The following is a 53,248-nucleotide window of genomic DNA, read 5'->3' as shown; positions in this document are numbered from 1 at the left end:
ATGCGCTCGGACGGATCGACCCGCTCGGCTGGTACTCGGCCCCCGCCCCCGCTCGGCCCTATCTCGACGAGATCCGCTCCGCCGGACCCCGGCTGCGGGTCGGCCTGCTGCTCGAGGCGCCCACGGGCGTCGAGGTGCACCCCGAGAACCGCGAGGCCGCTCTCGTCGCCGCGCGGGCGCTGGAAGCGCTCGGTCATCACGTCACCCCGGTCTCGCCGTTCCTCTTCTCGGAGCGCGCGACCCGCGGCTTCGCCGACCTCATCATCAGCGCGTCGACCTGGGCCTCGCCGATCGAGGATGCCGACAAGCTCGAGACCTATATCCGGTACCGCTACGACCGCGCCGCGTCCTTCCACGCCGGCGAGTACGCCGAGATCGCCACCCTTCTGCAGATCGAGACCCGTCAGGTCAACGCGCAGTGGGGCCGCGACTTCGACGTCCTCCTCACCCCGACCACCGCGGTGCCCACCCCGCTCGTCGGCTCGGTCTACGACGAGGCCAACAACGACCCCGCGGGTGAGCGGCTGACCGAGTTCTCGACCATCTCGTTCACGGCGTTCTGCAACATCTCGGGCCTTCCCGCCCTGTCGCTGCCCGTCCACACCGGAGCGAACGGGATGCCGCTGGGGGCGCAGCTGGTGGGGGCGCCCTACGACGAGGCCACCCTCTTACGCCTCGGTGCCGAGCTCGAGCCGGTCTTCGACTGGCAGCACCGTCAGGCTCCGCTCGCTCGCGGTGCCGTTCTCAGCGAGACCACGGCGGACTGATGTCCGGCGTCGATCTCTCGGTGATCGCCGAGGCTCCCGCTCCGCCGGTCCGCCGGCGGGGCGGGGGCAGCGGATGGGGAGCCTTCGCCGTGCGCCGCCTCGGCGGACTCGCCCTGTCGCTCGGACTGCTCGTGCTCCTGACCTTCCTGATCGTCCCCCTCATCCCCGGGGACCCCGCCGTCGCGATCCTCGGGCCCAACGCCTCGGCCGACGCCGTGGCGGCCCTTCGCGAACGCCTCCACCTGAACGACCCGCTCCCCGTGCAGTTCCTGGACTACCTGCACGGACTCGTCACTCTCGACCTGGGCCAGAGCTTCCGGTACGGCACCCCCGTGACCACGACCATCGCCACGAAGCTGCCGTACACGGCCACGACAGCGGTCGGCGCGATCACCGTCGTGATCCTCGTGGCGATCCCGGTCGGCATGACGATCGGCGTGCTGACCCGCGGCGGCCGTCGTCCGTGGCTGGCCGTCGGCTTCGGAACGGTGGCAGGGTTGTTCGCCTCCTTCCCCGCCTACGTCGCCGGCACGCTGCTCGTCGTCGTGTTCGCGATCTGGCTCAAGGTGCTCCCTGCCGGCGGAGCCGCGACCTCGGCCGCGTACATCCTGCCCATCGCCGCTCTCGCGCTCGGGCCGACCTTCGCCGTCGCGCGCGTCGTGGTGCAAGAGACCTACGCGGTCCTGCACCAGGACTACATGCGCACAGCCCGCGGGCGTCGCCTGAGCGCGGCGCGGCTCTACATCCGCCATGCCCTGCCGAACCTCATGGCGAGCACTCTGACCCTCACCGGGCTCATCCTCGCCAGCATGCTGGGCGGCGCGATCGTCATCGAGACGGTGTTCAGCCTCCCCGGCCTCGGCCTCGAAGTCGTGCAGGCGATCATCTTCCGCGACTTCCCCGTCATCCAGGGGATCGTCCTGACGGTCGGCACGCTCGCCATCGTCATCAACCTGCTGATCGACGTGATCCTCGGCCTCATCGATCCGCGCACCCTGGGAGGACCGACGCATGTCTGACCGCCGCCTTCTTCCGGCATCCCTCCTCGCCGGCGTGATCATGCTCGCCGTGCTCGTCGTCATCGCCGTCGTCGCCCCGATCGTCTGGGGCGCGAGCGCCACCACGGTCACCGCCGACACCCGGCTGGCACCCTCGACCGCGCACCTGCTGGGCACCGACGACCTCGGCCGCGACGTCCTCGCGCGCACCCTCGTCGCGACTCGGCTGACCCTGCTCATGGCCGCCGCCGCGACCGCCGGTTCCGTCATCCTCGGCGTGCTGCTCGGCGGACTCATCTGGGTCGGCAGCCGCCGAGTGCGCGACGTGGTGCTCCGCATCGTCGACTCGACGGTCGCGTTCCCTTCGCTGATCCTCGCCCTCGTGATCGCGGCGATCCTCGGCGCGGGTACCGTCCCGGCGATCGTCGCGATCGCGATCGCGGGCGTCCCGAGCTTCGCGCGCATCACCTCGAACATGACCGGCTCCGTCGCCACCCGCGACTTCGTCGGGACCGCGCGGCTCCTCGGCGTGCCGCGTCTGCGCCTGTTCAGCCGTCACCTGTTGCCGAACATCTCGGGGCCCCTCCTCGTCCTCATCGCCTCGAGCTTCGCGCTGACCCTGCTCGACATCTCGAGCCTGTCGTTCGTGGGTCTCGGCGTGCAGAGTCCCGAGTTCGACTGGGGGCGCCTTCTCAACGAGGGCCTCCCCGCCGTGTACTCCCAGCCGATGCAGGTCGTCGGTCCCTCCTTCATGCTCATCTTCACCGGTGTCGCCGCGATGCTCACCGGCGACGGGCTCGCCGTCTGGCTCGACCCGCGCAGCGCGCGGGGCTCGCGGGCCGTGTCCGCACGACGGACCGCCCGCGGGGCCTCGGTGCACACCGATGCCCTCGTCGAGGTGCGCGCCCTGACCGTGACGGCTCCCGGGGGCAAGACGCTCGTCGACGGCATCTCGTTCGAGATCGGCCGGGGCGAGATCCTGGGTCTGGTGGGCGAGTCCGGCTCGGGCAAGTCCATGACGGCGATGTCCCTCGCACGACTGCAGGCCGACGGAGTGCGGGTGGATGCCGAGCTCCTCCGCCTCGGCGACCTCGATCTCCTGTCCGGCGGGCACCGTTCGCGCCTCGCGCGCGAGATCGGTCTCGTGTACCAGGACCCCGGATCGACGTTCAACCCGGCACTACGGATGGGCGCACAGCTCACCGAGGTCGCACGCGTTCACCTCGGCCTCTCCCGGCGCGCCGCGCGCGACACACTGCGCGACCGTCTGGGCGAAATGCGCATCCGCGAGCCGCAGACCGTGATGGGACAACACCCGTTCCAACTCTCCGGCGGCATGCTGCAGCGCGCGACGATCGCCAGCTCCCTGGTGACCGACCCTGCCCTGTTGATCGCCGACGAGCCGACGACGGCGCTCGACGTCACCGTGCAGGCAGACGTCCTGCGTCAGCTGAAGCACCTGAACAGCGATCACGGCACGGCCGTGCTGTTCATCTCGCACGACATCGGCGTGGTCGAGGCCCTGTGCGACCGTGTGCTCGTCATGCGCGGCGGCGACATCGTCGAGCGTCTCACCGCCGAGCAGTTGCGCCGCCGCGAGGTCGAGCACCCGTACACCCGGGCCCTGCTCGCTGCGACCCCCACCCTTCGCACCGTCCCCCGCGCCGCCGAGGAGGCCCATCATGTCTGACACCCCCGTGCTGCGCATCAGCGACCTCGCGGTCGACCTGGGCCACGGCATCCGGAGCACCCGCGTGCTGCACGGCGTCGATCTGCGCGTGGACCGCGGGCGAACGATCGGCATCGTCGGCGAGTCGGGTTCGGGCAAGTCCACGCTCGCGAAGACGATCGTGGGACTCCACCGGGTCGCGGGCGGGTCGGTGATGTTCGAGGGGATCGAGCTCGCGTCCGCGTCCCGCGCGGTTCTCGGGAGCGTGCGTCGGCGGGTGCAGTACATCCCGCAGGATCCTTTCTCGTCCCTCGATCCGCGCCGCACGATCGGACAGACGCTCGCCGAGGCGATCGATCCGCGGGGCGCGAGCCTGCGGCGCCACCGGGCGCGGATCGTCGAGGCCCTGGCATCCGTCTCCCTGGGTCCGGATGCCGTCGACCGCTACCCGCACGAGTTCTCGGGCGGTCAACGCCAGCGCATCGCGATCGCGCGAGCGCTCGTCGTCGATCCCGACGTGATCGTCGCGGACGAGATCACCTCGGCTCTCGACGTGTCGACGCAGGCGGAGATCCTCCGCCTCCTGGGGCGCCTGCGCGACGAGCGCGGGCTGACGATGCTGTTCATCTCGCACAACCTCGCCGTCGTGGAGGAGCTCTGCGACGAGGTGGTCGTGCTGCTGCACGGCCGCATCGTCGAGCAGGGGCCGATCGAGGAGGTCTTCGCCGCCCCTCGTGACGACTACACGCGACGGCTCCTCGAGTCGGTGCCGGGAGGGGCCGCGTTCGACATCTCGGCACCCGTGGTGACGGCGGCGGTGCGGACGGTCGAGGCGGGGCGTCGGCGCTGACCCCTCGAAGTCGGGATTGAATGGAAGCTCCGAGCACGACGGGAGCGCGCACGACCATGATCTACAGAGACCTCCGCGACGATGCCCAGCCCATCTGCCCGTCGTGCGGGATCACGATGCACCCGCTGATCGACGAGGGCATCGAGGCCGACGAGTGCCGCGATTGCGGGTTCCGGATGGCGTGGGCGGACGGGCGGGACGCGGATGCCGAGGAGGACGGCAGCCACGACTGGTGGTGAACCGAACCGGTCACGTCTGCTCGGTGCGGGAACGATCGGTTTCGCACCGCTGAGTGCGGGCGGCGACTGACTACCAGGCGGCTGAAGCCGGCAGCGTCACCTGGTACTTGAAGCCCACATGGGAGTCCACGAACCCCAGCCGGCGGTAGAACCGGTGCGCATCCTCGCGGGCGGCATCGGAGGTCAGCTGTACCAGCGCCGCCTCGAGATCGATTGCGGCCCGTTCCACAACCCATCGCATCAGCGCGCTCCCGATACCCGAAGAGCGCGCCGCGCTCGCGACCCGCACAGCCTCGACGAGGAGCCTGGTGCTCCCCCGACGAGCCATCCCCGGAATGATCGTGAGTTGCAGGGTGCCCACGATGGCTTCGTCGCGGTTCACCACCAGAAGTTCGTTGCCGGGATCGTGGATGATGCGAGTGAGCGCTGCCGCGTACGCGGGTCGATCTTCGTCGTTCGCGACGTCCCCGCGGCCGGAACTGATCGGGTCATCGGAGAGCAGCTCGATGATCGCTTGCAGGTCGTCAAGCGTCGCCCGACGGACGAGCACGTCCGCGTCGCGGGTTTTGAGGGAAGAGGGAAGATTCAGACGGTCGATCACACCCCATTCTCTCGACCGGGGACCGGTTCTGTGACCGCGGCCCGGGGTGCACCTAGGACGACGTGTTTCGGCGGGGTGATCCTCGGCCGGTGCGAGGTGCGACTACTGTCTGCCGCTATTTGCAAGCGAACCTGGCTGCTCTCCGGGGCGCATCCCGCCGCGAGAAGTAGCCACCTCCGGCGCGAACTGCAAGGCACTTGTGACGAGATGGCAGCACAGCCGCGCGGGATAACCGCTGGCCAAGGGCCGATTCTCGGCTCCCTGAGAACTACCGCAAAATGCCGACGCTTCACATCCGGCCGAGCGTGTACGAACATGGCCGACGATTCGACAGAGGCTGAAGCGGGAGGGTGAGATGAACACGTGCAGAAGGTTGAGCCTTCTCGGAGCCCTCCCGCTCGCGACCGTACTGGGCGCGTGCGCACCGCAGGCCGCGAGCCCATCCCCGATGCCTGCGACCGCGACATCGACGGCCCCCGTCGGCACCACCCCTGACGCACAACGCTTCGCCAGCCAAGGCGAGAAGGTCATGGCGCAGTATCCCCATGCCGTCCCCGCTGGCGACTTCTCCGGGGACACGGATGAATCCATCACGCTGCCGGCCGCCGATCTCAGCGCCCCCGTCGAAGTGGTGCTTCTCCTGACCTGCACCGGCACCGACACCTACTCGATCACCGTCGAACAAGCGCACCCGAACACCATCGGCGCCACGTGCGGCACCGCGGGCACGTCCATCGCTGCCGTGCCACTCGACGACCCGTCAGAGCCGACGACACTGCAAATCGACGTCCCGGACGGAAGCGACTACTGGCTCACCACCTACTACACACGAAAGGACGGGTGAGAGATGAACAAGACAGGTCAACGATGGACGAAGGTGGCCGCGACCACGGTCGCTGCGGTGGCGATGACGGGGCTGGGTGTCAGCTCGGCCAACGCTTCTGAGTGCTCAGGAGGCGGGCCCGACATCGCCGTGTCCGACGTGGCAACGACATATGTGCCCGGAACCTTTCGCGCCTACGGGGACGGAGGAGCGACGCTGACCATCTCGGCTGGGCAAACCAGCGAAGTGCACTCCGATGTCTCCACCTCCGGCAGTGTGAGCGTCGGCTCCGTCATCGCGCAGGCATCGGTAACCGCCGGCGTGACCCTCGGCGAGTCCTACTCCGTGACCCAGTCGGCATCGGGCAGCTACACCGTGCCGGACGGCCTCACGGGACAGTACATCGAGCTGGGTGCCGCCGGCCGTTCCTTCAGTTGGTCCGCAACGACCTACAACTCCGGCTGCGTGGTCACCGACCAACAATCCGGGTCCAGCGTCGCGCCGACGGACAGCCCGTACTTCTTCAAGAGTTGGTAGTCGCCAGGCGTCAGGATCACTTCAGGGTTGCCGGGGAGCGCCGACTCCCCGGCAACCGCCGGGTCGAAGCTGCGCTGACCCGACGCCATCGATCATCCACGCGCGTGAGATGACGACACGGATCCAATGACCGGGAGCGCTTCGAGTCCCGCGATGCCCGGAGAGTCACGGGGACAGATGCGGCGATGGGGTCTGCCCCGATTTTGGTTGGCACCTGAACTGTGAGGATTGTCCTCGCTGGAAGGATGTTCCTGTCGCAAGCCCTATCCCCGAGAGTACGAGGTGCTGCGGCGGGCGGCGACGTATCTGTCGCAGGCGAACCTGCCGGGAAACTCGTCTCCCGCTCGTCCAAGAGATGGCTGCGGCCGGCGCTCCCGTCAGGGCTCCGGTCGCGGTGGCGTTGCGGGTCCTCGGCCTGTCCGGGCAGGCGTACTACCCGTGGCTCAAAGACCCGGTCTCCCCGCGGGACGGGGACGATGCGGACGTGACCGACGTGCTCTACGACCTTCATGCGGATGACGGGACTCTCGGGTACATCTGGGCGGTCAAGGACGTCTGGTCGAACAAGATCGTCGGCTACTCCATCGACATCCGCATGAAGTCATCTCTTGCGCGGGCGGCGATGCGGAACGCGATCGCGTTGCGTTCACCTCACGGCACGATCTGCCACTCGGACAGAGACGGTCAGCTCCGCGCGGAGCGCACCCAGAACCTGCTCCGCAACAACGGCCTCATCGGGTCCACGGGTAGGTCTTAGGGCCGGGGACAACGCGAGCATGGACAGCTTTTTCAGCCTGCTCCACAAGAACGTGCTGAACACCCGACGTTGGGATAGTCGCGAGGCACTCCGCCTCGCGATGGTCATCTGGATCGAGACGACGTACAACCGTCGACGCCGTCAGCGCGGCCCCGGCAGACTCACCCCCATCGAGTTTGAGATGACCTACACGGACGCGAAGCAGCCTGATCAACCCAAACCCCGACTGTCAACAAGACTAGGCCGTGTTGCCAAAGTGCGTGGCGCGATCGAGATGGCAGGTTGACCCAGCCGCAAGATATGCGCATACTTATGCACATGGCTACTCGGAACGTGTATGTGTCCGCTGACGATACGGCGCTATTCGACCGGGCGGCGGAACTTGCCGGGGGGCTCTCTGCTGCCGTGGCCTCAGGTCTGCGGTTGTTTGTCGCAGCACGAGAGAAGGAGGGAGGAGCGGAGAAGATGGGCGAAGTCGAAGTCGAAGTCAGCGATGGCCCGGTGATCACAGTGAAGCGGTTTACGGGGCGTCAGCTCTTGCGGTTCGAGAGCCAAGACGGTTCGCGCTCCATCACATATCGCGTGTATGCGACCTCCGGCGGACAGATCGCGGTCTACCAGCGCGAAGATCCGAACTGGCGACTCTTCGTCTCACCACACGAAGACGCCCCCGCATGGAACAACCCAAGGACGTGGTCGGAAGACTGGTGGCGGTCAGGCCAACGATCTCTGTCGGTCTTCCCCGATGCGGCGGCGATGGCGAACGAGTTTCCGCCGGAGCTGGTCCAGGCCACGATGACAGCGCTTACGGGCCCCGACATCGAGGACCTCGACATCTGACGGTCCGACCTCGCGCTCGTCAGGTCGTGAGCGTCCCCACCCAGTGGAGGGGTGCGGCGAGGCAGAGGCCGGCGTGGTAGTTGCGGGCGGTCTTGTCTGAGCGCATCGCGCGTTCACTTCCATTACCTCAAAGGCACGATCTACTGCACCCGCGGTCACGAACAGGGTCGAGAGCCGACTGGTCTACAGCCAGAGCACCGGCAACGGCGGAACCTACGAGTACTTCAGTTGCTCCGCCAAGCTCAAAGGTCAGTGCGACATGCATGGCATCCGTGCCGAAGAACTCGAAGACGCTGTCGCCACGCAGGTCGCCGTCGAAGGAGTGCCTCCCACGGCGCTCGACTGGATCAACGCGGGCATCAGCGCCGCGATGGACGACCTCCAAGCCATCGACCGGCAAGCGAAGGACGCACTCGCGCGGCAACTGGCCAAGCTCACCCAACAGGAAGCGCGCCTCGTCGACGCCCTCGCGGACGGCGACCTCCCCGTCCTCCAGCTTCGCGAGAAGCTGCAACAGCTCATGCTTCAAAAAGAAGCCGTCGAAGAACGGCTGACGCTGAGCGACCAGAGCCTCCGCGTCGGCGCAGAGCGCGTGCGTGCCGCGATCGACCCGCTCCGTGATCCCGGAGCAATCTACCGGGGACTGCCTGAATCGGCTCGACGAGAACTGCTCCACGCTCTCTTCAGCCGTGTGTATGCCGAGATCACCGAGACCGACGTGTCACTGCACGGCGAGCGCACGGCCGGCAACGAAGCCATCCAGCGCCTCGCACGCCACGCTAACGAGCCAGAGGCGCTCGGTGAGGCATCAATCAAAAAGATCCCCGGCCTATCCGCCGAGTCTCGATGAGGGCAACCATGGCCATTATTTTCAGGTCAATGGTTCTAATAAGACCGACTTGGTAGAGCCAGTACACCACTACTCGAATAAATCGGTGCTCCTGCCACCACCCCTGGTGGAACTGCAGAAATTGGCTGATCTGAAACCGAATTTTGCCGCCTCCGCTGCGCCGGTCGAGCAGGTTAGTCGATCGCTTCGTCGGCGTCTCGAACCGGCCCTGGTCAAGCAAATCGCCAGCGAGTACGAGGCGGGCGCAACGACCCCGAGTCTCTGCGAGACCTACGGACTCTCCAAGACCGGCATCCTCCGCTTGCTTCGAGACGAAGGGGTAGAGCTGCGCCGCCGGCCGCTCACAAGCGACCAGGTTGAACTCGCGAAGAAGATGTACGAGCACGGCCATCCGATCGCTGCCATCGCAACCCGTCTCGACACCAGCTACAACAACGTCCGACAGCGACTCATCAAGGAGGGAGTCCAGTTGCGCCCTCGCGGCAGTAGTTACGACTGAGAGATTGCGTCGCTCGGGCGGTCGAAGCCTGACCTGAGGCAGATAACCCTCGCCCGTCCCACAGCGAGCGTCTAGGCAAGGCTGGAGATGAGGTTTTGCACGCGCTCTTTGATGTCGTCGCGGACTTCGCGCACGACTTCGACGGGCTGGCCCGCGGGGTCGGTGATTTCCCAGTCCTCGTAGCGTTTGCCCGGGAAGATCGGGCAGGCGTCGCCGCATCCCATCGTGATGACGACATCGGCTTCGCGCACGGCATCCGTAGTGAGGGTTTGCGGTGTCGCGGCCGACAGGTCGATCCCTTCTTCGGCCATCACAGCGACGGCGGCCGGGTTGACCGTGTTGCCAGGCTGGCTGCCGGCGGAGAATACGTCGATGCGGTCACCTGCGAGCGCGCGGAGGTAGCCAGCTGCCATCTGGGAGCGGCCGGCGTTGTGCACGCACACGAAGAGGACAGCGGGCTTGGACTTGTCGGTCATGCTGCGATTTTGTCACCGACGCCGCGGGTCCAAAATTTCTCGATCTCCCGCGAAGGGAAGCGAGCGATGTCGGACATATGAGGGATCGTGGTGACTATGAGCTGACCCAGGATCGCGAGGATTGCCATGGCCGGTATTGACGAGCTCGGAGAGCATCCGTCGCCCAATGGTGATTCCTCCTTCCAGGACTGGGCAGCACAGCAGGCCATCGCGGCCGACAGAGAACGGGACCGGTCGGAAGAGCGGGTGGACCGCCTCGCTGGTGACCGCGACCTGGCGGCAGCTCTGCGAGCCGACGGATTTCAGGGCCGCAACTACGACTTCTTCGCGACGGAGATTGCGAAGTACGGGTGGGCGGTCATCCGCGGCTGGATCTACAAGGGCCAGATCCGGGGAGAGGTCGCGCGCAAGGGTTTCGGCGCTCTCGATCCCGAACCTCGACCGGGCGCGATGATCGAAGACGCGGAGGGGCTGGCTGACGAGACGGTCGTGCTGGCATTGTCCGCGTTCAGAGACAAGGTTCTGGTCCCCGGGAAGTGGGACCCCTCGAAAGGCGCTTCTCTCCGGACGTTCTTCGTGGGCCAGTGCCTGTTGCAGTTCAGCAACGTCTATAAGCGGTGGCGGCGTGAGGAGCTGCGCTCGTACGCGGAGCCGCAGGCACCACCGGCGACAGCGGAGTGGGCAGATGAATTCGAGGAAGGTCCCTCGACCCCTCTCGCGCCGGATGCCAGCGAGACGGCGCAGATCAAGGATGAGCTGCGCCGCGCCTTCGGAAAGATCACCGACGAACGCGTCCGGTCAGCGTTCTACCTGAGCGTCACGCACGGCTTTACCCACGCCCAGATCGGGGAGAAGCTGGGGATGACCGCGAAGGCGGTCGAGTCCGCGATTGCACGAGCCCGTCAGCAAGTACGAGAGAACCTGGAGTCGGCATGAGCGATCAATTTCGGAGCAAGCTGGAGCGTTCGTCCTTCGGGACTCAGGGCGCCAAGGCTGCGCGACGATCCGTGTCCGCCAGCAAAGCGCAGTCGCTCGTGACGCGATCGGCGGCGAGCAGCACCTCGCAGAAAAATGTGCGCGGCCGCGAGGGGAAGTGAGCGCGGACGTACATATACCGAGGTGTCGGGATCACAACAGAAAAGAGCCGCCCCGCGGGAACGGGACGGCTCACAAGCCCTGAGAAGGTCAGGTCTCATCCAGAGCACTGACTGTACCGGAGTTGGCAGCCGCAGACGAGCGGCGCTCCGCCCCATGGCACCCGGCGCAACCAGATAGGAGTTCCGATGGGAACTGTACGTCGCTCTGCATCCACCGGTCGTTTCGTCAGCAAGGCCGCAGCCAACCGCTGGCCCGGAAAGACCACCACCGAACGTGTCGGCTCCGGCACGGGCAACTCGACGACGGTGCACCGCTCCGCCTCGACGGGCCGGTTCGTCACCGAGTCCACCGCCAACCGCAACCCCGGCGGCACGATCAGCCAGCGCGTCTGATCTAACCCGAGAGGGCCTGCACGATTGCCGTGCAGGCCCTCTTTGCGTCGATGGGCTCTCTCAAAATCAGACGCCGACAGCAACGGAGCGAGCCTCCCGCTCCCACGCTTGGGTAGCCACCTGCACCGCGTCCCACGGGGAGCCGAGTGGGGGCGTGTACGAGAGGTCAAGGTCGCTCATGGCGGCAACGGTCATGCCGTGGTGCAAGGCGGTGGCGTAGGTGTCGACGCGCTTGGAGATTTCGGCGCCGCGGGTGCCGACGAGCTGGGTGCCGAGGAGACGACCGTCGCGGGCGTCTCCGGTGATGCGGATGCTGATGGGAGTAGCTCCGGGGTAGTAGCGCTTGTGGTCGTCGGCGATCGCGGTATGACTGTGCGGGGTGAACGCGGCCGCGACGGCTTCGTGGTCACGAAGGCCTGTGCGCGCAGCCACGAGATCGAAGACTTTCACGACCTGGGTACCGAGGCTGCCGGCGAATCTGGCGTTACCGCCGATGGCGTTCTCTCCGGCGACGCGGCCCTGCTTGTGTGAAGTGGTGCCAAGCGGGAGGTAGGTGACGCCGAGGAGGCGGTGGTGGGTCACCACACCGTCACCGGCTGCCCAGACGTTCGGCAGGCCGGTGCGCATGTGCTCGTCGACGACGACGGCTCCCCCGGCGCCGGTCCTTGCGCCGGCGGCGGTGAGCAGGCTGGTGTTGGGGCGCACGCCCACAACGACGAGCACGAGGTCGGCGCTGCGGGAGAAAGCGTCACCGTCGCGGGTGCCGGTCACGGTGAGCTGGCCCGCGTCGCGGGTGACGGCTTGGATGCGCGTTCCGGTGAGCACGTCCACGCCGTGGCGGGTGAGTTCGTCTCGAACGAGGGAGCCGAGTTCAGGGTCGAGGGTGGAGAGCACTTCGGACCCGCGTTGCAGTTGCGTGACGTGCAGGCCGCGGACGGTGAGGGCTTCGGCCATTTCGAGGCCGACGTAGCCTGCGCCGACGATGATTGCGGTTTCGGGCTGGCGCTCGTCGAGGTAGCGCTCCAGCGCGAAGGTATCGCCCATCGAGTGCAGCAGGTGCACGCCGTCGTCGGGGCCGAGCTGGTCCAGGCCGACGATGCCGGCAGTGGACGGGGATGCTCCGGTGCCGACCATCAGGGCGTCGTAGGCGATCGTCGATTCGGTGCCGGTGGCGTCGCGGACGGTGAGCGCGCGACCGTCGACGTCGATGCCGGTGGCGAGGGTGTCCAGGCGCAGGTTCATGCCGGTGGCTTCCAGGTCGGCGTGGGTGCGGTGGGCCAGGGACTGCCAGGGCCGCACTTCGCGGGAGAAGTAGTACGGGATGCCGCAGATGGAGAAGTTCGGATAAGAGTCGGCCACGACGACGGTGACGTCGACGGAGGGGTCGAGCTCGCGGGCGCGCAGGGCAGTGGAGATGCCGGCGTCGCTTCCGCCGATCGCTACAAGGTGCATGGGAGTGTCTCTCAGGAGGTGGTTTCGGGTTGCTTGGGGACCACGACGTCGCCTGCGGTGCGGGCGGCGGTGGGGTAGAAGACGAGCAGCAGTGCGAGCCCGAGGGCGGCGCCGACGAGCTGGGCGAGGATGAATGGGGCCACGGAGGCGGGGGCGATGCCGGCGAACGTGTCCGTGAACATGCGGGCGATGGTCACGGCGGGGTTGGCGAACGATGTGGAGCTGGTGAACCAGTACGCGGCACCGATGTAGGCACCGACCGCGGCCGCGGTCACCGAGCCTTTCCCTGTGCGGGCGAGCGCGAAGATCAGCAGCACGAGCCCGGCGGTGGCGACCATTTCCCCGACCAGGTGCCCGACGGTCGCGCGGACGTTGCCGGACAGCGCGGGCGCGGTGTCGAACATCACCCCGGCGAGGAGGGTACCGGCGATGCCGCCGAGAACCTGCGCCGCCAGGTACGGGGCGAGGTCGCGCAGCGGCAAGCCCGTCTTCTCGCGGCGCCCGAGGAGCCAGTCCGCGAGCGACACCACGGGGTTGAAGTGTGCCCCCGATACGGGCCCGAGAATGAGGATCAACACCGTCAGGCCGAGCGCCGTGGTGAGGCTGTTCTCGAGAAGCTGCAACCCCACATCATTCGGGGAGAGCTCCTGCGCGGCGATCCCTGACCCGACGACGACAGTGACGAGCAGCCCTGTTCCGACGAACTCGGCAGCGGCCCGGCGCAGCACGTGCGGCCGCGTCGCGGACGGGTGAGAGAGGGCAGTGGTTCTCATGTCGGCTCATCTTGACCCGAGCAAGGTAAATCAGTCAAGATTGAATCAATGAACGCTGAACGAATGGTTTCCGTGGAGGTGCGCGCCGCTCGGCACGCGGCTCTCAGTGATCCATCGCGCCTGCGGATTGTCGACCTTCTTACGCTGGGCGACCTGTCGCCGTCGGAGATTCGCATGGCTTTGGGTATGCCGGGAAACCTCATCGCTCATCACCTCAACGTGCTGGAAGGCGCGGGCATGGTGACCCGGTCAAGGTCGGAAGCGGACAAGCGACGCAGCTATGTCCGTCTGACAGATACCGCGCTGCAGAACCTGATTCCCGGACGAGTGGAGCGGGCAAGTCGGGTGGTGTTTGTATGCACGGCGAACTCGGCCAGATCTCAGTTGGCAGCGGCACTGTGGTCGACCCGCAGCAGCATCCCCGCCGCGTCCGGCGGCACACACCCCGCAAACCGGATCGATCCCGGCGCGATCGCCACGGCAGACCGTCACGCCCTCGACCTTCCCGACGAAGCGCCGCGGGCGTTAGAGATGGTGCTGACCGGTTCGGATCTTGTGGTCACCGTGTGCGACAACGCGCACGAAGAACTCGGTGTGACCGGGCATCTGCACTGGTCGATCCCGGACCCGGTGCGAATCGGCACCGACGACGCCTTCGACACCGCCTATAACGAGCTGGAACGCCGCATCACGGAACTCGCCCCCCGGCTCGCCGCCTGCTGACCCTCGCAGAAAGAAAACCCGTGACTGACACCACCCCCACCGTCCTGTTCATCTGCCAGCACAACGCCGGCCGCTCCCAGCTGGGGGCTGCGCTCTTGGAGCACCTGGCCGGTGACCGGTTCACCGCGACGTCGGCAGGGCTGTCGCCCGCAGACGAAGTGAACCCCGCCGTGGCCGCCACGGTCGCTGAGTTGGGCGTGGACATCACCGACCGGGTGCCTCGTGCCGTCACCACGGAGGACCTCGAGCACGCGGAGGTCGTGGTGCTGATGAAGCCCGGCCTCGAACTGCCGTCCACGCCCCGCGGCGAGGTCTTGGAATGGTCGTTCCCCAACCCGGAGGCCTGGGATGCTGAGGCCGTGCGGCCGCTGCGCGAAGCCGTCTCCGACAAGATTCGGACAACGCTTCTCGCTCGCTGAGCAACGAGAAGGGGGCGGGATCGCTGATGCGATCCCGCCCCCTTTCCCGCGTCCAGTTAGACGATGGCCGGAGCGCGGCCGATCTGGAGCACCTGAGCCGGCGGGGCGCAACAGGCGCCGCCCAGGGATGCCCCGGAAGCGTCGAACAGGCCGGCGCCGCCGCACACGCCCGTGTCAGGGAGCACCAGCTCTACTCGTCGGGCAGCCTCGTGGTCGCCCGCGATCTCCGCGGCGACGCTGCGCACCTGCTCGTACCCGGTGAGCGCGAGGAAGGTCGGCGCCCGCCCGTAAGACTTCGCTCCCGCGAGGTAGAAGTCAGGCTCCGGCTGGGCGAGGTCGGCCGCGCCGGTCGCGGCGACCGTACCGCAGGAATGCACGTTCGGATCGACCCCCGCAGCAATACGCACGGGCGCCTGCAACGTGGGGTCCAGCTCCAACCGCAACTCCGACAGGAACGACAGGTCGGGACGGAACCCAGTGAGCACCACGACGCGATCAGCGCTGAGCGTGCGGCCATCCTCTGCGACGAGGACCGGCCGACCCTCGTCTGTCGTCACGCGCTCGACGCGGAACCCGGTCACAAGCGACACCAGCCCGGCGTCGACGAACTCCTTCGCCTTGATCCCCAGCGCCCCGCGTGCCGGCAGCTCGTCGGCCACACCACCCCCGAAGGCGTTCCCGGCAGTGGCGCGGCGCAGCGCCCATGTCACCGTCGTGTTCGGGTCGCGGCGCGCCATGCGGGCCAGCGCGAGGACCGCCGTCACCGCCGAGTGCCCGGACCCGATGACGACCGTGTGCTTCCCCTCGAACCCCTCACGGTCCCGGAAGTCGGGGATGCGATACGACAGCAACCCGGCCGCCGCCCGTTCTCCCAGCGCGGGCAGACCGTCCGCGCCCGCAGGGTTGGGCGCGGACCACGTGCCCGAGGCGTCGATCACCGCGCGCGCCTGCAACCGGTACTCCTCCCCCTCGCTCGGCTGCACGTGCACGGTGAACGGCTGGTCACCGCGGCCCGCGTCAACGAGACGATCACGGCCGAGACGGGACACTCCGACGACCCGAGCGCCGTACCGAACGCGATCGCCCAGCTCGGCAGCAAGCGGCGCGAGATAGCCGCTGATCCACTGCGCACCGGTCGGATACCCCGTCGTAGGCGCTGCCCATCCGGTGGGCTCGAGAATCCGCGCCCCGGCGGCGTCGATCAACTCCGGCCACTCCGAGAACAGGCGCACATGCCCCCATTCGGCAACCGCCGATGCCGGTCCAGTTCCGGCCTCCAGGACAACGACCGGCAGGTCTCGCTCGACCAGGTGGGCGGCAGCCGCGAGTCCCTGCGGGCCGGCGCCGATCACCACGACAGGCAACGCGCTCTCCATCACACTCACTCCTCAACACATCGACAGAACTCGATGGATCGAGAATCCTCGATGTATCGACGAATGTCAATGTCACGTGCCAGAATCGTTGCATGCCCCCGACGCTCCCCCTTCTCGCAGCCGACACGGCGGTGTGCTGCTCACCGGTCACCGGCGGGGTGCTGTCCCCCGACGATGCCGAGCGGATCGCCCGCACGTTCAAGGCTCTGGGCGACCCCACCCGCGTGAGACTTCTCTCCCTAATCGCCGCATCCGCTGACGGCGAGGCATGCATCTGCGACCTCACCGAGCCCGTCGGGCTCTCCCAGCCGACCGTCTCCCATCACATGAAACTGCTCGTCGACGCGGGCCTAGCCACGCGCGAACAGCGCGGCCGCTGGGCCTACTACCGCGTCGTCACCGACGCCCTCGAACAGGCCTCCCGCGCGTTGCGCCCATGAGCAGCGTCCTCATCCGGTCGATGACGGCTGCCGACTGGGCAGCCGTGGAGTCCATCTACCGAGAAGGGATCGCGACGGGCAACGCAACGTTCGAGACGGACCCGCCAACGTGGCCGGCCTTCGACTCGGGGAAACTCACCCTGGGGCGGCTCGTTGCCGAGGACACCGCCGGTTCGGTTCTCGGATGGGTCGCCGCCTCGCCCGTGTCATCTCGTGAGGTGTACCGGGGCGTGGTCGAGCACTCGGTCTATGTCGCGAACAGGGCTCGCGGCCACCGCATCGGCTCCGGTCTTCTCGCTGCTTTCCTGAACGCGGCTGACGCGGCTGGCATCTGGACCATTCAGTCCAGCATCTTCCCCGAAAACACCGCCAGCCTCGCTCTCCACGACAGGGCGGGCTTCCGTCGAGTTGGTCACCGCGAGCGCATCGCTCACATGACGTACGGTCCGTGGTCCGGACAGTGGCGGGACACAGTTATCGTCGAACGCCGACGACGCGACGTGAAAAACTCGTGACAACTAGCCCGCCATGCGTCGCCGCTGACGCTTCGACGCAGCAACGGCCGGCGCACCTTGCGGTCCCGCTCAGCAGATTGATCGAAGCCGCAGGGGCGGGACGCCGTGTTCTAGAAGGTCGGCAAGTTCACAAGGTTGTTCGTCCACACGCCGTCGGCGTAGGTCTTTAGGTAGGGCTTGCCGCTGGCGGGGTGAACAGTCCCGACGGACACGCGCTGGGAGCCGCTTCCCACGTACGCTTTACCGTTCTTGTTGTCGATCCAGTCGACAAGCGTCGGCTTGTTACTCTCGTTGACTTCACCGTCCTCCAGGCTTCGCCACTTATAACGAACGATCTCATCCTCGGTCTTCTTGGTGCCGCCGAACCGGACGTGCGTGATCTCGATGGCCATGGTGTTCCCCAATCCGGCGCATCCTCTCAATGCGCTCGGCAGAACTCTTCCACGGACCTCCGACATTGCGCGGGGTCCGACGTTCTCCGGACGACCGTCTTTCGAGAGCGGCTTTATCGAGGGTGAGGTTTCCAGCTCCTCCACCCCTTCGCGACGGAGGGGGTGGGATCTGCGCTGCGTCTCGATGTTGCAGTGCCCCTGAGGGCTCGTACACTCCAGGTGTGCAGCAGCTGTTCAACCTAGCCTTCGCGCGTCTCGACCGCGCGAAGGAAAGGCACCAGGAGTTCGGCCGCGAATGGGGCTCCTATATCGCCGAACACCCGTGGGACATCGACCTAGCGGTGTTGAGTGACACGCAGTTTGAGTTTTTCGCCGTTCAGCAGGAGCCCGCGCCCGCTGTGCTCTCGCTTGTCTTCAGTGAGTGGCTCGCGTCGATTCGCGCAGCGCTGGACAACGGCTTCTACGCCTGGGTCACGTCTTCGACGGGACAAAACCCGCCGCCGCAGGCTGAGCGTCTCCAGTACCCGATCTGCACGACGCCAGCCGATTTCAAGCGGCAGCGGAGTCGGCTAGCTTCAGTCCCTCAGGAGATCGTGGACATGGTCGAGAAAGCGCAACCATACCAAGCGCCCCTTGGCCCGGAAAGCAACCTCTTCTACTGGATACATGAACTTGCGCGCACCGACAGACACCGAACCCCGCACATCGGAATCGGGCGAATCGAAACGCACAAGGTCCGCATCAGAGTTCCCACAGGTGTAACCGCGAAGTTCGATACGTCGATCCACCCGTTTCAGGCCATGGGTCTGCTGCACGGATAGGTGACAGGGGTTAGTCAGGCCGCGCGGGCCAGGGTGTTGGTCATCATGGTCTCGAACTCGACGGGCGTCAAACGGCCGAGGCGGTCTTGCCTGCGGCGTCGGTGGTAGGTCCGCTCAATCCAGGTGATGATCCCGATGCTCAGTTCCTCGTGGGTGGCCCGGGAGCGTCGGTTGAGGACGTTCTTTTGCAACAGGCTGAAGATCGATTCGATAGCGGCGTTGTCGCCCGCGGCACCGACTCTGCCCATCGAGCAGACCTTTATCTCAAGGTCATTTGTTCGAGTAACGCTAGTTTGGTAGAGCCGGTACACCGCTACTCGGATAAATCGGCGCTCCTGCCGCCACCCCTGCTGGAACTGCAGAAACTGGCTGGTCTCGCGCCCGATCCGCCCCTCTCAACTGGCCCTCCAGAACAGGTGAGTCGGTCGCTTCGCCGACGTCTCGAACCTGCGCTGATCAAGCGAATCGTCGCTGAGTACGAGTCCGGCGCGACGACACCGAGTCTTTGTGCGACCTACGGTCTGTCGAAGACCGGCATTCTTCGCTTGCTTCGAGACGATGGGGTAGCGCTACGGCGTAGACCGCTCACCGACGATCAGGTCCAGGTCGCACGAGCGATGTACGAGCGTGGCCATCCAATCGCCACCATCGCGTCTCGTCTCGACACCAGCTACAACAATGTGCGGCAGCGCCTCGTCAAAGAGGGAGTTCAGTTGCGCCCGCGCGGCGGTAGCTACAAGTGAAACGCCCCGGCATTGAGAGCATCGGCTCCTGGCCACAAAAATGCCCACACACTTTTCGGCCCGTTTCCCGTTTCGACACGGGGTTTCGAGTCCACTCCGTAGGCGCGTTCAGGGAGCTTTTCGCGGCGCCGGTGCCCGACTCAAAGCCGATCGGCTTCGCACCACATCGTTCGTTGCACTCCCACCCCGCGGTCGGACTGGCGCTAGCCCTGTCTCGATTGATGTGGCGTTGGTGCCGTCGCACCTAGCAGACTCGTCACATGACCAGGACTCACACAGTTGACGGAATCGAAGGCATGCCCGTTTTCCTCGTCGCTGGGGATTACCCACGGTCGATCAGTGAACACGATTTCCTGTCAGGTATCCCGCTAATCGATCTCATCGACCGGCTTGGGCCGGGACAACATGTGTACTTGGTCGACTACGCCAGCGTCTCTGGGCGCACGCGGCTAACCCGACTCGCATCGGGCCCGGGCGAGGGCTGACTCGGGAGTCAGCGGATCGAGGCGTCTTCTGCAAGGGCGGTGATAGGTGCATCGTCACTCACTCCACCTCGACGGGTTGCTGGTGCGAAACCGATGGGTTTGCAACACAGGTTGGTGTTGCGGGGCCGGTCAGTGGCCATTTTCAGGCGTCCGGTGGAAGTGGTTGGTTGCTCCGTTTGCGCCATCGGGGGCGACACCTTTTCCGTGGTGTTCCGCCTCAGACTTCAGTAACAGGATCGAACGGGATTGGCTGAAGAGATGATGAAGCCCGCAGGGAAGCGCTTCGCGATCGACGCGCTCACCGCACTCCGAATCAGTCGCGACGATCCCGGAATCGGGTCTCGGCATCGCCTCGTGGGTCCCGCTGTGCTGCGCAGCCACGTGCTGTCCCTGCTCTACCGCGAGATGCGCGAAGGTGCGATTAGGGAGAAGGTGGCGCGCGTCCAACTCGACGGGCTCGCCACCTTGCAGATCCGTCTGCTAAGCGACCGTGTCTCCCGAGCCACCGCGTGGAAGATCGCACGACAACTCGATTGGGAGGACACCACGCTGGCGGAGTACCTCGCCGTCGCGACCTTGCAGGCCGACGCCTTCATCGCCGCGGACCCCACACTTCAAGCGGCCGCGGCAGATTTCACGTCCGTAGCTGACTACGCGACCCTGCGAAGCTGAAGTGAGCGAGGAGAAAAATCCGGCTGCGCTGGTCGAGCATCAAGCCGAGTGGCCTCAGCGCGCATCGCGTTTACTGTCTGACGTGGGCGACGCGTTGAAAGGGATGGATGGCAGCGAGTCCGCGAGACTCGATCACATCGGCTCCACCTCCGTGCCGGGCCTTGCCGCGAAGCCTCTTATCGATCTGCAGCTACGCATATCTCCCCTGCCCGCCGAGGGGGACCTCGGCGCGAGGTTGCACCCGTTGGGCTATATGAGGGCTCGTGGATCCCGACCAAATTCCGCGGGCGTCGACCGCGACCTTCCACGGGGCTCGGTGGAGGTCGATCCCCGCGTCTGGGAGAAGCACCTTCTTTGGAACGAGGACGCCCAAGCGATCCTGCATGTCCGACGAGCAGACTCCCCCTGGGGCCTTTACACGGTCTGGTTCCGCGACTGGCTACGAGCTAACCCCGACGCTCGCAGCCACTACGAGGCAGTGAAACGAAATCTCAGTGCGCAGCAGATCGGCAAAGCCGACTACGACGACTACACGCGGGCGAAGACGGCTTTCTTCGACGAGGTGCAGGGTGAGTTTGAGGCATGGGCAGCCATTAACCGATAGCAGCAAAGTCGATCGGTGATGCATCGAAACGCGAGTGCCTACCGGACGGATCTCTCCCAGTAGTTGAGGACGATGTCATGCTCGGGCAGGGCGCGCTGTACGCAACGGTGCAGCCGTTCGCCCTCGACTCTGTGAGCAGCGGCGGTCTCTTCGTCCGGCCATCCATACTCCCAACTGAACTGGTCATTGAAGCATGCAGCCCATGCCCGAATGTCGGCTTCCAGATCAGGGGGAAGAGCGGGATTACCTGCGGTACACAGCCCGGCATCCTCCCCGTCCCCCCAGAACGGCCAGTCCGCTGAGTAATCGTTCATCAGCCGGTATCGCATGGCGCTCAATGGTAAGCGATAGCCATGGCATCCCACGCTCGCACCAGAGCATTCTGTTCAATATTTGAGGTAGCTCCGTTGGGTCAGTAGTGATCCGTGCCGAGGGGCAGGACCTCGGTGTGTTCGCCGTCGTCGTCGTACCAGACATACTCAGCGGAGGTGATCACTTCGGCCGGCACCGATGCAAGGTCGCGCCGACTCTGACCGTGGAGTGCCAGCCACGCGAATTCGGGCAGGGCACTGGCATAGAGAAGGGACAGGTGAAACACCCACTCGTCGAGCGGCAGTTCGCCGATGCGTCGAAAGTCGCTGGTGTCGAGCATCTCAGTGAGGGTCGTGTAGGCGCTCACGAGTGATGGTGAACGTTCGGCTCGCGCGATCACGATCTGAAACGGTGTCGGGAATCCGTCGACCGCAGCCACCCGGAGATCGATGGGAGCTTGGAGTTGCGCCCACCCCGCTAGAGCATCCCCGAGCGGCTGCACTCGTTCGGGCTCGAAGAAGCCGCGCAAGGTCACATGGCCGGTGTGGGGACAAGGGAGAGATGTCTGTAGTAGACCTCGAAGCGATCGCTGTTCGTCGTCGTAGAACTTCGCAACGTCCGCGACGGGGCGGAGCACCAGGTACTGCTGGCCCCGCAACGAGCGCAGCAGCTCGGGGTCGGTCATGAAGGGGCGTCGCATTCGATGGGCTCCTTTCGCTCGCTGAGTTGTTCGACCCTAGCCACCCACTAGGCAGGGTGCGCGTGGTGTTACACGAGTGGCACATCTTGGTGCGAAACCGATCGGTTTCGCACCAAAACGTCAGGAGCACGGCCTCGCTCTTTAGCCCACAGGAACGGCTCACTTCTCTTCGTCAGTTGACGAGAGAAGATCGTCAAAACGAACGGGAACATCGTGAGGTTCTGGCGGGGGGTCGATGTCGAAGCCGCGGCGGGCATCTCGCCGCGCGATCAACCAGCACCCGTCGACACGAACGTACTCATCGATGTAGGTGCCCCCGGAATGTAGCCACTGACCGTTGTGGAGCTGGACCGCCACGGCGACATCGCACTCGCCCCTTGCTCGATCCCCGTCGACTTCGACGACGTGATTTGTGGTCCAGTGAACGTAACCGGCGAAGGCTTCCCATTGGCGTCGAACGACGCTCGCGATGGCATCGTGACCTCTGAAGGTCACCTCGTCACTGAGCACCCAAGATGCGTTCGATGCCCACACGCTCATAAATCGATCAAGATCACGTTTATCAGCGCCATGACAGTACACGGCGACGAGCCGGCGTATGGCCAGCTCGGCTTCGAGGAGCTCGAGACGCTCCTCAACGTCGCTCAACATTTCCCCCTCGATGAGTTACGGACGCGGGCTGAGAGGCGCAGTGTGTGATGCACACTCACACGCTCCCACAAACAGTCGGCCTCACACCACGGCGTCATCTATTCGGCCCGTTTTGTGCCATCCAGGTACGGGAGTCGACCGACGGTGATGCATGCAAATGCGCAGAGCAGCGCTGCGCCGCTGATTGCCACCGACGTGTTGGCGAGAGAGGCGACGATGCCCCCTAGTGGGGCGGCGATGGGTGCGGTGCCCACACCGGCGACGGTGAACGCGCTCGTCACCCGCCCGAGAAGGTGGTTCGGTGTGAGCTCCTGTCGGACAGTGACCGCCAGGATGTTCCACAGCATGGTGGCGACGCCGAGGGCGAAGAGGGCGCCTCCTGCGAGAACAGCGCTGGGCGCCATTGCGAGGGCTGCGATCGAAACAGTCCCGAGGAGCGCAGAACAAAGCAGACACCGATTGGTTCCGAGTGCGTGTCGGAGTCGTGCGGTGAGGAGTGATCCCGCGAGGCTCCCGCCGGCGTACACGCTGATGAGTACGCCGTACCCGACGGGCGGCAGACGTAGGAACTCCAGCACATGAATGACGAGAACGGCGAGAAGCACGCCGGTTGAGGCGGCGAGCAGAATCGTGCCGACTGCAATGGAGCGCAGAACTCGGTGCGCAGCCAGCCACCGCACCCCGTCAGTCGCCTCAGCCCAGATCGAGCTGCGCCCTGTTCGCGATGCTGACGGCACGAGGGTCGCGGGGAGTCGCCACACGCACACTGTCGACACGACCAGGGCGAACGTCTGCGCGAGGAAGGGCACGGCCGCGGAGAGGGAGTACAGCACGCTTCCCGCGGCGGGGCCGAGGAAGCTGCCCGAAACGGTAGAACCCGCCTGCAGGCGGCCGTTCGCGTGCGCCAGTTTGTCACGCGCAACGAGCGTGGGGAGCAACGCGGGCGCCGCGCTCCGGATCAACGTCGACCCACACGCAAGAAGGAAAGCCGCGAGCAGAACGACGGCCACCGGCGCATGACCGAGCGCGACCAGCACCCCGAGCGAGAGGGCGATGCAAAGGCGTGCCAGGTCAGTGCGCCACATGACCGCTCGGCGGTCCCATCGATCGACCAGGGCCCCCGCCAAGAGACCGAACAGCAGCCAAGGTAGGCCTGTCGCGACCTGCAGAAGAGAGACGATGAACGGATCCCGCGTCTGACTGGCGACCAACAACGGGAAGGCCGTCATCGATAAACCGTCACCCAGCGCGGCCCCTACCGTGGCGCCCCACAGCCACCCGAAGCTACGACCGTCCTCCGCCCGATAGGCCACGTACCTCACCTCGCATCATTTTGTACAAATTGTACATAATGTAGCATGGTGTCATGACGGACGAAGTTCCAGTTTCCGAGGCCCGCGGTCAGCTCTCGGAACTCGTCAACCGCGTCCGATTCGGGGGCGAGTCCATCGTCCTGACCCGGCACGGCAAGGGCGTAGCTGCTCTCGTCCCGATCGAGCACCTATCTCCCGAGCTGCCCCAGGCAACGGACGGCGAACTCCAGAACACGGTGATCGATCTGAGCAACCACTCCGTGCCGGTCAGGCAGATCGCTGCTCAGTCGGACCCGGACTACCGGTGACCGCGACTCTCTGCTGCTTGGACTCAACGAAAAGCAGGTCAGCATGGTCTCGCGACCCGCGATAGGGCAAGGAAGAGAACGCGTCTGAGCCATCGCCGCGGAGGTTCCGCGCCTTGGCCTTCGCCAATTGTTCGAGTAAGACTCGAGTCCTATCCCTGAAGTAGAGCCAGTACACCGCAACTCGAATAAATCGGCACTCCCGCCGCCACCCCTGGTGGAACTACAGAAACTGGCTGATCTGACGCCGAATCTTGCCGCCTCCGCTACGCAAGTCGAGCAGGTGAGTCGATCGCTTCGACGCCGCCTCGAACCGGCGCTGGTCAAGCAGATTGCCGCTGAGTACGAATCGGGCGCGACGACGCCGAGTCTCTGTGAGACCTACGGCCTCTCGAAGACCGGCATCCTGCGACTGCTCCGAGAGGAAGCGGTAGCACTGCGACGGCGGCCGCTCGCGAGGGACCAGGTCGAGGTCGCACGAAAGCTGTACGAGCACGGCCATCCGATCGCTGCCATCGCAGCCCGCCTCGACACCAGCTACAACAACGTCCGGCAGCGACTCATCAAGGAGGGAGTCCAGTTGCGCCCGCGCGGCGGTAGCTACCGGTGACCCGGATCGTCCCTCGCCGCCCCCATCTCGTCTTCGTTCCGAGCATGCTCGAGCAATGTTCGCTGCAGCTCCTGATAGGAGCACGACAGCAGCTATGCCAGGCAGCCGATCGTCAAGGCCCTAAGCCACACGGCGACGCCTCTCACGTGCTACCCGAACCCGGGCGCCGGTGGCATTCAGCCTGAAGTTGATCATCGGAGCGCTGACGTCGAATCGCCTGGCCGCCGTCTCGACCGTCCATCGTCCTCGCGCAATCGCCATCGCGGCCTCCTCGGGAACGAGGAGGCAACCGCTCAGCCAGGAAGCCTCGTCTTCGATGTCCTGGTTCCAGACCCGGCAGCCGCTGTCGTCCAGGGCCGGGGTAGGCGGGTGACCGAGAAGGCCGTGGCTGATCTCGTGGCAGATGTCGCTATTTATCCGGACACGCGCGTGGCCATCATTGTGAACGATTACTCGCTTCCGCCCCTCGAACACGGTGACGGCCGAGAAGGCTTCTGGTTCCTCGGTGATGAGGTGAGCAACCTCGGGCGCGTCGTCCACAAGGTCGGACAGCCTGATGACCGGGATCGCAAGTGACTCCGCCAGACGATAGGGGTCGAGGCGGTCGAACAGCGACAGGCCGAGTTCACCCCGGGTATCGGCAGCGATCTGCTTCGCCCACGTCTTGAACCCGCGCTGGAACGCCATGTCGCCTACTTGTCGTTTCGAAGTCTCTCGTATGTGGCCCTGATCATGCCATCAAGGGCCGACGCTGCTTCCGGGGATAGGTTCCTGTCGGATCGGAGATAGGTCGCGATCTTCGCCAGTGCCTCTGGCTCTGGCCGCTCATCCTCGGTGCGGACGAAGTCGTCAACGGTCAGCCCGGACCAGGCGGCTAGAGCTGCGAGACCATCGACGTCTGGCCGCTTCCCTTGCGCCATTCGCGTCAGCGTCGATGCGCTGACCCCGGACGCAGCCGCAACCTGCTTCCAGTTCAAGCGACGCCCCTGCCTCTCGGCGTCCAGCGATTCATAGAAGCCTTCGGCGTCGAACGAGCCCTTCTTCTCCATGCGCATCCTCCATGATTGCACTTTCGCAATCGAGCGTCTACAGTAGGTTTTACATTCGCAATCAGACGTCGACACTCTAACGGAAGGAAGACCGATGTCAGCAGAAGCAAGCAAGAAGCCGGACAACCCGAGCACCTACGAGATCGTCGTGAACGGGCAGCTGAAAGAGGTCCCCGCCGCCACAGTGACCTACGCCTCGGTCGGCGCGATCGCATTCCCGGAGCATGCCGGTAATGGCGACATCACCTTCGTGATCACGTACCGCAAGGCACATGAGCCGAAGGAAGGCAGCCTGACCGAGGGCGGCACCGTGGAGGTCAAGCACCGTGGAACGGTCTTCAATGTCACGTTCACTCGTCGCTCGTAGCGCAGATCTCGCACGTCTCCGTTCGGAGGGTTACGAGATCGAGGTACAGGACAACCACCTGCTGATGCACCACGTGCCGTACGTCACCCCTAGCCGGGAGGTGGCGTACGGCACGCTGATCACGACGCTTCACCTGAACGACGATGCGACCATCCGGCCGGACACACACGTCGTCTGGTTCATCGGCGAGCAACCCTCGCGGGTAGATGGCACGGAAGTGCCGCGGCTCATCCACCAGCGCGGTCCGCTCCCGATGACCACAAGCATCACGGCAAACTTCTCGTTCTCAAACAAGCCCGACGCCGGCTTCGCCGACTACTTCGAGAAGATGACCTCGTACGCCAACATCCTGCTCGGCTACGCGCAACAGCTCGATCCGCACGCGACCGCCAAGACGTTCGTCGTCCACGAAGACGATGATGCCGATTCGGTGTTCCTCTACGCAGACTCAGCATCCACCCGGGCAGGGATCAGTGTGATCAACGACAAGCTCAAGCTGGCCAAGGTCGCAATCGTCGGAGTCGGCGGGACTGGTTCGTACATCCTGGACCTTGTCGCGAAGTCTCCTGTGCGCGAGATCCACCTCTTCGATGGTGACCGGTTCCTGCAGCACAACGCCTTCCGAGCGCCCGGCGCGGCAAGGCTAGAGGACTTCGCAGCCATGCCGTTCAAGGTCGACTACTTCGCCGCACGCTACTCCGCCATGCGCCGTGGGATTCAGACCCATTCGTACGACATCGACGAGACCACCTGTGTCGAACTCGAGGGTATGGACTTCGTGTTCCTCGCCGCGGAGGGCGGGCCCACCAAGCAACTCGTCGTTGAGCGCCTCCGGGCAGCTGGCGTCCCCTTCATCGACGTCGGCATGGGCGTACGTCCGAACGATGGCAAGCTTCACGGCGTGCTCGCCGTCACCACGGGAAGCTCCGAGAAACACGACCATGTCAACCGCCGTATCGACTTCACGGAAACCGACGATGGCGACGACTACGACCTCAACATTCAGATCGCCGACCTGAATGCCCTGAACGCCAGCCTCGCCGTCATCAAGTGGAAGAAGCTTTTTGGCTTCTACGCGGACCTCGAGCACGAGCACTACTCGGCATACACCACCGACGGGAACCACCTTCTAAACGAGGACCTGGCCGAATGAGCCGCCAACACACCGTCGACTTCGAGTTCGTCGATTACATCCCCGAACTATTGGAGGAAGGCATCGTCTACATTGCGCCTCAGTTCAGTGCGGTCATGCACCTTTGCTGCGACGGTTGCGGTGCCCGCGTCTCGACGCCGCTCCATCCTGGCCAGTGGACGCTAACTTTCGACGGCGAAACCATCTCACTCAGCCCGTCAGTCGGAAACTGGGAGCTCCCGTGCAAGTCGCACTACATCATTCGCCGTAACCGCGTTGAATGGGCCGGAGAGTGGTCGAGTGAACGCATCACGCGGGGAGCGATGGATGATCGTCTGGCCGTGAGCTCGGGAACTGAGGCCTTGGAGCACTCCCGCGTGAGCTGGTGGTCCCGATTCCGTGACTGGCTTCGTCGCCTGATTGCCTGATGGGAGGCGCATCACGTGCAGTGAACGCGCTAATGAATCCGGCAGGGCAGAAGCGACAGCCGACGTCGTCCCATCACCGCTGAGCCTCACAGTTCCGGGGTCGACGGGCGCAGCTCCGACATGGGCCACCGTTCCGCCACCGCTCCCGCGAATAGACGCCCCGCGACACTCCGCGTCAACAACGCGACCCGAAGTTTTGATCGCCAGCTACGTGACACGGGATTATTCGAGTAAGACAGCTAACCTGTCCCCGAAGTAGCGGGAGCGGGGCTTGAACCCGCGACCTCACGATTATGAGTCGTGCGCTCTCACCAACTGAGCTACCCCGCCGCACGGCATCCGATGTTCGAAAGTGATGCCTTGAGCCCCGAGTCAGGATTGAACTGACGACCCCTTCCTTACCATGGAAGTGCTCTGCCACTGAGCTATCGGGGCGTACCCGGATCGCTCCGGGCAACTAGAAGAGGATATCAGAGCCGAGGCCCGATCCCCCAATCGGTCAGCCTCCGGCGTGCTGCCGCAGCCACGGGATCGGGTCGATCGGCGTGGTGCCGTTCTGCAGGATCTCGACGTGCGTGTGCGCGCCGAACGAGCGGCCGGTGTTACCGGTGCGTCCGAGGAACTGGCCGACGTGCACGTGCTCGCCCTGGGTCACCTGGAGCGACCCGTATTCCATGTGTCCGTAGCGGCTCGAGACGAGCTCTCCGTCGATCTGGTGGTCGATCAGCACGGTGACGCCGAACGCCCCGCCCTGCTCGGTCGCGATGCGGACGGTGCCGTCGGCGATCGCCTGGACGGGCGCGCCCTCGCCGGGAACGAAGTCGGCACCCTCGTGGAAGCCGCCGTCGCGCATGCCGAAGCCGTACGAGATCGACACGCCGACCGCGAAGGGCCACTGGATGGGCGAGTTCGGGTTGTTGACGTAGAAGTTCGAGGGGTACTTGATGCCCGAGTCGATGGCCATCTGGGTGTAGGTCGACGCCGCGTAGCCGTCTGCGCGGTCGACGACCGCCGCCTGCGACTGCGCCGGGGCCACGTAGGCCTGGATGCCCTGCGAGCTGTCGACGTCTCCCGCCGAGGGGGCACCCGCGGCGAGAGAGACGGTCGCGGGCTGGGTGTCGGCCACGGCGGTCACGCTCGAGGTTCCGCTGGCCGAGGCGAGCGCGCTCACCGGCATCGTCATGCCGACCGTCATCAAGCCGACCAGGCCCATGACGCCGACGGAGAACGACGCGGCCGCGATGCGGCGACTGTTGCGACGCGTCCGCGGAGCGGCCACCACTGGAAGGCCCTGCGTGACGGGTGCGGCGGGCGTCGCGACCTTCGGCGCCTGAACGGGCGTCTCACCGGTGAAGGCGAAGAGGCGCGCAGCGGCTTCGAACTCGTCGGGCTCGGCGTTCGCGTCGGCGGCGGGACCGAAGGAGGAACCGGCGGAAGCGGTGCGGGCGGGTTCGGGCTTCGGGGCGGCGGCGGGCTTCGAAGTGGTCTCGGACGCGGCGGGGCTCGCCGCGGCGTCGAGGGCGACAGCCTCGTCGGCTGCCGAGGCGGCCTCGGGCCGACGGCGGGTGCGGCGCGTCGGGGGAAGCGTGATGGGCGACGTCGGCAGCGCGACGGGCGTGGTCGCGGTCGACGGCTCAGCGCTCTGCAGGATGACGGCGACGTCGCCCTCTTCCGACGTGCGCTCATCGACGATCGTCACCGAGAGGGCATCGGCATCCGTCTCGCTGGACGGGGAATCGGATGCAAGGACCTCGACACCGGCATCGGCCGGACGCTGCTCGACCGCGGGAGTCGGCTCGGACGTGCGGGAGGCACGGCGACGGGGAGGGAGCGTCGGCTCGATCGTCGCGGCGATGACCGTCTCGACGACGGCTGCGGTGACCTGTTCGACGATGGCGGACTGGGCGGCCACCTCGGCATCGACCGGGGCCGGCTCGGTGGAGGCGACGGCATCCGGAGTCGACTCGTCCGGGACGGTCGGGGTGGTGCGGCGGCGCATCTCGGCCCGCGTGAGCTGCGGGGTGGAGGCGGGCACGGCGGTGGGTCGACTGGATCGCCGGGTGCGGGCGGGCTCAGTCTCTGGGGCTTCTGACGGCAACGCGCGATGGCTCTCGTGTCGTGTCGCAAGCGCGACGGCTTCGGGCTTTCAGGGCTTTTGCCATTTCCGCAGGTTCGGGTCGCGAAAATAACGATCGGGTAACCACGCTAACCCATCGGACTGGGAATGTCATGAGCGCGGTCCACTGCTCACCGGTCGTAGTCGAGCAGCTCCTCCAGGCGCGGGAAGAATTCGGGGCCTGCCGCGATGACCATTCCCTTGCCCGGGCGCCCACCCGGGGCGCCACCGAGCACACCGCCCGCCTCCGCCACGAGCAGCACACCCGCCGCGTGATCCCAGGGGTTGGTGCCCTTCTCGTAGTAGGCATCCATGCGTCCGGCGGCGACCGAGGCGAGATCGAGCGCCGCGGAACCGATACGCCGCACATCGCGGGCGACGGGCATGACCCGGGTGAGCTGCGCCAGAGTCGGCGCGTGCGTGGCGGGGTCATAGCCGAAGCCGGTCGCGACGAGCCCTCCCGCCTCGCCCACGTCGTTGGTCACGGCGAGACGCTGGTCGCCCAGCCATGCTCCCCCGCCGCGCGAGGCGCGGAACAGCTCATCGGTGACCGGGTTGTAGACGACCCCGGCGAGCGCGACCCACTCCGCGGGGTCGGCCGGCCCCTCGACGGCGGCGATACTGACGGCCCACGCCGGGATCCCGTACGCGTAGTTGACGGTGCCGTCGATCGGGTCGACGACCCAGGTGATGCCGGTGGAGCTCTCGGTCGCGGCCGACTCCTCCCCGAAGAACCCGTCACCGGGACGCAGGCGCTCCAGCTCGGCGCGCACGAACGCCTCGACCTCGCGATCGGCGGCGGTGACGATGTCCGCGGCGACCGATTTGGTGGCCGCGACCGTCACTCCTTCTCGGCGGCGGCGCAGCGCGAGACCGCCGGCCTCTCGGGCGATGCGGGTGGCGATGTCGAGCAGTTCCGCGGCGAGGGTCATGGCATCCACGCTACTGCGCCACCCCCTCGGCCGAATCCACCGCCGTCGTTAGCGTGGGGTCATGACCGCTTCGGAAACTCGCCGGTACGACGTCGTCATCGTGGGAGGAGGGCACAACGCCCTCGTCGCCGCGGCCTATCTCGCCCGCGCGGGGCGATCGGTGGTGATCCTGGAACGATCGGATGCCGTCGGCGGCGCCGCCGTGTCGGAGAGACCGTGGGCGGGGGTCGACGCCCGCATGTCCCGGTATTCCTACCTCGTGAGCCTGCTGCCTCAGAAGATCATCGACGATCTGGACCTCGGGATCGAGCTGCGTCGACGGCGGTACGCCTCCTACACACCCGATCCGTCGGACCCCTCGCGCGGCATCCTGATCGACACTCAGGATGCCGAAGCGACCGCCGACTCGTTCACCCGGACGCTCGGCGACGCTGACGAAGCCGCGCGGTACGCGGCGTTCGGTGAGCGGCTGGCGCCCCTCGGTCGCGCCGTGTTCCCCACCATGACCGAACCGCTGCCGACGGAGGACGAGATCCGTGAGCGCCTGGGGGACGACGCGCTGTGGTCGGCCTTGACGTCGCGTCCGATCGGCGAGCTGCTGCGATCCTCGTTCGAGAGCGATCTCGTCCGCGGCATCACCCTGACCGACGGACTCATCGGCACGTTCGCCTCGTCGGACGATCCCTCTCTCGCGCAGAACCGATGTTTCCTCTACCACGTGATCGGGGGCGAGACCGGACAGTGGGACGTCCCCGTGGGGGGAATGGGCGCCGTCACGGCCGAGCTCGAACGAGCCGCCCGCGAGGCCGGGGCCGAGATCGTGACAGATGTCGACGTCATCTCCATCTCCCCCGAGGGCGAGGTTCACGGCGTGACCGATCGACCAGAGGTGTTCTACGGCTCTCTCGTGCTCAGCGGCGTGGGCCGAGCGGTCCTGGGGCGGCTCCTCACGGCGGGCGGGGCGTCCACCGCCGTCGACGACCCGGAGGGAGCGCAGGTCAAGATCAACATGCTGCTGTCGCGGCTTCCACGGCTTCGCGATCGTTCCGTCGCGCCCGAGGCGGCGTTCGCCGGGACGTTCCACGTCAACGAGACCATGACACAGCTCGACTCCGCCTTCGTCGCGGCGACGGGCGGCATGCTGCCCGACCCGCTGCCCCTGGAGATCTACTGCCACTCGCTGACCGATCCCTCGATCCTCGGCGAGGAGTTGCGGGCCGGCGGAGCGCAGACGTTGACGCTCTTCGGGCTGCACGTGCCGCATCGCCTCCTCGACGACACCGACCCCGTCGCAGCCGGTGCGCGCCTGTTGGCCGCTGCGCAGCGCTCGCTCGACGCGGTGCTCGATGAGCCGCTACGCGATTGCATCCTGCGGGCACCGGACGGGCGCCTGTGCATCGAGGCACGCACGACCGCAGACCTCGAGGAGTCACTGAACATGATCGGCGGGGACATCTTCCACGGCGGGTTGTCCTGGCCGTGGGTGTCCACTCCCGCCGCCGACCCGGCCGCACGATGGGGCGTCGCGACGGAGCACGCGCGGGTGCTGGTCTGCGGGTCGAGCGCGCAGCGCGGAGGAGCGGTGAGCGGGATCGGCGGGCAGAACGCCGCGATGGCGGCGTTGGAGATCCTGGCGGGGTGAGGGCGCCGCCGGTACCGGCCCCGGGACGGAGGAATGGCGGTGGGACTCGCGTCGGACGGCGCAACCGACACTGCCTCGCGACTACCCCAGGGCGGCCCGAGGTCCGCGGCGCGCAACGCGACACCGAGGCGCACCGGCGGGTGATCTCCCCCTCTTACAGGGTGATTTCCAGAGAAACATTCGAACATAGTTTCTAAACTAGAGTCATGACCGATCTCCTCCCTCCGTCCTCGCTCGCCGGGCCCAGCCCGGGTGACGGCAACCGACTCCGCGCCCTCATCGCGGACATCCGGGCGACTACGCGAGAGGTCGGTCGGCTGCAGGCGGTGTTGATCCGACGGCGGGCCGAGGCCATGCAGATCGCGTTGGCCGAGAGTGCTCGATCTGGTTCCCGCGCGTCGCGCGAGCGCGAGATCCCTGTCCGGTCGGTCGCTTTGGAGATCGCTGTGGCGACGAACACGCACGATCTCACCGTGCAGAAGGAGCTGGGCGACGCCCACACCCTGACAGAGAAGTTCGGCACCACCGTCGATGCACTCGAGAAGGGGCGTATCACGCTGCGTCACGTCCAGGCGATCCTCGAGACCGGCATCGTGATCGACGACGACGACACTCGGGGTGGATGGGAGAAGGTCGTTCTCACCCGGGCGGAACGCGATTCGCCCGGACGCGTGCGTGCTTTCGCTCGAGAACTCGCCGAGAGCGTGCAGCCCGAGGGCATGACGGCGCGTCACGCTCGCGCGGCCCAGACCCGTGGCGTGAGCGTACGGGATCTGGCCGACGGCATGGCCGAGCTGAGCGTGATCCTGCCAGCCACGGTGGCGTACGGCATCCGGGATCGGCTGCGACGACAAGCCGCCGTGATCCGTCAAGAGAGCGCGGGGTCCGCGCCGGGGCCCGCGGTGGGCTCCGCGCCGCCCCTCTCCCCGGATTCTCCCTCACGCCCCTCCGGGCCCGACGAGCGAACGTCTCACGACGAACGCACGCTCGCGCAGATCGGCGCCGACCTCTGCGCGGACCTTCTCCTCACAGCGTCCCCCGCGATCGACCCCACGACAGACGAGACATGTCCCGGCGGTCTCGGCGCGATTCGCGCGCAGGTGCAGATCACGGTTCCCGTGCTCACCCTCCTCGGGCACACCGATGCCGGTGCGGCCGTCGCGGGACGAAGCCCCATCGACCCGGACACCGCTCGACACCTCGCCCGTCATGCACCGGGCTGGGATCGCGTGCTGTGCGATCCGGTCACGGGGACGGTGCTCGAAGTCGACCGGTACAGTCCCACGGCCGCTCAACGCCGCTATCTCGCGGCGAGGGATCAGCACTGTCGTGCGCCCGGGTGTCGCGCTCCCCTGACGCGGTGTCAGCTCGACCACAATCACGAGGCGCAACACGGTGGTGCCACGAGGCTGACGAACCTCGCCCACCTCTGCGTGCGGCATCACACGCTGAAGACAGAGACGGCGTGGACCGTGTCTCAGGATCCCGACGGGACCCTTCGTTTCGAGAGCCCCCTCGGGCAGCGCAGGGCCGAGACTCCCCCACCGCGGATCATGTTTCTTCCGGATGCAGACGGCTCCGATGACGGCGGCGCGGCAGGGCCGCCCGATCCGTTCGACACGGCGCCGTTCTGAACCGGCACCCAGAGATCCCGGCGCAAAGATCCCGGGACAGAGACACCGGGACAGGGATCCCGGGACAGAGACACCGGGACAGAGATCCCGGGACAGAGACATCGGCAGCGCGTCCTCGCGCGGACGCCCCAGCATCACTCCAGGCATCCGTACCAGCGATAATGCCGACATGATCAGCACTCCCCCGACCGAGGTCATCTTCATCGGCGGTCGGTCCGGCGTCGGCAAGTCGACCGTAGCCTCGGAAGCCTCGAGGATCTTGGCCGCGCACGGGATCTGGCATGCCGTCATCGAGGGCGACAACCTGGACCAGGCCTATCCCGAGCCGTGGCGCGACGGCATCGCCCTCGCCGAACACAACCTCGCCGCCATGTGGAGCGCCTACCGAGTTCTCGGATATCACCGGCTGCTGTTCACCAACACTGTGAGCATCACGCAGGTCGCGGTACTCTCGGCGGCACTAGGCGGGGAGGTCCGCGCGCGCAGCGTCCTGTTGACGTCGACGGATGCCACCGCTGCGGACCGGCTATCCCGGCGCGAGTGGGGCACGTCCCTCGACGAGCACATCGCGCGCAGCGGACGCGCCGCGGCGCAGCTCGACGCGCACACGGTGGACGTGCGGATCGCCACAGATGGGCGAACCCCTGACAAGATCGCGCGAGACATGCTGGGGGCCGCAGGCTGGCTTGCGGCGATCGACGACAGGAAGTGACGAGAGCGCCCCGCGAGAGGCGGTGACTCACCTCTCCGGCCGGCATCCCGCCAGAGGCGAAGTCGTTCTCGGAAATGCAACGACCTCCGAGATGCGACGACGGAGACGAGCGTCCGAGCCGGACCGCTAACGAGCGATGCACGCCCGCAGAACGGCGAGCATCACCCTCACTGCTTCGAGGAGAACCACGGTCGACGGCTCGGCGTACCCGAACACGATGCCCGACGGGAGCGACGGGGAGTCCCCGCCCACCGCGTACCGAGAGAGCGATTCGACCAGGACACCGCGCGCCGCCAGTTCCCCGACGATCGCCTGTTCGACGGCGACGCCCTGCCCGGGCAACAACACCACCGCATGCAAGCCCCCGTCGGTCGCGGCCAACTCGACCCCGGGTACATCGGCGAACGCCTCGAGCAGCAGCCCTCGGCGGTGCCGGTAGTCGCGGCGACGCCGCGCCGTGTGCCGCGCGAGATCACCCTCCGCGAGGTACAGAGCCAGAGCGCGCTGCTGCACCAAGGAGACGGGCAGGTCGATGTCTTCGCGCGTCGCTCGAATCCGCTCCCCCACCGGCCCCGAGGCGACGACCCACCCGCACCGTAGCGCCGGCGTGAGGATCTTCGACAGACTGCCGATGAGAACCACCCGCGACGGATCGAGCAGCGACAACGGCGGGAGAGGAGCCCGCCCGTGCGGGAACTCGCTGTCGTAGTCGTCCTCGATGACGAGCACGTCCTCGCGCACCGCCCACGTCAGCAGTCTCGCGCGCTGCTCGGCATCCAATCGACTTCCCACCGGGTAGTGATGATTCGGCGTGACGATCAGCGCATCGAGACCGCGCCGCCGCTCGAGCGCGTCGAGATCGAGACCGGATCCCACCCGCACGGGCACGGGGACGGGCTCGATCCCGAGCCGCCGCAGAATCATGCGGACACGCGGGTATCCCGGATCCTCGATACCGACGCGCAGGGGCTTCCGAGCGCTCCCCGACATCAGCGACACAAGGGTCAGGAGCATCGCGTCGCTGGTTCCCGCGCTGACCACGACGTCCTCTGCCGAGACATCGAGGCCGCGGGTGCGGCCCAGGTGCCGCGCGATCTCGACGCGCAACGCCGGGTGGCCGGCCGCGTCATCGACATCGGATTCCGGGTCGACGGCGGCCGCCCTTCGCCACGCGGAACGCCAGGCCGTATCGGCGACGCCCGCCGTGCGCGGACGACCGGGACGCAGATCCACCTCCGCCTCCGGAGCTCGCGCCGTGGCCCCCGCGGAGGGGACTCGCGCCGCAGCCGGCGAGACGACGACGTCGGCGACGACTGTCCCTCCGCCGGGAGTGGTGAGGAGGTACCCCTCTCCGGCGAGGATCTCGTACGCGGCCACGACCGTCCCGCGAGCGACTCCGAGGTCCGCCGCGAGAGCGCGCGTCGACGGCACGACGTCTCCCGCGCCCACGCGTCTCGCGAGCACGGCGGCCCTGAGCCCGTGCGCGAGCTGCTCGTGGAGCGGGACGCTGGAGTTCCGATCCAGGATGCCGAGAGAGATCACCCGGGAAGTCTGTCACTGGTCCAGGCGAAACGGCCCTCATTGGACTACGCGATGGACCACTTCCTTGGCTGAAATCAGAGCATGACCGACCTCCCCCTCACCGCTCAGACCCGCGTCCGCCGCGAAGCCCACCACCAGGTCACGGACCGAGCGGCCCTGTACGACGTCATCGACGGCGCCCTCTTCGCCACCATCGCGATCGTGCGCGACGACCGCCCCGTCGCCCTCCCGATCGGCATCGGCCGCGACGGAGACGACCTGCTGCTCCACGGCTCGACGGGCAGCGACTTCTTCCGCCGGATCGCCGCGGGTGCCCCCGTCTGCGTGACCGTCACGCACCTCCTGGGCCTGAAGTACGCGCGCTCCCTCTTCGACAGCTCGATGCGATACCGGTGCGCGGTGGTGCACGGGGTGGCATCCGTGGTCCCTCCCGAAGAGAAGGAAGCGGCGCTCCTGACGCTCTCGGAGCACCTCATGCCGGGGCGAAGCCTCGAAGTGCGGCCGATGACGGGGCGGGAACTGGCCGCGACGATGGTGCTGCGCATCCCCCTCGCCATGGCCAGCGTCAAAGACAACGCCGGATCGATGGTCGAGGAGGACGACGACGGTGAGGACCGCACGGTGTGGGCCGGCACACTGCCCCTGCGGATGAGCGTGGGCGAGCCCGTCACCTCGCCTCAGACGTCCACGGGCACACCTGTGCCGGCCTCCGTGCAGCGAGCGGCCGAGCGCGTGTCAGCCGCGGGCACGGCCTGAGCCGCGATCTCGCCGGGCGGTCACGCGGAATCGAGACCCGACACGCCGTCGCTCCCCCGCTCCGCTCGGCGCGCGGCGTCGAACTCCGCCCGACGGCGCAGTCCCCGACGCCCGTGCTCGACGGCATACCCCGACGGCCCAGCTCCTGACGGGCACACCCGACGGCACGCCCCAACGCCCGCGCTCGACGACACACCCCGACTCCCCACCGCCGGCACAGCCCGACGGCACGCGACTCAGCCGGCGGGGACCAGCGGTGGCACCACGTAGCGCCGCGGCGTGCCGAAGCGGTGGGCGGTGATCGACACGGCCTGCTCCCGCAGGAAGGGGAGCATCTCGACCTGCCCGGCACGCGTGACCTCGCCGGCGTACACGGCCACCGACGGCGAGCCGCCGATGGCATCCGCGACCGCGGCGACCGACCCGCCCAGCAGACGCACGCGCCCGCCCGAACGCGCGAGACGTGCGGCACGACGGTCCCAGCCCGCGGAGTCCTCGACGGTAGCCGTGGCACTCACCCCTTCGAGCCACGCGCGCACCGCGGGCGAGAGCTCGCGCGCGGAACTCACGGTGACGGCGGAACCGGCGCGAACACCCGCGGCGACAACCCGCACGAGAGCCGTCTCGGACGCCTCCTCCACCCGAACAGTCACCGGGACCGCCGCGTACCGCAGCACGTTCTGCTCGGATTCCAACCCGGTCACATCGCGGGCCAGCGAGAACTCCGCGGCCCACGCGGCCGCATCGTTCGCGAGAGCGGATGCCAGCCACCCGCGGTCAGCGGAGGTCACGGCGGCGAGCGCCGGAGCGGCGAGCGCGTCCGGACGGGCGGCAGCTGTGCCCTCAGCAGCTGCGCTCTCGACAGCTGTGCCCTCGGCGTCCGTCCACGATCCGAAGCCGAACAGGTAGTGCGGACCGCCCGCCTTCGTACCGGCACCCACGGCCGACTTCTTCCACCCGCCGAACGGCTGACGCTGCACGATGGCGCCGGTGGTGCCGCGGTTGACGTAGACGTTTCCCGCCTCGATGCGCGCGAGCCAGGTGTCGATCTCCGACGAGTCGAGCGCGTGCAGCCCCGAGGTGAGGCCGTACTCGATCGCGTTGACGATCTCGATCGCCTCATCCAGCGTCTCGGCGGTCATGATGCCGAGCACGGGCCCGAAGTACTCGGTGCGGTGGAAGGCGCTGCCGGGCTGGACGCCCTCGCGGATGCCGGGACGCCAGAGCGACACGTCGTCGTCGAGCTTGCGCGGCTCGACGACCCACCGCTGGCCGGGCTCGAGGGTCGTGAGCGCGCTCAGCAGCTTGCCGTGGGCCGGCTCGATGAGCGGCCCCACGCGCGAGGCCTCGTCCCACGGCATCCCGACCTCGAGGGAGGTGACCGCGTCGACGAGCTGGTCGCGGAACCGCCGCGAGCGCGCAACCGAGCCGACGAGCACGACGAGGGATGCCGCGGAGCACTTCTGTCCGGCATGCCCGAACGCCGACATCGCGACGTCCTTGGCCGCGAGGTCGAGGTCGGCGCTGGGTGTGACGATCACGGCGTTCTTGCCGCTGGTCTCGGCGAGCAGCGGAAGGTCGGGACGGAAGGAGCGGAACAGCTCAGCCGTCTCGTACGCACCGGTGAGCACGACCCGCTCGACGGCGGGGTGCGTGAGCAGCTGACGGCCGAGGTCGTTCTCGGACACCTGCACGAGCTTCAGCACCTCGCGCGGAACGCCCGCCTCCCACAGAGCCTCCACCATGACGGCGCCCGAGCGCTCGGCGAGGCCCGCGGGCTTGATGACCACGGCCGAGCCCGCCGCGAGGGCGGCGAGGGTGGAGCCGGCGGGGATCGCGACGGGGAAGTTCCACGGCGGAGTGACCACGGTCACACGCGCCGGCGTGAACCTCGCCCCGTCGACCGACGACAGGGTCCGCGCCTGCTCGGCGTAGTAGTGCGCGAAGTCGATCGCCTCCGACACCTCGGGGTCGCTCTGCTCGATGACCTTCCCGCACTCGGCGCCCATGACCTCGAGCAGGTCGGCGCGGCGCTTCTCGAGCGCGTCTCCGGCGCGGTGCAGGATCTCGGCGCGACCGGCGGCCCCGAGCGCGCTCCACGCGGCGGCGGCGTCCGCGGCATCCTGGATCAGCGCGTTCAGCGCGGCTTCGTCGGTGACGGTGTGGGCGGCGATGGTGTCGCGGCCGAGGGACGACTCCGGCATGCGGGCGATGATCGCGCGCGACCAGTCGCGGTTCGCAGCGATCGCCGGGTCGGAGTCGGGGGTGTTGCGGAAGCCGTGCGTCGGCGCGGGCGCCGCGGGGGCGGTGCGATCCTGCACGCGGTGCGACGCCGGCACCCCCTCGGGCATGTCGGCGAGGGATGCCAGGAAGCGGTCGCGCTCGCGGGCGAACAGGGCCGCGTGGGTGTCGAGGTCGAACACGGCCGACATGAAGTTCTCGCTCGACGCGCCCTCTTCGAGACGGCGGATGAGGTACGCGATCGCGACGTCGAACTCCTGCGGGTGCACGACGGGCGTGTAGAGCAGGATCGAACCGACCGTGCGCCGCACGACGGCCTGCTGCGCGGTGGCCATGCCGAGCAGCATCTCGACGTCGATTCCGCCGGTGACGCCCCGCCGCTCGGCGAGGAGCCAGGCGAGGGCGACGTCGAAGAGGTTGTGTCCGGCGACGCCGATCCGCACGTTCTTCGTGTGCTCGGGGCGCAGGGCGTAGTCGAGCACGGCCTTGTACGAGGCGTCGGTCGCCTGCTTCGACGGCCAGGTGGCCAGCGGCCAGTCGTGCACGTCGGCATCCACGCGCTCCATCGGCAGGTTCGCGCCCTTGACGACGCGCACCTTGATGGGGGCGCCCCCGGATGCCACCCGCGCGGCCGTCCACTCCTGCAGGCGGATCATCGCGGCGAGCGCATCGGGGAGGTACGCCTGCAGGACGATCCCCGCCTCGACGCCGTGGAACTCCGGCTCCGACAGCAGCGTCTCGAACACGGCGAGGGTGAGGTCGAGGTCCTTGAACTCCTCCATGTCGAGGTTCAGGAACGTCCCCGTCTCCTTCGCGACCCGGTACAGGGGACGGAGCGCGGCGACGGCGTCGTCGACGGCGGCGTCGAAGGCCCACGGGGTGTGCGGGGCGACGGTCGACGAGACCTTGATCGAGACGTAGTCGACATCGTCGCGGGCGAGCAGCTTGCGGGTGCCGGCCAGGCGCCGCGCGGCTTCCTTCTTGCCGAGGATCGCCTCGCCGAGCAGGTTGACGTTGAGGCGGATGCCGTCTCCCCGGCCGCGAATCGAGGCGATGGCCCCGCCGAGCTTGCCGTCGGTGGCGTCGACGATGAGGTGGCGCACCATCGAGCGCAGGGCCGTGCGGGCGGCGGGGACCACGACCTGCGGCAGGATCGGGGCGGCGAACGCGCCGAGGCGGATCGCGGCCTTGAGGTGCAGCGGCAGGAACCCCGGGATGAGCGGGGTCAGCGCGGAGAGGTTGCGCGCGGCGACGCGCACGTCTTCGGGACGCACGACGCCGTCGACGAAGCCGACCGTGAAGTCGAGGCCGTGCGGGTCGCGCAGCACGCCGGCCAGTCGCTCGGCGGCGGCGTCGACCGGCTCGTCGCGGCTCTCGGCGAGCCAGCGGCGCACGAGGGCGATCGCCTCGTCGGCGAGCTCGTGGGGCGACACGAGCCCGTGAGCAGGTCGCGGAGCGGGGGTGGTGCCGGACGTGGTGTCGGGGACATCGGTGAGCGACATGGCGATCCTTCCTCGGATGCTCTCAGCATGGGGCGCGCGTCCGTTCGAGAAAAGCGATGATTCCTGACGCATACTGTTCGACAGAGTCGAAGGGATGCCGTGTTCGATCTGCGCCGTCTGCGCCTGCTGCACGAGCTGAGCGTGCGCGGCACGCTCGCGGCCGTCGCCGACGCCCTCTCCTACAGCCCGTCGACCATCTCGCAGCAGCTCGCCCTGCTCGAGAAGGAGGCCGGGGTGGCCCTGCTCGAGCCCGACGGGCGCCGCGTGCGCCTGACCGCGCAGGGCGCCGCCCTCGCCGCGCACGCGGCCCGCATGCTCGCCGCCGACGAGGCCGCGCGCGCCGAGCTCGAGCGCATGCGCCCGTCCCTCGCCCCCGTGCGGCTGGCCGTGATGCAGTCCGCGGCGCACGGTCTGCTCCCCCGCGCGCTCGACGCCCTCGCCGCGAGCGAACCGCAGTTGCGCGTCGAGGTCGCCGAGCTCGCCCCCGAGGAGGGGCTGTTCGAGGTCGCCGCCCGCGGCTTCGACCTCGCCGTCGCCGAGCAGTATCCCGGCCACACGCGCGAGCACCGCGAGGGCCTCGAGCGGGGACTCCTGGGACGGGATGCCATCCGCCTCGCCGTCTCCCACGACGATCCGGCTCAGCGGCTGGAAGACCTCCGGGAGCGGCCCTGGGTGATGGAACCGGTGGGCACCGCGGCGCGGCAATGGGCGACGCAGCAGTGCCGCGCCGCCGGATTCGAGCCCGACGTGAGGTTCGAGATGGCCGATCTGACCGCGCACGTGCGGCTCGTGGCATCCGGTCACGCGGTCGGCATGATCCCCGACCTGGTCTTCGCGGGCGAGACGCCGCCCGTGCGGCTCGTGGACCTGCCGGGCGAGCCGCGCCGCGAGGTGTTCACCGCTGTCCGTCGCGGAACGGCCGACCGCCCCGGCGTACGCGCGGTGCGCGGAGCACTGCAGGTGGCGTACGACCGGGGCGGTCGGTGAGGGAGTTTCTTACTTCGTCAGCGCGATCTCGTTGGGAGTCACATCGAGCGTCGCGCTCTTGACGACCTCACCCGTGGTCAGATCGACCGCGTGGACCGCGTTCTTCGCGGGCTCGGTGACGTAGGCGATGTCGCCCGAGACCTTGATGGCGGGGTGGGCGTCCTGCCACTCGGCGGGTCCCTCCCACGCCCCGATGACGGGGTAGGAGGCCGTCAGAGCGCCGGTCGCCGGGTCGAGCACGTGGATCGAACCGTCGGTCGCGAGGATGTAGGCGAGTCCCTCAGGACCGCGCGCGATGTCGCGGAAGGTGTACTCCACGCCCTCCGGCAGGTCGATCACACGCTGCGTCTTGGCGGCGGTGTCGATCAGCGCGACGCGGTGCAGGAGGTAGCCCTCGGCATCCGGGTCGTCCTTGTAGTCGCCGACGATCAGCGCGCTGTCCTCGCTGACGTAGGCGTTGCCCATGCGACCGTACGGCTGGTCCGGGGCGGTGAGCTTGGTGAAGGTGCCCGAGTCGTAGACCAGAGCGCCGTTCTCGCAGCCGAAGACGACGACCTCATCCTTGGCGGTGCCTTCGCCGTGCACGCCGGGGCAGTCGCTGCTCTGGGCGATGGTGGCCCCCGAGGCGTCCTTCGCGATGACGCCGTTGCGCCCGTCGGCGTTGCCCACCGTCGTGAGGAAGGTGCCGTCCTCGAGCACGATCGACACGCCGTGGTGCGCCTCGACACCCGGAACCGTCTCGACCGGCGGAAGGGATTCGGTGGATGCCAGCAGCGCGTCGCTGTCGAAGACGGTGGAGTCGCTCGTGCCGTCGGCGTACAGCACGGTCTTGCCGCCGTGCGTCACCACGTGCCCCGGTTTGGCGGCCGGGAACACCAGGTCGGTGAGCTCGGGCGCGGTCCCGGAGGACCCGGCATCCAGAACCTGGAAGCCCTCGCTCGTCGTCACCATGACGTGGCGTCCGTCGCCCGCGGAGTTCAGGCGCGTGAACTGCTCGGAGGTGAGGTCACCGAGGGTGTCGAGGTCGGCACCGTCGAGCACGACGATGCCGCCGGGGTAGGAGAGGGCGACGCGCGTGCCGGTTTCGGGAGCGAGGGAGGCGGGGGCGGCGGAGCCGGCACCACCCGCGCACGCGGTGAGCCCGACGGTCGCGCCGACCGCGAGCACGAGCAGGCCCGCGCGGAGGGAAGGGTTTCGCATGTGATTTCTTCTTTCTTGGGAGGAGGCCGGCCGCTCAGGGCGACAGGCCGCGGACGATGCGCTCCGTATTGACGCGCATCATGGTCAGGTAGTCGGGGGCGTCGCCCGCGGCGTCCGTCAGCGACTCGGTGAACAGCTCGGTCACCTCGACGTCGCGATCGGCCTCGTCGGCGAGCGCGCGCACGAGACGATCCGGAGACGACGACTCCGCGAAGATCGTCGGCACCCCCGCCTCGTCGATCGCTGCGACGAGGTCGGCGAGGTCGCTCGCACTGGGAGCGGCGAGCGTGGTGCCGCCGGGGATCACCGCCCCGATCAGGCGGAATCCGAAACGGTCGGCGAGATACCCGAACACGTGGTGATTGGTGACGAGCGCGCGGCGCTCGGCCGGGATCGCCGCGAACGCGGCGGTCATCTCGGTGTCCAGGACCTCGAGCTCCGCGCGGTACGAGGCGGCGTGCTCGGCCACCGCGGAGCCGCCGACCTCCTCGAGCACCGGGGTGAGCGCGTCGACGACGGCGATCATCTGCGCCGGGTCGGTCCAGAAATGCGGATCGTCGGCGCCGCCCGCATCGCTCGAGGTGTAGGGCAGCACGGTCACGGCATCCCCCGCGACGAAGGTCCGCACCCCCTCGGCTGCCGCCGCATCGAGGTGCTTCTGCAGCCCCTCCTCGAGTCCGAGGCCGTTGGCGACGAGCACGTCCGCCGAGCGCAGGCGCGCGGCCTCCGCGGCGGAGATCTCGAACGAGTGCGGATCGGCCCCGGGACGCATGAGCGTCAGCACCTCGACGTCGTCGCCGACGAGGTGCGACACGACGTCACCGAGGATGTTCGTCGTCACGACGACGAGAGGGCGGTCGGATGCCGTCGAGCCGACGCACCCGGCGAGCATGAGCAGGACGCCGGTCACGGCCAGCGCGAGGAGCTTTCTCATCTCAGCGTCCCGTCTCGGCGAAGAACAGGGGCGTACGCTCGGGCGCGAACTCTCGCGCGATGCGCGCGCCGTCGGCGAAGTCGATCTCCCACATCCGCCCCTCGACGGGACCGTTGAGGTACGCCCGCTGCTGGTCGGCGATCAGGCTGACCGGCTGCCCCGCGGCAAGACTCGCTCCCACGAGCGGGACGGATGCCGCGCGCTGCGCGCCCGTCTCGCCGTCGAGCACGAGCACGCGGCCGTCGGCGGTGAGGGCGAGCACGTTCGCGTCCTTGTCGTCGACCGCGGTGACCTGCACGACCGGCTCGGGAGTCGGAAGCAGGGTCCACGAGCGCGCGCGGGTGTCCAGCAGCCACGCCCCCGCGCCCTCGGCGACGGCGGCGACGGTCGGGCGACCCTCGCGATTGGCGAAGGCGGTGGCCCGGGGCGCGGTCGCCCCCTCGGGGTACGGGATGCGTTCGACGACGGGCTCCTCGCCCTCGACGAGGACGAGGAGGGCACCGTCTCGGCATCCGATCACCGCACCGACGCGGGTCGTGATCGTTCCGGCGGGCTCCGCGCAGGAGACGGCGTCGCCGACCGTGGAACCGTCGGCGGTGTGCAGCGTCAGTTCGTCGGCCGCCGCGATCGCCGCGAAGGAGCCGGCCGGCACCACGAGCCCCGGCCCGGGGGCGACCCGCAACCGGAAGCTCTCGACGATCTCGCCCTTCGACAGCGCCTCGGTGTCGAGCAGGACGGCCTCGCCGGAGTCGGGGAAGAACACCCCCGTGCCGCCCGTGGTCGACGAGGTCGAGGTGGCAACCGTCGCGACCCCGCCGCCGGGGACGTCGCCGAGGAGCTTCGGCTCCGCTCGGTAGTAGTGGAAGTGATCGACGTGATCCCAGGTCCAGACGCCGCTGTCGACGACCGAGACCCCGGACGCGTCGGCCGCGAAGAGGTAGCGCCCGTCGGAATGCACCGCGGCGGGGGCGCGGACCGAACCGAGGTCGGCGGTCTCCTCGTCGAGCAGATCGAGGTGCGAGACATCGCCCGCGCTGTCGATCGAGGTCAGACCGACCGCGGGCTCGGCGAGCTCGGCAGCCCCGGCGATCTCGCCGTGCGTGTCGGCGGAAGGCTCCAGCGCTGCGGGCGCCGGCGCCGCGCACCCGGAGAGCGCGACGAGCAGGACGGCGGCGGGCAGAAGGACGAGACGCGGGGAGACGAAACGGGGGGAAGGAGGAGGGATCATGAGGGCTTTCTACGTCAGACGGGAACGGGAACGACCGGGGCGGCGCGGTGACGGAGCGCGGTCAGGACGGCACGCAGCGCTGCCGACGCTCCGGCCGCGGCGATCGCGGTGGCGGCGATGGTCGCCCCCGCGGCGGTGGCCGCGTGCCACGAGATCACGAGCCCTGCGAAGACCGCGCCCACACCGATGACCGCGGCGAGCGCCATGGTCGTCGGGATGCGATGCGTCCAGGGGCGCGCGGCGACGGCCGGGGCGACGAGCAGCCCCACGACCAGGAGCGAACCCACCGCTTGATAGGAGGCCACCACCGCGAGGGTGACGAGCCCTACGAGAGCGGTCTGCGCGACGCGGGGGCGCAACCCGAGCACGAGGGCGACGCGCTCGTCGATCGCGAGCGCGACGAGGTTCCGGTGCGCGAGAACCGCTGTGAGGAGCCCGAGTCCGACCGCGACCGCGAGCACGACGAGATCACCGGCCCCGATGGCGAGGATGTCGCCGAAGAGGATGGCCGTGGCATCCGTAGCGAAGCTTCCGGCGTGCGAGATCACGATGATCCCGAGCGCGAGCATGCCCACGAACAGCAGGCCGATGCTCGTGTCGTACGACAGCCGCCCGCGGCGCTGCAGCGCTCCGATGCCGAGGCTCATGACCACGGCGCTCGCGGCGGCACCGAGGAGCACGGGCAGTCCGAGCACGGTCGCCAGGGCCACGCCGGGGAGCATGCCGTGCGCGAGGGCTTCGCCGAGGAACGCCATTCCCCGCACGATCACCCAGGTGCCGGCGATTCCGCACAGCACGGCGACGAGCGATCCTCCCCAGAATGCACGCTGCACGAACTCGAACGAGAACGGATCGGTGAAGAGGGACACGAGGGACGACCGTAGCTTCGATGAGAACGATTCTCAAACTCATATGATGGATGCCATGCCCCCCGCATCCGCCTCCCTTCGCGGCATCCGCGTCGACTTCTCCGGTACGCGCGCCGTCGATGACCTCGACCTCGACATCGCCCCGGGAGTCCTCACCGCGATCGTCGGTTCGAACGGCGCGGGCAAGTCGACACTCCTCGAGGTCCTCGCCGGCGTCCGACGACCGACAGCGGGACGTGTGGACGTGCACGGACGAACCCGCGCCTTCGTCCCCCAGCGCGCCGCGGTATCCGACCGACTACCCCTGACGGTGCGCGAGATGGTCGCCGTGGGCACCTGGGGGTGGCGGCGCACCCTTTCCCGCACCTCCCCGACGCGCCATGCGGCCATCGAGAGCGCGATGACCCGCCTGGACATCGCGCCGCTCGCGCGACGCCCCTTCGCCTCACTCTCCGGGGGTCAGCGGCAGCGGACACTCCTCGCACAGGGACTCGCGCGCGGAGCCGATCTCCTCCTCCTCGACGAGCCGACCACCGGACTGGACGCCCACAGCGGTGCCCTCATCCGCGCAGCGATCGCGGAAGAGACGCGACGCGGGACGACAGTGGTCTGCGTCAGCCATGACGAGGCACTCATCGCGTGCTCGAGACGTGTCGTGCGCCTCGAGGGGGGTCGCGTCAGATCGTTGCGCGACCCCGCGCGGTGACGCGGCGGAGCACGTCGGCGAAGACCCGAAACGACTCCGAGGATTCTGCGTGGATGGCGGCGTGGACCTCGATCTCGAAGCGCCGGAGCGCCAACCAGGGCTCGGCGTCCAGGTCGACCTCGAGGTAGATGTGGTTCACCCGACGGTCGTCCGCGTCGAGCTCGCGTCGCAGGACACCGCGCCCGACCAGGCGATCGACGAGTGTCGTCACGCCCGCTGACGTCACATCCAGGTGCTCTCGAAGCAGAGAGGGACGGATGCCGGGGTGGGCGCCGATGCTCTGGATCGCACGCGCCTCGAGCTCGCTGACGCCGAGCGACTTTCGTGCCGCGATCAGGGCATCTCGACCCGCGTCGACATAGTCCTCCAGAGCCTCGATCAGGGCGGATGACGCGTTGGACACGGCCCCCTCCCCCCTGCGACCCCGGCTGGTCACTCTCCGAGCATATCCAGCTGAGTGAATGTTTCATGTATTTATTTAATTTTGCGAAATACCTGGTAAGTTAAAGGCTAGCCCCGCCCAACGACCCATTCGAAGGAGATCGCCATGGCCAAGCTGTACTACGGTTCCGACACCGCACCCGTCACCCTGCCCGACCGCCTGCTGGGATATATCAAGGTCATCACCGCCACCAAACTTCGACGCGGTGAATCCTTCACCCTGACCTGGTCCGGCGCAGAGGGCGACACCGGCCGGTCCACCATCTGGCTCCAGCCGTCCATCCCCCTGCGTTTCGTGTTCGACTCCGCCGAGCCCGAGCAGCTGAACGGCGATTACCTGCGCGCCCTCGCCGACCAGTCGAACTCCGCGACCGGCCTCAACGTCGACGTGCGCACGTGGGAGACCGCCGAGGAGGCCGTCCGCACCCCGGCGCGGACCACCGCGTCAGCCGCGTCGCGTCCTTCCACTCGGCCTGTTCGCGCGGCCTGACAGCACGTCTCTCGCAGACCCGTTCCACCCGTCATAATGGCGGTGGGAACGGGTCTTTCTCGTTCACTGAGGAGAAACGAGGCGCGTGTGCCGGTCCGCAAATTGCTCGACAGACAGACTCTCGCCCAGTGGCTCGACGAGTTCCTCGCGCGCGGTTATCTGACCGGAAGCGAGATCCGCGTCCTCGACCAGGAGGACGATCAGGACCCCGACACGGGGCTGATCGTCGTCGACCTCAGCCGCGCCAACACCATCAGCTACCTGCAGCCGATCACGGGCGGCGAGGGCACGTGGAAGGTCACCATGGAGCCCCGCGAAGCGGTCATCGAACTCGGCGCGGCCGACCTCGTCAACCTCGGCCACGAGGTGACCGTGCTCGGCTCGCTCCTCTGCTTCCTCGAATCGAAGTCCCGCATCCTCCTCGCCCAGGCGCGCTGACACGGTTCTCCCGATCACGACACCCGTCGCGGGCATCCGGTCGTCGCCGCGGCTCGGGTTACGGCCGGGCGCGACACCTGCGCGCGGCGGGCGCTCGCGTGATCGTCAACGGACGCACGACCCCTCGCGTCGACGCCGCCGTGGCACGCGCGAACAGCACTGGCTACGTGGACGGGATCCTGCCGTCGATCCCGCGGCCGAATGAGAAATGTCCCGCGACATGGGACTCATGTCGCGGGACATCCGCTGGTGGCGAGTGAGGGATTCGAACCCCCGAATGCAATGCAGTCTGATTTACAGTCAGATCCCTTTGGCCGCTTGGGTAACTCGCCAGGTGCGCACCCGCCCGGCTTTGGCAGTCGATCGGAGGCGCGATAGACCACTCTACTATCCCCGGAGGGATGCCTCCAACCACCGCGGGCGTCTACCGGGCGACGTCGGCGACCTCACGCACGCGGTCGACGAACTCCTCGGTCCTCCGCTTGGTGCCGTCGATCTTTCGATCGACGCTCGCGCGGATCTCGCTGGGGGCGAGGGGGGCCGCCAGACGAACGGTCTCGTGGCACGACAGGTCGACGCACATGTACGTGCCGACGGTGTCGCCCTGCTCGCCCGCCGCCCCGGCCTTGCGGGCCGTGAACAGCGACACCTGGTCGCCGGGCTGCATCGTGTGACAGAGGTTGCACATCGCCGATCGCGCACGCGACTGCCCCTCGGCCGCGCGCAGCACCACACCCGTGGGCGCTCCGTCGCGCTCGGCGATGACGTACCCGCGACCGCGCGTGCGCGGGTCGCGCCACGCGAAGAAGTCGAGGTGGTCCCAATCCGTCAGCACGAAGTCGTGGGGCATCGCGATGACACGCAGTTCGTCGGGGGTGGCGTTGACGAACGCATCCCTGACCTCGTTCTCGGTGAGTGCTCGCATGGCATCCGAGTCTACGAGCGCATCGGTAGGCTGCGGCGATGACGCCGAAGAGCGGGTGGCCGGTCGAGCCCGACGCCGTCTGAGCATTCGCACCTCCACGCCGCGAACAGGTCACACCTATCCTCGTGGGATGGTTATTCGCGCGCGAGAGGTCGGCGCACTCCGCCGACGGTGGGATCGTGAGGAGTACCGCGACGATCGCCGCGACGTCATCGAGATGCTCTTGGATCCGTCTGCTCCCACAGAGCTCCGCGGCGCGGACCTCGCCGGCATCACGCTGAACAGCACCAAGGCCCTGGATTTCTGGAGCGCCTGGCTGCACAGCGCGCGTCTCGAGCATGTCGACTTCCGGTTCGCCTACCTGGCGAGCACGCTGACCGAGGCGTCGATCACGGACTGCGATTTCACGCGCGCTGTTCTCGAACGCGCCACGATGCATCACGCAAGCGTGACGGACTCGTTGTTCGTCCAGACGACGCTGCGTCATGTTTCCATGGACAACGCGCGGTTCGATCGCTGCACCTTCACGAAGGCGCGGTTCGACGGCAGCCTTCTCGGGACGACGACGAGCGGCGGCCGCGGAGTCGTCTTCCGTGCCTGCGACTTCTCCGGAGCCACATTCACGGGACAGGAATGGCGGCAGGCGCGATTCATCGACTGCGAATTCCGCGATGCGGTCGTCACGAAGTCCGACTTCGGCGCAGCGAGATTCTCCGGCTGCCGATTCCCGTCGGGTTTCTGGGACCCGGACGTGATTGCGCGAGCGACCTTCGACGGGGACTCCCCGCTCCTGGCCTAGCCGCCCGGACAGTCGCACTTACTGCCGCTGTAGCAGGCGCAGTATCCCGGCTCGGGAGTCGACGGCGGTTCCGACTCCTTTCGGGGGACGGAGTGGTAACCGGTACTGGTGCTCAGCACGACGACGAGTTCGGGCGCGCGGGCGCGGATAGCGGCGAGGTCGGGGGACTCGTTCGTGATCGTCTCGCCGTCGCCCTCGGTATACGTGAAGAACGTCTTGGTGTCGAAGCCGGCCGCGGAGCGGAAGGCCACCCCGACGGTGCGTCCGTCGGCGCAGACCGCCGTCCCGCCGGGAAGGTCGTCGACGGCGTAGACCTCGCCGTTGGCGTTGTGGCCGGGTACCCCGTACATCTGCCAGTACTCGGCCGTCATGTCGAACGCCGCCTCGTCAGGCGTGCACCCGAGATCGGCGAGGTGCGCGCGATAGTCGGCGATGAGCTGAGCGGGATCGGCGGTGGCCGTCGACACGACGCGCGAGGTCACGTGTCCGCAGGCCCAGTAGTACGAGTCGTACGGACCCCACGGCGCGCTGTACGTCCCCCGCTTGCACGTGTCCTGCACGCTGGTCGTTATCGGCTCCCCCAGGGCCACCACCGCAAGGAGATCCTGCTCCTCCACGGCAGCCGAGGTGCGGGCGGCGACCACCTCGGGATCGTGAGCTCCCGACGGTGGGGGCTCCCCCGCACCGAACGCGCACGCGGACAACGGCAGGAGTCCCGCGACCGCGATGGCGACCAGCATCGCAGCGCGGAGAGAGGAAGAGCGTCGTCGCATGGCCCGAGGGTAGGGCTCACCCCATGCGTCACCCGGTATGTGGTTGGCGGTGATCGTCGCCGAATTCAAGTCCCGGAGGCCTGATTTTCCGCGGTTGTAGACTCGCTGTATGGCAAGCGACAGCTCATTCGACATCGTCTCTAAAATCGATCGACAGGAAGCCGACAACGCCCTGAACCAGGCTCACAAAGAGGTTGAGCAGCGGTACGACTTCAAGGGCACCGACGCGTCGATCGCCTGGAGTGGCGAGTCGATCGTCATCAAGGCGAACTCCGAAGAGCGCGCCAACGCGGTCCTCGACGTCTTCCAGACGAAGCTCATCAAGCGCGGCATCTCGCTGAAGAGCCTCGACAGCGGCGAGCCGGTCCAGAGCGGCAAGGAATACCGCATCACCTCGACGCTCAAAGAAGGCATCTCGCAGGAGATCGCGAAGAAGATCGGCAAGATCATCCGCGACGAGGGACCCAAGGGCGTCAAGTCGCAGATCCAGGGCGACGAGCTGCGCGTCCAGTCGAAGTCGCGCGACGACCTGCAAGAGGTCCAGCGACTGCTGAAGGCTGCCGACCTCGACGTGGACCTGCAGTTCACGAACTACCGGTAAGAGTCTCTGCTGACCTGGGATTTATTTTTCCCAGTCCGCGGAGAGTCCGCAAGAGCGGCGACGGAGGCCACCAGGTCTGCCGTCGCCGCTTGCGTTCTGTCCTCCGCGGACGGCCACAGATCCGCGTACATGGCACGGCTACCCGCACCCGTCGTTCTACCGGTGGCTGAACAACTTCGTCTTCCAGCCACCCGAGCGGTGCGACGTCATCGAAGCCGCGATTTTTCCCACCCCGGACTATGCGGTCATATGGCAGCTCATCCGCAAGGATCTCGGCCTCCCCACTGACACCTGGGTCGCCGATGGCATTCGCGCCGCCGACAGCATCGTCCGCCGTGCGTCATTCACCCGACATGGCGTCATGAAGCCGAAAGACCGCAAGGTCTCCCCCGTCGCAGACTGGGTCAAAGCCGAAGTCGTGGGCCGCATCGCCGCCGCCGGCGTCACCCTCCCCGTGGACTACGAGCTGTTCGGCCGGTCTTTCGATGGCAATCGCTGAGTCTCAAGGAGCGCATCGAGTCGATCGGGTGGGATGAGGTGATCCGCCGACCCGTGCTCGGCGCGTGCCGGGAGTGGCGCGGCTGCAAGCACGAGAGCGGCTACGACCTTCTCCACGTTCGCCCTCGGATGGTCAAGGTCCACCGCGTGATGCTCGAAGCTCGGATCGGCGAGGACCTCGGAGAGCGGTTCGCCCTGCACCGCTGCGATAATCCGCCGTACATCCATCCCGACCACCTACACCCAGGCGATGCGCAACGAAATCTCCGCGACGCGATGGAACCTGGCCGGTGGGACCCCCGCGAATTTGGCGCCCGAGCCACTCGCCGCCGCAAGGTGACTCCCGAGATTCAGGAATCAGTGCTCGCCGATCTCGCTGCCGGCGGGAACAAGAACGCGACCGCACATACTCTTGGCCTTTCCTGGCCGACCGTCAATCTGATCGTCAAGCGTGCCGACACGGAGAGATCATGACCCGCGACTCGTCCGGCCTCACCGGCCCTCGCTGAGGCGGCAACACCTCGCGCAGCTCCCGTGACCTCGGACGTCGCCCCAAGCGCACCCCTGAGCCCGACCCGCTCCGCGACGTCGAGTACACCGGTGACCTCGCCGCGGATGCAGCGACCGAGATCAGCGCGCTCGAGCAGAGCTACCGCGACCGCGCCATGAACGAAGCCGACCACTTCAAGCGTGCCACCGACTCCGAGTACTGGGTCGCCGTGTGCTTCAAATCCCGTGAGGAGAAAGAGCGCTTCCTTGAGAGCGCCGGACTCACCGACCTCAGCGACAAGTACCTCGACGGCCGGGCAGTCGCGAACCGGCTCGACGTGTCTCTTGAGCCATGACCGGACCGCTCACCCCGCCGCAGTACTACCGAGGGGTGGAGCTCAGAATAGTTCCGGTCAGTGCGACAAGATACGCACCGGAAGACCAGAGCAGCCCATGGCCGATCATCCTGAACCAGGATGACCGCCGAGTGGGGCCATCCTTCGATCTCAAATCGAGCCCGCGGATGCTATCGGCCACGGCGAACGCGATAGCCGCAAGAAAGGCCAGAATCGCGACGAAGAGGTTGAGGAGAGCACGCGTCCACTCGTCGTTCGCGGCGGATGCTCCGACAAATGCCACAGCGAGCACAGGACCGAGCACCACCAACAAAATCGCCACGAACCATTGCGATGGCTTCGGCCACTCACGATGTTGACTCATGCACCGCAGACTACAGCGGCCTTTCCGACGCACCGTGCTCGTCGATTAGCTCCGAGACCCGGCAGGAGGTGAACCAGGCGTAACGCCATCTCAAGCGTCGTCGCCCGAGCCGGCGCCGGCATCGTCCGCGCCTTCCGGCTCCGCCGAGCGCCGCCACCTCCGCCCGCACCTCCGGCAGCTGACACCCAAGGGAGCGCCTCGCCATGCGCCAGTCCATCCGCCAGTACATCCGAGGCGGCATCAACTCCGACGAGGGCTTCGCGAACCTCATGTGCGGAACCGGCTTCTCGGACGCCGTCGACGGGCCGCCTCACCCCGCTGAGCCCGCACCAGCGGCAGCGCAAAAATTTCGCACACCAGCGAGCCCCCGGGTATCGACACACCGTCTCCCCGGG

The 53,248-nt window shown here is 67.5% G+C and carries 63 protein-coding genes, 3 tRNA genes and 1 pseudogene (1 of these 67 cut by a window edge); 40 read left to right on the top strand and 27 right to left on the bottom strand.

Annotation, left to right across the window (positions count from 1 at the left end; translation table 11 throughout):
• The 5 genes in view from NS220_RS04690 to NS220_RS04670 are tightly spaced (at most 56 nt apart) and all read left to right on the top strand, a layout consistent with a single transcriptional unit that may run on beyond the window.
• Nucleotides 1–767, top strand: the 3' portion of a protein-coding gene (locus NS220_RS04690) for an amidase (protein ID WP_058622927.1). 676 nt of this gene lie to the left of the window's left edge; only the last 767 of its 1,443 coding nucleotides appear in the window; its start codon lies off the left edge, out of view; the stop codon is at nucleotides 765–767.
• The gene (locus NS220_RS04685; RefSeq protein ID WP_058622926.1) at nucleotides 767–1,786 is read left to right on the top strand and encodes an ABC transporter permease; all 1,020 of its coding nucleotides are present in this window, start codon (nucleotides 767–769) and stop codon (nucleotides 1,784–1,786) included. Before NS220_RS04690 ends, NS220_RS04685 begins: the two co-directional genes overlap by 1 nt.
• Nucleotides 1,779–3,455, top strand: coding sequence for a dipeptide/oligopeptide/nickel ABC transporter permease/ATP-binding protein (locus tag NS220_RS04680; protein ID WP_058622925.1), 1,677 nt, complete (start codon nucleotides 1,779–1,781; stop codon nucleotides 3,453–3,455). Before NS220_RS04685 ends, NS220_RS04680 begins: the two co-directional genes overlap by 8 nt.
• Nucleotides 3,448–4,284 (top strand): ABC transporter ATP-binding protein, encoded by an 837-nt coding sequence (locus NS220_RS04675; protein WP_058622924.1) that lies wholly within the window; start codon nucleotides 3,448–3,450, stop codon nucleotides 4,282–4,284. Before NS220_RS04680 ends, NS220_RS04675 begins: the two co-directional genes overlap by 8 nt.
• Before the next feature lie 56 nt (nucleotides 4,285–4,340).
• Complete coding sequence (locus tag NS220_RS04670) at nucleotides 4,341–4,523, top strand: zf-TFIIB domain-containing protein (RefSeq protein WP_193755274.1); 183 nt, start codon at nucleotides 4,341–4,343, stop codon at nucleotides 4,521–4,523.
• A gap of 70 nt (nucleotides 4,524–4,593) precedes the next feature.
• On the opposite strand, the gene NS220_RS04665 is transcribed toward NS220_RS04670, so the two are convergent.
• Nucleotides 4,594–5,124, bottom strand: a complete 531-nt coding sequence (locus NS220_RS04665; protein WP_058622922.1) for a GNAT family N-acetyltransferase — start codon at nucleotides 5,122–5,124, stop codon at nucleotides 4,594–4,596.
• Between the two features lie 448 nt (nucleotides 5,125–5,572).
• Here NS220_RS04665 and NS220_RS04660 point away from each other — a divergent pair, with 448 nt between their 5' ends.
• From NS220_RS04660 to NS220_RS04635, 7 genes are all read left to right on the top strand, one after another.
• Nucleotides 5,573–5,968 (top strand): hypothetical protein, encoded by a 396-nt coding sequence (locus NS220_RS04660; protein WP_153004154.1) that lies wholly within the window; start codon nucleotides 5,573–5,575, stop codon nucleotides 5,966–5,968.
• A 3-nt stretch (nucleotides 5,969–5,971) separates the two neighbouring features.
• Nucleotides 5,972–6,484 (top strand): hypothetical protein, encoded by a 513-nt coding sequence (locus NS220_RS04655; protein WP_153004153.1) that lies wholly within the window; start codon nucleotides 5,972–5,974, stop codon nucleotides 6,482–6,484.
• A 355-nt stretch (nucleotides 6,485–6,839) separates the two neighbouring features.
• Nucleotides 6,840–7,241 carry an integrase catalytic domain-containing protein gene (locus NS220_RS04650; RefSeq protein ID WP_081322986.1) on the top strand — a complete coding sequence of 134 codons (402 nt, stop codon included), beginning with the start codon at nucleotides 6,840–6,842 and terminating at the stop codon, nucleotides 7,239–7,241.
• Nucleotides 7,242–7,260: 19 nt separating this feature from the next.
• Nucleotides 7,261–7,527, top strand: coding sequence for an IS3 family transposase (locus NS220_RS19610; RefSeq protein WP_153004152.1), 267 nt, complete (start codon nucleotides 7,261–7,263; stop codon nucleotides 7,525–7,527).
• A 32-nt stretch (nucleotides 7,528–7,559) separates the two neighbouring features.
• Entirely contained in the window at nucleotides 7,560–8,081 is a 522-nt protein-coding gene (locus tag NS220_RS04645) for an EXLDI protein (protein ID WP_058622941.1), read from the top strand.
• 121 nt (nucleotides 8,082–8,202) lie between these two features.
• On the top strand, nucleotides 8,203–8,931 hold the full coding sequence (locus tag NS220_RS04640) for a recombinase zinc beta ribbon domain-containing protein (protein WP_081322985.1): 729 nt from the start codon (nucleotides 8,203–8,205) through the stop codon (nucleotides 8,929–8,931).
• 85 nt (nucleotides 8,932–9,016) lie between these two features.
• A complete protein-coding gene (locus tag NS220_RS04635; RefSeq protein ID WP_153004151.1) occupies nucleotides 9,017–9,430 on the top strand; it encodes a helix-turn-helix domain-containing protein in 414 nt (137 codons plus the stop codon).
• A gap of 71 nt (nucleotides 9,431–9,501) precedes the next feature.
• On the opposite strand, the gene NS220_RS04630 is transcribed toward NS220_RS04635, so the two are convergent.
• Entirely contained in the window at nucleotides 9,502–9,906 is a 405-nt protein-coding gene (locus NS220_RS04630) for an arsenate reductase ArsC (protein ID WP_058622917.1), read from the bottom strand.
• Between the two features lie 126 nt (nucleotides 9,907–10,032).
• On the opposite strand from NS220_RS04630, the gene NS220_RS04625 reads away from it, so the two are divergent.
• Entirely contained in the window at nucleotides 10,033–10,842 is an 810-nt protein-coding gene (locus tag NS220_RS04625) for an RNA polymerase sigma factor (RefSeq protein WP_058622916.1), read from the top strand.
• Nucleotides 10,843–11,189: 347 nt separating this feature from the next.
• Nucleotides 11,190–11,396 (top strand): hypothetical protein, encoded by a 207-nt coding sequence (locus tag NS220_RS04620; RefSeq protein WP_058622915.1) that lies wholly within the window; start codon nucleotides 11,190–11,192, stop codon nucleotides 11,394–11,396.
• A gap of 66 nt (nucleotides 11,397–11,462) precedes the next feature.
• On the opposite strand, the gene NS220_RS04615 is transcribed toward NS220_RS04620, so the two are convergent.
• Nucleotides 11,463–12,848 (bottom strand): FAD-dependent oxidoreductase, encoded by a 1,386-nt coding sequence (locus tag NS220_RS04615; RefSeq protein WP_058622914.1) that lies wholly within the window; start codon nucleotides 12,846–12,848, stop codon nucleotides 11,463–11,465.
• A gap of 11 nt (nucleotides 12,849–12,859) precedes the next feature.
• Nucleotides 12,860–13,621, bottom strand: coding sequence for an aquaporin (locus NS220_RS04610; RefSeq protein WP_058622913.1), 762 nt, complete (start codon nucleotides 13,619–13,621; stop codon nucleotides 12,860–12,862).
• Nucleotides 13,622–13,669: 48 nt separating this feature from the next.
• On the opposite strand from NS220_RS04610, the gene NS220_RS04605 reads away from it, so the two are divergent.
• Nucleotides 13,670–14,344, top strand: coding sequence for an arsenate reductase/protein-tyrosine-phosphatase family protein (locus NS220_RS04605; protein WP_058622912.1), 675 nt, complete (start codon nucleotides 13,670–13,672; stop codon nucleotides 14,342–14,344).
• A 20-nt stretch (nucleotides 14,345–14,364) separates the two neighbouring features.
• Nucleotides 14,365–14,763, top strand: coding sequence for an arsenate-mycothiol transferase ArsC (locus tag NS220_RS04600; protein ID WP_058622911.1), 399 nt, complete (start codon nucleotides 14,365–14,367; stop codon nucleotides 14,761–14,763).
• A gap of 56 nt (nucleotides 14,764–14,819) precedes the next feature.
• Here the strand turns inward: NS220_RS04600 and NS220_RS04595 are convergent, their stop codons facing one another.
• On the bottom strand, nucleotides 14,820–16,139 hold the full coding sequence (locus NS220_RS04595) for an NAD(P)-binding domain-containing protein (RefSeq protein WP_058622910.1): 1,320 nt from the start codon (nucleotides 16,137–16,139) through the stop codon (nucleotides 14,820–14,822).
• A 92-nt stretch (nucleotides 16,140–16,231) separates the two neighbouring features.
• Between NS220_RS04595 and NS220_RS04590 the strand changes: the two genes are divergently transcribed.
• Nucleotides 16,232–16,579 carry an ArsR/SmtB family transcription factor gene (locus NS220_RS04590; protein WP_193755273.1) on the top strand — a complete coding sequence of 116 codons (348 nt, stop codon included), beginning with the start codon at nucleotides 16,232–16,234 and terminating at the stop codon, nucleotides 16,577–16,579.
• Nucleotides 16,576–17,094, top strand: a complete 519-nt coding sequence (locus NS220_RS04585) for a GNAT family N-acetyltransferase (RefSeq protein ID WP_058622909.1) — start codon at nucleotides 16,576–16,578, stop codon at nucleotides 17,092–17,094. The genes NS220_RS04590 and NS220_RS04585 overlap by 4 nt, the downstream gene beginning before the upstream one ends.
• Before the next feature lie 110 nt (nucleotides 17,095–17,204).
• Here the strand turns inward: NS220_RS04585 and NS220_RS04580 are convergent, their stop codons facing one another.
• Nucleotides 17,205–17,486, bottom strand: coding sequence for a DUF3892 domain-containing protein (locus NS220_RS04580; protein ID WP_058622908.1), 282 nt, complete (start codon nucleotides 17,484–17,486; stop codon nucleotides 17,205–17,207).
• Between the two features lie 221 nt (nucleotides 17,487–17,707).
• On the opposite strand from NS220_RS04580, the gene NS220_RS04575 reads away from it, so the two are divergent.
• Nucleotides 17,708–18,307 carry a hypothetical protein gene (locus NS220_RS04575; protein WP_058622907.1) on the top strand — a complete coding sequence of 200 codons (600 nt, stop codon included), beginning with the start codon at nucleotides 17,708–17,710 and terminating at the stop codon, nucleotides 18,305–18,307.
• A gap of 14 nt (nucleotides 18,308–18,321) precedes the next feature.
• Here the strand turns inward: NS220_RS04575 and NS220_RS04570 are convergent.
• A pseudogene (locus NS220_RS04570) lies at nucleotides 18,322–18,558 on the bottom strand (integrase core domain-containing protein); the annotation flags it as partial.
• Between the two features lie 42 nt (nucleotides 18,559–18,600).
• On the opposite strand from NS220_RS04570, the gene NS220_RS19605 reads away from it, so the two are divergent.
• The 3 genes from NS220_RS19605 (at nucleotide 18,601) to NS220_RS04560 (ending at nucleotide 20,811) form a co-directional block, all read left to right on the top strand.
• Nucleotides 18,601–19,050: a helix-turn-helix domain-containing protein gene (locus NS220_RS19605; RefSeq protein ID WP_153004150.1), complete on the top strand. Its 450-nt coding sequence runs from the start codon at nucleotides 18,601–18,603 to the stop codon at nucleotides 19,048–19,050.
• A gap of 743 nt (nucleotides 19,051–19,793) precedes the next feature.
• The gene (locus NS220_RS04565) at nucleotides 19,794–20,207 is read left to right on the top strand and encodes a hypothetical protein (RefSeq protein WP_242864532.1); all 414 of its coding nucleotides are present in this window, start codon (nucleotides 19,794–19,796) and stop codon (nucleotides 20,205–20,207) included.
• 1 nt (nucleotide 20,208) lies between these two features.
• Nucleotides 20,209–20,811, top strand: a complete 603-nt coding sequence (locus NS220_RS04560) for a GrpB family protein (protein ID WP_081322984.1) — start codon at nucleotides 20,209–20,211, stop codon at nucleotides 20,809–20,811.
• 412 nt (nucleotides 20,812–21,223) lie between these two features.
• Here NS220_RS04560 and NS220_RS04555 read toward each other — a convergent pair whose 3' ends face one another.
• The 3 genes from NS220_RS04555 to NS220_RS04550 form a co-directional block, all read right to left on the bottom strand.
• Nucleotides 21,224–21,808 carry a 2'-5' RNA ligase family protein gene (locus NS220_RS04555; RefSeq protein WP_058622937.1) on the bottom strand — a complete coding sequence of 195 codons (585 nt, stop codon included), beginning with the start codon at nucleotides 21,806–21,808 and terminating at the stop codon, nucleotides 21,224–21,226.
• Between the two features lie 174 nt (nucleotides 21,809–21,982).
• The gene (locus tag NS220_RS19150) at nucleotides 21,983–22,471 is read right to left on the bottom strand and encodes a nuclear transport factor 2 family protein (RefSeq protein ID WP_206542989.1); all 489 of its coding nucleotides are present in this window, start codon (nucleotides 22,469–22,471) and stop codon (nucleotides 21,983–21,985) included.
• Nucleotides 22,472–22,572: 101 nt separating this feature from the next.
• Entirely contained in the window at nucleotides 22,573–23,796 is a 1,224-nt protein-coding gene (locus tag NS220_RS04550; RefSeq protein ID WP_058622905.1) for an MFS transporter, read from the bottom strand.
• Between the two features lie 44 nt (nucleotides 23,797–23,840).
• Between NS220_RS04550 and NS220_RS04545 the strand changes: the two genes are divergently transcribed.
• Together NS220_RS04545 and NS220_RS04540 are read left to right on the top strand one after the other, a co-directional pair.
• Entirely contained in the window at nucleotides 23,841–24,095 is a 255-nt protein-coding gene (locus NS220_RS04545) for a type II toxin-antitoxin system Phd/YefM family antitoxin (protein WP_058622904.1), read from the top strand.
• 214 nt (nucleotides 24,096–24,309) lie between these two features.
• Nucleotides 24,310–24,702 (top strand): helix-turn-helix domain-containing protein, encoded by a 393-nt coding sequence (locus NS220_RS04540; protein ID WP_153004149.1) that lies wholly within the window; start codon nucleotides 24,310–24,312, stop codon nucleotides 24,700–24,702.
• A 120-nt stretch (nucleotides 24,703–24,822) separates the two neighbouring features.
• Here NS220_RS04540 and NS220_RS04535 read toward each other — a convergent pair whose 3' ends face one another.
• Together NS220_RS04535 and NS220_RS04530 are read right to left on the bottom strand one after the other, a co-directional pair.
• A complete protein-coding gene (locus NS220_RS04535) occupies nucleotides 24,823–25,389 on the bottom strand; it encodes an ImmA/IrrE family metallo-endopeptidase (protein ID WP_058622903.1) in 567 nt (188 codons plus the stop codon).
• Nucleotides 25,390–25,394: 5 nt separating this feature from the next.
• On the bottom strand, nucleotides 25,395–25,751 hold the full coding sequence (locus tag NS220_RS04530) for a helix-turn-helix domain-containing protein (protein ID WP_058622935.1): 357 nt from the start codon (nucleotides 25,749–25,751) through the stop codon (nucleotides 25,395–25,397).
• 94 nt (nucleotides 25,752–25,845) lie between these two features.
• On the opposite strand from NS220_RS04530, the gene NS220_RS04525 reads away from it, so the two are divergent.
• From NS220_RS04525 to NS220_RS04515, 3 genes are read left to right on the top strand one after another with little or no spacing between them, the layout of a single operon-like run.
• Nucleotides 25,846–26,118: a multiubiquitin domain-containing protein gene (locus NS220_RS04525; protein WP_058622902.1), complete on the top strand. Its 273-nt coding sequence runs from the start codon at nucleotides 25,846–25,848 to the stop codon at nucleotides 26,116–26,118.
• Entirely contained in the window at nucleotides 26,093–27,271 is a 1,179-nt protein-coding gene (locus NS220_RS04520; RefSeq protein WP_058622901.1) for a ThiF family adenylyltransferase, read from the top strand. The genes NS220_RS04525 and NS220_RS04520 overlap by 26 nt, the downstream gene beginning before the upstream one ends.
• A complete protein-coding gene (locus tag NS220_RS04515) occupies nucleotides 27,268–27,678 on the top strand; it encodes a DUF6527 family protein (protein ID WP_058622900.1) in 411 nt (136 codons plus the stop codon). The genes NS220_RS04520 and NS220_RS04515 overlap by 4 nt, the downstream gene beginning before the upstream one ends.
• 256 nt (nucleotides 27,679–27,934) lie before the next feature.
• On the opposite strand, the gene NS220_RS04510 is transcribed toward NS220_RS04515, so the two are convergent.
• The 4 genes from NS220_RS04510 to NS220_RS04495 all read right to left on the bottom strand — a co-directional run bounded on the left by NS220_RS04510 (nucleotide 27,935) and on the right by NS220_RS04495 (nucleotide 30,726).
• Nucleotides 27,935–28,008 (bottom strand) — tRNA-Met (locus NS220_RS04510).
• A 33-nt stretch (nucleotides 28,009–28,041) separates the two neighbouring features.
• Nucleotides 28,042–28,113 (bottom strand) — tRNA-Thr (locus NS220_RS04505).
• Nucleotides 28,114–28,177: 64 nt separating this feature from the next.
• Nucleotides 28,178–29,713 (bottom strand): M23 family metallopeptidase, encoded by a 1,536-nt coding sequence (locus tag NS220_RS20705; RefSeq protein WP_058622899.1) that lies wholly within the window; start codon nucleotides 29,711–29,713, stop codon nucleotides 28,178–28,180.
• 212 nt (nucleotides 29,714–29,925) lie between these two features.
• Nucleotides 29,926–30,726 (bottom strand): inositol monophosphatase family protein, encoded by an 801-nt coding sequence (locus tag NS220_RS04495; RefSeq protein WP_058622898.1) that lies wholly within the window; start codon nucleotides 30,724–30,726, stop codon nucleotides 29,926–29,928.
• 61 nt (nucleotides 30,727–30,787) lie between these two features.
• On the opposite strand from NS220_RS04495, the gene NS220_RS04490 reads away from it, so the two are divergent.
• The 3 genes from NS220_RS04490 to NS220_RS04480 all read left to right on the top strand — a co-directional run bounded on the left by NS220_RS04490 (nucleotide 30,788) and on the right by NS220_RS04480 (nucleotide 34,714).
• Nucleotides 30,788–32,368, top strand: a complete 1,581-nt coding sequence (locus NS220_RS04490; RefSeq protein WP_058622897.1) for a phytoene desaturase family protein — start codon at nucleotides 30,788–30,790, stop codon at nucleotides 32,366–32,368.
• A 206-nt stretch (nucleotides 32,369–32,574) separates the two neighbouring features.
• On the top strand, nucleotides 32,575–34,002 hold the full coding sequence (locus NS220_RS04485; protein ID WP_058622896.1) for an HNH endonuclease: 1,428 nt from the start codon (nucleotides 32,575–32,577) through the stop codon (nucleotides 34,000–34,002).
• Nucleotides 34,003–34,171: 169 nt separating this feature from the next.
• Nucleotides 34,172–34,714 (top strand): adenylyl-sulfate kinase, encoded by a 543-nt coding sequence (locus NS220_RS04480; protein ID WP_058622895.1) that lies wholly within the window; start codon nucleotides 34,172–34,174, stop codon nucleotides 34,712–34,714.
• Between the two features lie 126 nt (nucleotides 34,715–34,840).
• Here the strand turns inward: NS220_RS04480 and pdxR are convergent, their stop codons facing one another.
• Complete coding sequence (gene pdxR / locus NS220_RS04475) at nucleotides 34,841–36,256, bottom strand: MocR-like pyridoxine biosynthesis transcription factor PdxR (RefSeq protein WP_058622894.1); 1,416 nt, start codon at nucleotides 36,254–36,256, stop codon at nucleotides 34,841–34,843.
• Nucleotides 36,257–36,337: 81 nt separating this feature from the next.
• Between pdxR and NS220_RS04470 the strand changes: the two genes are divergently transcribed.
• Nucleotides 36,338–37,012 carry a pyridoxamine 5'-phosphate oxidase family protein gene (locus NS220_RS04470; protein ID WP_081322981.1) on the top strand — a complete coding sequence of 225 codons (675 nt, stop codon included), beginning with the start codon at nucleotides 36,338–36,340 and terminating at the stop codon, nucleotides 37,010–37,012.
• Between the two features lie 236 nt (nucleotides 37,013–37,248).
• Here NS220_RS04470 and NS220_RS04465 read toward each other — a convergent pair whose 3' ends face one another.
• Entirely contained in the window at nucleotides 37,249–40,755 is a 3,507-nt protein-coding gene (locus tag NS220_RS04465; protein ID WP_242864531.1) for a bifunctional proline dehydrogenase/L-glutamate gamma-semialdehyde dehydrogenase, read from the bottom strand.
• Between the two features lie 99 nt (nucleotides 40,756–40,854).
• Between NS220_RS04465 and NS220_RS04460 the strand changes: the two genes are divergently transcribed.
• Entirely contained in the window at nucleotides 40,855–41,742 is an 888-nt protein-coding gene (locus NS220_RS04460; RefSeq protein ID WP_058622893.1) for a LysR family transcriptional regulator, read from the top strand.
• A gap of 9 nt (nucleotides 41,743–41,751) precedes the next feature.
• Here NS220_RS04460 and aztD read toward each other — a convergent pair whose 3' ends face one another.
• Genes aztD through aztB form a run of 4 tightly spaced genes read right to left on the bottom strand, consistent with a single transcriptional unit; the run spans nucleotide 41,752 to nucleotide 45,973 of the window.
• The gene (aztD, locus tag NS220_RS04455; RefSeq protein WP_058622892.1) at nucleotides 41,752–42,942 is read right to left on the bottom strand and encodes a zinc metallochaperone AztD; all 1,191 of its coding nucleotides are present in this window, start codon (nucleotides 42,940–42,942) and stop codon (nucleotides 41,752–41,754) included.
• Between the two features lie 34 nt (nucleotides 42,943–42,976).
• Nucleotides 42,977–43,876, bottom strand: coding sequence for a zinc ABC transporter substrate-binding protein AztC (gene aztC, locus NS220_RS04450; protein WP_058622891.1), 900 nt, complete (start codon nucleotides 43,874–43,876; stop codon nucleotides 42,977–42,979).
• A 1-nt stretch (nucleotide 43,877) separates the two neighbouring features.
• Entirely contained in the window at nucleotides 43,878–45,104 is a 1,227-nt protein-coding gene (locus NS220_RS04445; RefSeq protein ID WP_058622890.1) for a hypothetical protein, read from the bottom strand.
• Nucleotides 45,105–45,118: 14 nt separating this feature from the next.
• Nucleotides 45,119–45,973 carry a zinc ABC transporter permease AztB gene (gene aztB, locus NS220_RS04440; RefSeq protein ID WP_058622889.1) on the bottom strand — a complete coding sequence of 285 codons (855 nt, stop codon included), beginning with the start codon at nucleotides 45,971–45,973 and terminating at the stop codon, nucleotides 45,119–45,121.
• A 55-nt stretch (nucleotides 45,974–46,028) separates the two neighbouring features.
• On the opposite strand from aztB, the gene aztA reads away from it, so the two are divergent.
• Entirely contained in the window at nucleotides 46,029–46,679 is a 651-nt protein-coding gene (aztA, locus tag NS220_RS04435) for a zinc ABC transporter ATP-binding protein AztA (RefSeq protein ID WP_058622933.1), read from the top strand.
• On the opposite strand, the gene NS220_RS04430 is transcribed toward aztA, so the two are convergent.
• Complete coding sequence (locus NS220_RS04430) at nucleotides 46,651–47,082, bottom strand: MarR family winged helix-turn-helix transcriptional regulator (protein ID WP_058622888.1); 432 nt, start codon at nucleotides 47,080–47,082, stop codon at nucleotides 46,651–46,653. The genes aztA and NS220_RS04430 overlap by 29 nt on opposite strands.
• A 144-nt stretch (nucleotides 47,083–47,226) precedes the next feature.
• Between NS220_RS04430 and NS220_RS04425 the strand changes: the two genes are divergently transcribed.
• Nucleotides 47,227–47,610 carry a DUF7882 family protein gene (locus tag NS220_RS04425; RefSeq protein ID WP_058622887.1) on the top strand — a complete coding sequence of 128 codons (384 nt, stop codon included), beginning with the start codon at nucleotides 47,227–47,229 and terminating at the stop codon, nucleotides 47,608–47,610.
• Nucleotides 47,611–47,697: 87 nt separating this feature from the next.
• The gene (locus tag NS220_RS04420; protein WP_058622886.1) at nucleotides 47,698–48,048 is read left to right on the top strand and encodes a hypothetical protein; all 351 of its coding nucleotides are present in this window, start codon (nucleotides 47,698–47,700) and stop codon (nucleotides 48,046–48,048) included.
• Between the two features lie 247 nt (nucleotides 48,049–48,295).
• Here the strand turns inward: NS220_RS04420 and NS220_RS04415 are convergent.
• Nucleotides 48,296–48,380: transfer RNA gene (locus NS220_RS04415), tRNA-Tyr, on the bottom strand.
• 92 nt (nucleotides 48,381–48,472) lie between these two features.
• Complete coding sequence (locus tag NS220_RS04410; RefSeq protein WP_058622885.1) at nucleotides 48,473–48,973, bottom strand: FBP domain-containing protein; 501 nt, start codon at nucleotides 48,971–48,973, stop codon at nucleotides 48,473–48,475.
• A 130-nt stretch (nucleotides 48,974–49,103) separates the two neighbouring features.
• Here NS220_RS04410 and NS220_RS04405 point away from each other — a divergent pair, with 130 nt between their 5' ends.
• Entirely contained in the window at nucleotides 49,104–49,772 is a 669-nt protein-coding gene (locus tag NS220_RS04405) for a pentapeptide repeat-containing protein (protein ID WP_058622884.1), read from the top strand.
• Here NS220_RS04405 and NS220_RS04400 read toward each other — a convergent pair.
• The gene (locus NS220_RS04400) at nucleotides 49,769–50,545 is read right to left on the bottom strand and encodes a hypothetical protein (RefSeq protein ID WP_153004148.1); all 777 of its coding nucleotides are present in this window, start codon (nucleotides 50,543–50,545) and stop codon (nucleotides 49,769–49,771) included. The genes NS220_RS04405 and NS220_RS04400 overlap by 4 nt on opposite strands.
• 109 nt (nucleotides 50,546–50,654) lie before the next feature.
• Between NS220_RS04400 and NS220_RS04395 the strand changes: the two genes are divergently transcribed.
• The 4 genes from NS220_RS04395 (at nucleotide 50,655) to NS220_RS04390 (ending at nucleotide 52,489) form a co-directional block, all read left to right on the top strand.
• Nucleotides 50,655–51,146: a YajQ family cyclic di-GMP-binding protein gene (locus tag NS220_RS04395; protein WP_058622882.1), complete on the top strand. Its 492-nt coding sequence runs from the start codon at nucleotides 50,655–50,657 to the stop codon at nucleotides 51,144–51,146.
• A 361-nt stretch (nucleotides 51,147–51,507) separates the two neighbouring features.
• On the top strand, nucleotides 51,508–51,645 hold the full coding sequence (locus NS220_RS20005) for a hypothetical protein (protein WP_193755272.1): 138 nt from the start codon (nucleotides 51,508–51,510) through the stop codon (nucleotides 51,643–51,645).
• Between the two features lie 38 nt (nucleotides 51,646–51,683).
• Nucleotides 51,684–52,118, top strand: coding sequence for a hypothetical protein (locus NS220_RS19600; protein WP_206542988.1), 435 nt, complete (start codon nucleotides 51,684–51,686; stop codon nucleotides 52,116–52,118).
• 191 nt (nucleotides 52,119–52,309) lie between these two features.
• Entirely contained in the window at nucleotides 52,310–52,489 is a 180-nt protein-coding gene (locus NS220_RS04390) for a hypothetical protein (RefSeq protein WP_058622881.1), read from the top strand.
• 25 nt (nucleotides 52,490–52,514) lie between these two features.
• Here the strand turns inward: NS220_RS04390 and NS220_RS04385 are convergent, their stop codons facing one another.
• Nucleotides 52,515–52,853, bottom strand: coding sequence for a hypothetical protein (locus NS220_RS04385; protein WP_153004146.1), 339 nt, complete (start codon nucleotides 52,851–52,853; stop codon nucleotides 52,515–52,517).
• Between the last annotated feature and the right edge of the window lie 395 nt (nucleotides 52,854–53,248).

This window comes from Microbacterium testaceum (genome assembly GCF_001476655.1).
GTDB lineage: Bacteria > Actinomycetota > Actinomycetes > Actinomycetales > Microbacteriaceae > Microbacterium > Microbacterium testaceum_C.
The sequence above is the reverse complement of the archived record's forward strand: the minus strand, read 5'-3'. Positions and strand labels throughout refer to the sequence as shown.

Bases quoted from the DNA above. Each gene is read 5' to 3' on its own strand.
- NS220_RS04470 (WP_081322981.1), top strand. From the start codon at position 36,338: ATGACCGACCTCCCCCTCACCGCTCAGACCCGCGTCCGCCGCGAAGCC.
- NS220_RS04650 (WP_081322986.1), top strand. From the start codon at position 6,840: ATGGCTGCGGCCGGCGCTCCCGTCAGGGCTCCGGTCGCGGTGGCGTTG.
- NS220_RS04670 (WP_193755274.1), top strand. From the start codon at position 4,341: ATGATCTACAGAGACCTCCGCGACGATGCCCAGCCCATCTGCCCGTCG.
- NS220_RS04515 (WP_058622900.1), top strand. From the start codon at position 27,268: ATGAGCCGCCAACACACCGTCGACTTCGAGTTCGTCGATTACATCCCC.
- NS220_RS04565 (WP_242864532.1), top strand. From the start codon at position 19,794: ATGATGAAGCCCGCAGGGAAGCGCTTCGCGATCGACGCGCTCACCGCA.
- NS220_RS04390 (WP_058622881.1), top strand. From the start codon at position 52,310: ATGAACGAAGCCGACCACTTCAAGCGTGCCACCGACTCCGAGTACTGG.
- NS220_RS04385 (WP_153004146.1), bottom strand. From the start codon at position 52,853: ATGAGTCAACATCGTGAGTGGCCGAAGCCATCGCAATGGTTCGTGGCG.
- NS220_RS04495 (WP_058622898.1), bottom strand. From the start codon at position 30,726: ATGACCCTCGCCGCGGAACTGCTCGACATCGCCACCCGCATCGCCCGA.
- NS220_RS04645 (WP_058622941.1), top strand. From the start codon at position 7,560: ATGGCTACTCGGAACGTGTATGTGTCCGCTGACGATACGGCGCTATTC.
- NS220_RS04660 (WP_153004154.1), top strand. From the start codon at position 5,573: ATGCCTGCGACCGCGACATCGACGGCCCCCGTCGGCACCACCCCTGAC.
- NS220_RS04580 (WP_058622908.1), bottom strand. From the start codon at position 17,486: ATGGCCATCGAGATCACGCACGTCCGGTTCGGCGGCACCAAGAAGACC.
- NS220_RS04675 (WP_058622924.1), top strand. From the start codon at position 3,448: ATGTCTGACACCCCCGTGCTGCGCATCAGCGACCTCGCGGTCGACCTG.
- aztC (WP_058622891.1), bottom strand. From the start codon at position 43,876: ATGAGAAAGCTCCTCGCGCTGGCCGTGACCGGCGTCCTGCTCATGCTC.
- aztA (WP_058622933.1), top strand. From the start codon at position 46,029: ATGCCCCCCGCATCCGCCTCCCTTCGCGGCATCCGCGTCGACTTCTCC.
- NS220_RS04610 (WP_058622913.1), bottom strand. From the start codon at position 13,621: ATGAGAACCACTGCCCTCTCTCACCCGTCCGCGACGCGGCCGCACGTG.
- NS220_RS04405 (WP_058622884.1), top strand. From the start codon at position 49,104: ATGGTTATTCGCGCGCGAGAGGTCGGCGCACTCCGCCGACGGTGGGAT.
- NS220_RS04545 (WP_058622904.1), top strand. From the start codon at position 23,841: ATGACGGACGAAGTTCCAGTTTCCGAGGCCCGCGGTCAGCTCTCGGAA.
- NS220_RS04585 (WP_058622909.1), top strand. From the start codon at position 16,576: ATGAGCAGCGTCCTCATCCGGTCGATGACGGCTGCCGACTGGGCAGCC.
- NS220_RS04520 (WP_058622901.1), top strand. From the start codon at position 26,093: ATGTCACGTTCACTCGTCGCTCGTAGCGCAGATCTCGCACGTCTCCGT.
- NS220_RS04395 (WP_058622882.1), top strand. From the start codon at position 50,655: ATGGCAAGCGACAGCTCATTCGACATCGTCTCTAAAATCGATCGACAG.
- NS220_RS04480 (WP_058622895.1), top strand. From the start codon at position 34,172: ATGATCAGCACTCCCCCGACCGAGGTCATCTTCATCGGCGGTCGGTCC.
- NS220_RS04535 (WP_058622903.1), bottom strand. From the start codon at position 25,389: ATGGCGTTCCAGCGCGGGTTCAAGACGTGGGCGAAGCAGATCGCTGCC.
- NS220_RS04425 (WP_058622887.1), top strand. From the start codon at position 47,227: ATGGCCAAGCTGTACTACGGTTCCGACACCGCACCCGTCACCCTGCCC.
- NS220_RS04620 (WP_058622915.1), top strand. From the start codon at position 11,190: ATGGGAACTGTACGTCGCTCTGCATCCACCGGTCGTTTCGTCAGCAAG.
- NS220_RS04655 (WP_153004153.1), top strand. From the start codon at position 5,972: ATGAACAAGACAGGTCAACGATGGACGAAGGTGGCCGCGACCACGGTC.
- NS220_RS04590 (WP_193755273.1), top strand. From the start codon at position 16,232: ATGCCCCCGACGCTCCCCCTTCTCGCAGCCGACACGGCGGTGTGCTGC.
- NS220_RS04465 (WP_242864531.1), bottom strand. From the start codon at position 40,755: ATGTCGCTCACCGATGTCCCCGACACCACGTCCGGCACCACCCCCGCT.
- NS220_RS04410 (WP_058622885.1), bottom strand. From the start codon at position 48,973: ATGCGAGCACTCACCGAGAACGAGGTCAGGGATGCGTTCGTCAACGCC.
- NS220_RS04490 (WP_058622897.1), top strand. From the start codon at position 30,788: ATGACCGCTTCGGAAACTCGCCGGTACGACGTCGTCATCGTGGGAGGA.
- NS220_RS20005 (WP_193755272.1), top strand. From the start codon at position 51,508: ATGAAGCCGAAAGACCGCAAGGTCTCCCCCGTCGCAGACTGGGTCAAA.
- NS220_RS04555 (WP_058622937.1), bottom strand. From the start codon at position 21,808: ATGACCGACCCCGAGCTGCTGCGCTCGTTGCGGGGCCAGCAGTACCTG.
- NS220_RS04525 (WP_058622902.1), top strand. From the start codon at position 25,846: ATGTCAGCAGAAGCAAGCAAGAAGCCGGACAACCCGAGCACCTACGAG.
- NS220_RS04630 (WP_058622917.1), bottom strand. From the start codon at position 9,906: ATGACCGACAAGTCCAAGCCCGCTGTCCTCTTCGTGTGCGTGCACAAC.
- NS220_RS04485 (WP_058622896.1), top strand. From the start codon at position 32,575: ATGACCGATCTCCTCCCTCCGTCCTCGCTCGCCGGGCCCAGCCCGGGT.
- aztD (WP_058622892.1), bottom strand. From the start codon at position 42,942: ATGCGAAACCCTTCCCTCCGCGCGGGCCTGCTCGTGCTCGCGGTCGGC.
- NS220_RS04625 (WP_058622916.1), top strand. From the start codon at position 10,033: ATGGCCGGTATTGACGAGCTCGGAGAGCATCCGTCGCCCAATGGTGAT.
- NS220_RS04400 (WP_153004148.1), bottom strand. From the start codon at position 50,545: ATGCGACGACGCTCTTCCTCTCTCCGCGCTGCGATGCTGGTCGCCATC.
- NS220_RS04530 (WP_058622935.1), bottom strand. From the start codon at position 25,751: ATGGAGAAGAAGGGCTCGTTCGACGCCGAAGGCTTCTATGAATCGCTG.
- NS220_RS04605 (WP_058622912.1), top strand. From the start codon at position 13,670: ATGAACGCTGAACGAATGGTTTCCGTGGAGGTGCGCGCCGCTCGGCAC.
- NS220_RS19610 (WP_153004152.1), top strand. From the start codon at position 7,261: ATGGACAGCTTTTTCAGCCTGCTCCACAAGAACGTGCTGAACACCCGA.
- NS220_RS04685 (WP_058622926.1), top strand. From the start codon at position 767: ATGTCCGGCGTCGATCTCTCGGTGATCGCCGAGGCTCCCGCTCCGCCG.
- NS220_RS04445 (WP_058622890.1), bottom strand. From the start codon at position 45,104: ATGATCCCTCCTCCTTCCCCCCGTTTCGTCTCCCCGCGTCTCGTCCTT.
- NS220_RS04595 (WP_058622910.1), bottom strand. From the start codon at position 16,139: ATGGAGAGCGCGTTGCCTGTCGTGGTGATCGGCGCCGGCCCGCAGGGA.
- NS220_RS04615 (WP_058622914.1), bottom strand. From the start codon at position 12,848: ATGCACCTTGTAGCGATCGGCGGAAGCGACGCCGGCATCTCCACTGCC.
- NS220_RS04680 (WP_058622925.1), top strand. From the start codon at position 1,779: ATGTCTGACCGCCGCCTTCTTCCGGCATCCCTCCTCGCCGGCGTGATC.